The sequence below is a fragment of the Rothia sp. HMSC061C12 genome (genome assembly GCF_001815755.1).
GTDB lineage: Bacteria > Actinomycetota > Actinomycetes > Actinomycetales > Micrococcaceae > Rothia > Rothia mucilaginosa.
In genome coordinates this window covers 1-57,671 of the sequence record NZ_KV821834.1, presented here as the reverse complement: position 1 = coordinate 57,671, position 57,671 = coordinate 1, and the positions used below count along the sequence as shown (strand labels likewise).

46 protein-coding genes are annotated in these 57,671 nt (G+C 61.1%); 5 read left to right on the top strand and 41 right to left on the bottom strand.

Translation table 11 applies throughout. The features are described from left to right. Positions 1-230: 230 nt before the first annotated feature. From rplT to infC, 3 genes are all read right to left on the bottom strand, one after another. Positions 231-611 (bottom strand): 50S ribosomal protein L20, encoded by a 381-nt coding sequence (gene rplT, locus HMPREF3055_RS00595; protein WP_005507127.1) that lies wholly within the window; start codon positions 609-611, stop codon positions 231-233. Positions 612-725: 114 nt separating this feature from the next. Next, a complete protein-coding gene (rpmI, locus tag HMPREF3055_RS00590; RefSeq protein WP_004006287.1) occupies positions 726-920 on the bottom strand; it encodes a 50S ribosomal protein L35 in 195 nt (64 codons plus the stop codon). A 197-nt stretch (positions 921-1,117) separates the two neighbouring features. Next, positions 1,118-1,843: a translation initiation factor IF-3 gene (gene infC, locus HMPREF3055_RS00585; RefSeq protein WP_371326325.1), complete on the bottom strand. Its 726-nt coding sequence runs from the start codon at positions 1,841-1,843 to the stop codon at positions 1,118-1,120. A 268-nt stretch (positions 1,844-2,111) separates the two neighbouring features. On the opposite strand from infC, the gene HMPREF3055_RS00580 reads away from it, so the two are divergent. Continuing rightward, positions 2,112-2,534 carry a DUF1844 domain-containing protein gene (locus HMPREF3055_RS00580; RefSeq protein ID WP_005507125.1) on the top strand — a complete coding sequence of 141 codons (423 nt, stop codon included), beginning with the start codon at positions 2,112-2,114 and terminating at the stop codon, positions 2,532-2,534. 173 nt (positions 2,535-2,707) lie between these two features. Here the strand turns inward: HMPREF3055_RS00580 and HMPREF3055_RS00575 are convergent, their stop codons facing one another. The 3 genes from HMPREF3055_RS00575 to HMPREF3055_RS09055 form a co-directional block, all read right to left on the bottom strand. Continuing rightward, entirely contained in the window at positions 2,708-3,490 is a 783-nt protein-coding gene (locus HMPREF3055_RS00575; protein WP_070737310.1) for a HisA/HisF-related TIM barrel protein, read from the bottom strand. Then, on the bottom strand, positions 3,490-4,260 hold the full coding sequence (locus tag HMPREF3055_RS00570; RefSeq protein WP_083317995.1) for a type 1 glutamine amidotransferase family protein: 771 nt from the start codon (positions 4,258-4,260) through the stop codon (positions 3,490-3,492). The genes HMPREF3055_RS00575 and HMPREF3055_RS00570 overlap by 1 nt, the downstream gene beginning before the upstream one ends. Positions 4,261-4,379: 119 nt before the next feature. Then, positions 4,380-5,051 carry a LysM peptidoglycan-binding domain-containing protein gene (locus HMPREF3055_RS09055; RefSeq protein ID WP_083317994.1) on the bottom strand — a complete coding sequence of 224 codons (672 nt, stop codon included), beginning with the start codon at positions 5,049-5,051 and terminating at the stop codon, positions 4,380-4,382. A gap of 815 nt (positions 5,052-5,866) precedes the next feature. Between HMPREF3055_RS09055 and lexA the strand changes: the two genes are divergently transcribed. After that, positions 5,867-6,541: a transcriptional repressor LexA gene (gene lexA / locus HMPREF3055_RS00560; protein ID WP_070737306.1), complete on the top strand. Its 675-nt coding sequence runs from the start codon at positions 5,867-5,869 to the stop codon at positions 6,539-6,541. A 275-nt stretch (positions 6,542-6,816) separates the two neighbouring features. Here lexA and HMPREF3055_RS00555 read toward each other — a convergent pair whose 3' ends face one another. Beyond that, positions 6,817-8,883: an ATP-dependent DNA helicase gene (locus HMPREF3055_RS00555; RefSeq protein WP_070737305.1), complete on the bottom strand. Its 2,067-nt coding sequence runs from the start codon at positions 8,881-8,883 to the stop codon at positions 6,817-6,819. 6 nt (positions 8,884-8,889) lie between these two features. Then, positions 8,890-10,602 (bottom strand): GTPase HflX, encoded by a 1,713-nt coding sequence (hflX, locus tag HMPREF3055_RS00550; RefSeq protein WP_070737302.1) that lies wholly within the window; start codon positions 10,600-10,602, stop codon positions 8,890-8,892. Positions 10,603-10,745: 143 nt separating this feature from the next. Between hflX and HMPREF3055_RS00545 the strand changes: the two genes are divergently transcribed. Next, positions 10,746-11,369 carry a class I SAM-dependent methyltransferase gene (locus HMPREF3055_RS00545; RefSeq protein ID WP_070737299.1) on the top strand — a complete coding sequence of 208 codons (624 nt, stop codon included), beginning with the start codon at positions 10,746-10,748 and terminating at the stop codon, positions 11,367-11,369. A 111-nt stretch (positions 11,370-11,480) separates the two neighbouring features. On the opposite strand, the gene dapF is transcribed toward HMPREF3055_RS00545, so the two are convergent. From dapF to miaB, 3 genes are all read right to left on the bottom strand, one after another. Then, positions 11,481-12,416: a diaminopimelate epimerase gene (gene dapF, locus HMPREF3055_RS00540; RefSeq protein ID WP_070737296.1), complete on the bottom strand. Its 936-nt coding sequence runs from the start codon at positions 12,414-12,416 to the stop codon at positions 11,481-11,483. A 96-nt stretch (positions 12,417-12,512) separates the two neighbouring features. Beyond that, on the bottom strand, positions 12,513-13,433 hold the full coding sequence (gene miaA / locus HMPREF3055_RS00535; protein WP_070737344.1) for a tRNA (adenosine(37)-N6)-dimethylallyltransferase MiaA: 921 nt from the start codon (positions 13,431-13,433) through the stop codon (positions 12,513-12,515). Between the two features lie 88 nt (positions 13,434-13,521). Next, positions 13,522-15,036 carry a tRNA (N6-isopentenyl adenosine(37)-C2)-methylthiotransferase MiaB gene (miaB, locus tag HMPREF3055_RS00530; RefSeq protein ID WP_070692049.1) on the bottom strand — a complete coding sequence of 505 codons (1,515 nt, stop codon included), beginning with the start codon at positions 15,034-15,036 and terminating at the stop codon, positions 13,522-13,524. Positions 15,037-15,071: 35 nt separating this feature from the next. On the opposite strand from miaB, the gene HMPREF3055_RS00525 reads away from it, so the two are divergent. Further along, positions 15,072-16,457 (top strand): hemin ABC transporter substrate-binding protein, encoded by a 1,386-nt coding sequence (locus HMPREF3055_RS00525; RefSeq protein WP_070737292.1) that lies wholly within the window; start codon positions 15,072-15,074, stop codon positions 16,455-16,457. Between the two features lie 164 nt (positions 16,458-16,621). Here the strand turns inward: HMPREF3055_RS00525 and HMPREF3055_RS00520 are convergent, their stop codons facing one another. From HMPREF3055_RS00520 to dapB, 11 genes are all read right to left on the bottom strand, one after another. Next, the gene (locus HMPREF3055_RS00520; protein WP_246826865.1) at positions 16,622-18,571 is read right to left on the bottom strand and encodes a regulatory protein RecX; all 1,950 of its coding nucleotides are present in this window, start codon (positions 18,569-18,571) and stop codon (positions 16,622-16,624) included. 229 nt (positions 18,572-18,800) lie between these two features. Continuing rightward, positions 18,801-19,904, bottom strand: coding sequence for a recombinase RecA (gene recA, locus HMPREF3055_RS00515; RefSeq protein WP_060823733.1), 1,104 nt, complete (start codon positions 19,902-19,904; stop codon positions 18,801-18,803). Positions 19,905-20,307: 403 nt separating this feature from the next. Beyond that, positions 20,308-20,529 carry a DUF3046 domain-containing protein gene (locus HMPREF3055_RS00510; protein WP_005507110.1) on the bottom strand — a complete coding sequence of 74 codons (222 nt, stop codon included), beginning with the start codon at positions 20,527-20,529 and terminating at the stop codon, positions 20,308-20,310. 147 nt (positions 20,530-20,676) lie between these two features. After that, positions 20,677-21,084: a helix-turn-helix domain-containing protein gene (locus HMPREF3055_RS00505; RefSeq protein WP_005507109.1), complete on the bottom strand. Its 408-nt coding sequence runs from the start codon at positions 21,082-21,084 to the stop codon at positions 20,677-20,679. A 283-nt stretch (positions 21,085-21,367) separates the two neighbouring features. Further along, on the bottom strand, positions 21,368-21,958 hold the full coding sequence (locus HMPREF3055_RS00500; protein WP_070687925.1) for a CinA family protein: 591 nt from the start codon (positions 21,956-21,958) through the stop codon (positions 21,368-21,370). A gap of 100 nt (positions 21,959-22,058) precedes the next feature. Then, entirely contained in the window at positions 22,059-22,706 is a 648-nt protein-coding gene (gene pgsA, locus HMPREF3055_RS00495) for a CDP-diacylglycerol--glycerol-3-phosphate 3-phosphatidyltransferase (RefSeq protein ID WP_012903912.1), read from the bottom strand. 200 nt (positions 22,707-22,906) lie between these two features. Next, positions 22,907-26,089 (bottom strand): DNA translocase FtsK 4TM domain-containing protein, encoded by a 3,183-nt coding sequence (locus HMPREF3055_RS00490; protein WP_070737289.1) that lies wholly within the window; start codon positions 26,087-26,089, stop codon positions 22,907-22,909. A gap of 246 nt (positions 26,090-26,335) precedes the next feature. Next, complete coding sequence (locus tag HMPREF3055_RS00485; RefSeq protein ID WP_070737286.1) at positions 26,336-28,051, bottom strand: ribonuclease J; 1,716 nt, start codon at positions 28,049-28,051, stop codon at positions 26,336-26,338. Positions 28,052-28,439: 388 nt separating this feature from the next. Then, on the bottom strand, positions 28,440-29,375 hold the full coding sequence (dapA, locus tag HMPREF3055_RS00480) for a 4-hydroxy-tetrahydrodipicolinate synthase (RefSeq protein ID WP_005507104.1): 936 nt from the start codon (positions 29,373-29,375) through the stop codon (positions 28,440-28,442). Between the two features lie 193 nt (positions 29,376-29,568). Further along, complete coding sequence (locus tag HMPREF3055_RS00475; protein WP_049345103.1) at positions 29,569-30,231, bottom strand: tetratricopeptide repeat protein; 663 nt, start codon at positions 30,229-30,231, stop codon at positions 29,569-29,571. Positions 30,232-30,240: 9 nt separating this feature from the next. Further along, complete coding sequence (gene dapB, locus HMPREF3055_RS00470; RefSeq protein ID WP_049345105.1) at positions 30,241-31,011, bottom strand: 4-hydroxy-tetrahydrodipicolinate reductase; 771 nt, start codon at positions 31,009-31,011, stop codon at positions 30,241-30,243. Positions 31,012-31,263: 252 nt separating this feature from the next. Between dapB and HMPREF3055_RS00465 the strand changes: the two genes are divergently transcribed. Beyond that, positions 31,264-33,210: an acyltransferase family protein gene (locus tag HMPREF3055_RS00465; RefSeq protein ID WP_070737283.1), complete on the top strand. Its 1,947-nt coding sequence runs from the start codon at positions 31,264-31,266 to the stop codon at positions 33,208-33,210. Positions 33,211-33,402: 192 nt separating this feature from the next. On the opposite strand, the gene HMPREF3055_RS00460 is transcribed toward HMPREF3055_RS00465, so the two are convergent. The 19 genes from HMPREF3055_RS00460 to HMPREF3055_RS00370 all read right to left on the bottom strand — a co-directional run bounded on the left by HMPREF3055_RS00460 (position 33,403) and on the right by HMPREF3055_RS00370 (position 57,490). After that, positions 33,403-34,734 carry a M16 family metallopeptidase gene (locus HMPREF3055_RS00460; RefSeq protein ID WP_070737281.1) on the bottom strand — a complete coding sequence of 444 codons (1,332 nt, stop codon included), beginning with the start codon at positions 34,732-34,734 and terminating at the stop codon, positions 33,403-33,405. A 200-nt stretch (positions 34,735-34,934) separates the two neighbouring features. Next, the gene (locus tag HMPREF3055_RS00455) at positions 34,935-37,154 is read right to left on the bottom strand and encodes a polyribonucleotide nucleotidyltransferase (RefSeq protein WP_070633921.1); all 2,220 of its coding nucleotides are present in this window, start codon (positions 37,152-37,154) and stop codon (positions 34,935-34,937) included. Between the two features lie 383 nt (positions 37,155-37,537). Beyond that, positions 37,538-37,807, bottom strand: coding sequence for a 30S ribosomal protein S15 (gene rpsO, locus HMPREF3055_RS00450; protein WP_005507098.1), 270 nt, complete (start codon positions 37,805-37,807; stop codon positions 37,538-37,540). 276 nt (positions 37,808-38,083) lie between these two features. Next, a complete protein-coding gene (locus HMPREF3055_RS00445) occupies positions 38,084-39,490 on the bottom strand; it encodes an amino acid permease (RefSeq protein WP_070737278.1) in 1,407 nt (468 codons plus the stop codon). Between the two features lie 252 nt (positions 39,491-39,742). Further along, entirely contained in the window at positions 39,743-40,081 is a 339-nt protein-coding gene (locus tag HMPREF3055_RS00440) for a hypothetical protein (protein ID WP_049344379.1), read from the bottom strand. Between the two features lie 218 nt (positions 40,082-40,299). Further along, positions 40,300-41,193 carry a 5'-methylthioadenosine/S-adenosylhomocysteine nucleosidase gene (gene mtnN / locus HMPREF3055_RS00435; RefSeq protein ID WP_049362930.1) on the bottom strand — a complete coding sequence of 298 codons (894 nt, stop codon included), beginning with the start codon at positions 41,191-41,193 and terminating at the stop codon, positions 40,300-40,302. Next, positions 41,193-41,651 (bottom strand): S-ribosylhomocysteine lyase, encoded by a 459-nt coding sequence (locus HMPREF3055_RS00430; RefSeq protein WP_005507094.1) that lies wholly within the window; start codon positions 41,649-41,651, stop codon positions 41,193-41,195. Before HMPREF3055_RS00430 ends, mtnN begins: the two co-directional genes overlap by 1 nt. A gap of 260 nt (positions 41,652-41,911) precedes the next feature. Next, a complete protein-coding gene (locus tag HMPREF3055_RS00425) occupies positions 41,912-42,928 on the bottom strand; it encodes a bifunctional riboflavin kinase/FAD synthetase (protein WP_070687911.1) in 1,017 nt (338 codons plus the stop codon). Positions 42,929-43,190: 262 nt separating this feature from the next. After that, positions 43,191-43,928 carry a DUF4345 domain-containing protein gene (locus tag HMPREF3055_RS00420; protein ID WP_049338490.1) on the bottom strand — a complete coding sequence of 246 codons (738 nt, stop codon included), beginning with the start codon at positions 43,926-43,928 and terminating at the stop codon, positions 43,191-43,193. Between the two features lie 221 nt (positions 43,929-44,149). Further along, positions 44,150-45,247, bottom strand: coding sequence for a tRNA pseudouridine(55) synthase TruB (gene truB / locus HMPREF3055_RS00415; RefSeq protein WP_049338489.1), 1,098 nt, complete (start codon positions 45,245-45,247; stop codon positions 44,150-44,152). Then, positions 45,248-45,688 carry a 30S ribosome-binding factor RbfA gene (rbfA, locus tag HMPREF3055_RS00410; RefSeq protein WP_005507090.1) on the bottom strand — a complete coding sequence of 147 codons (441 nt, stop codon included), beginning with the start codon at positions 45,686-45,688 and terminating at the stop codon, positions 45,248-45,250. Positions 45,689-45,862: 174 nt separating this feature from the next. Next, positions 45,863-48,724, bottom strand: coding sequence for a translation initiation factor IF-2 (gene infB / locus HMPREF3055_RS00405; RefSeq protein WP_070737275.1), 2,862 nt, complete (start codon positions 48,722-48,724; stop codon positions 45,863-45,865). Positions 48,725-48,943: 219 nt separating this feature from the next. Next, entirely contained in the window at positions 48,944-49,285 is a 342-nt protein-coding gene (locus tag HMPREF3055_RS00400) for a YlxR family protein (RefSeq protein ID WP_005507088.1), read from the bottom strand. Positions 49,286-49,536: 251 nt separating this feature from the next. Further along, positions 49,537-50,634, bottom strand: a complete 1,098-nt coding sequence (gene nusA, locus HMPREF3055_RS00395) for a transcription termination factor NusA (RefSeq protein WP_005507909.1) — start codon at positions 50,632-50,634, stop codon at positions 49,537-49,539. 109 nt (positions 50,635-50,743) lie between these two features. Beyond that, a complete protein-coding gene (gene rimP / locus HMPREF3055_RS00390) occupies positions 50,744-51,415 on the bottom strand; it encodes a ribosome maturation factor RimP (protein WP_049356023.1) in 672 nt (223 codons plus the stop codon). 2 nt (positions 51,416-51,417) lie between these two features. Then, positions 51,418-53,250 carry a proline--tRNA ligase gene (locus HMPREF3055_RS00385; protein WP_070737272.1) on the bottom strand — a complete coding sequence of 611 codons (1,833 nt, stop codon included), beginning with the start codon at positions 53,248-53,250 and terminating at the stop codon, positions 51,418-51,420. A gap of 112 nt (positions 53,251-53,362) precedes the next feature. Beyond that, positions 53,363-54,658, bottom strand: a complete 1,296-nt coding sequence (locus HMPREF3055_RS00380; RefSeq protein WP_070737269.1) for a GNAT family N-acetyltransferase — start codon at positions 54,656-54,658, stop codon at positions 53,363-53,365. 194 nt (positions 54,659-54,852) lie between these two features. Further along, positions 54,853-55,995: a flavodoxin-dependent (E)-4-hydroxy-3-methylbut-2-enyl-diphosphate synthase gene (ispG, locus tag HMPREF3055_RS00375; protein WP_044142245.1), complete on the bottom strand. Its 1,143-nt coding sequence runs from the start codon at positions 55,993-55,995 to the stop codon at positions 54,853-54,855. Between the two features lie 139 nt (positions 55,996-56,134). Beyond that, positions 56,135-57,490: a M50 family metallopeptidase gene (locus HMPREF3055_RS00370; protein ID WP_070633914.1), complete on the bottom strand. Its 1,356-nt coding sequence runs from the start codon at positions 57,488-57,490 to the stop codon at positions 56,135-56,137. Positions 57,491-57,671 lie beyond the last annotated feature (181 nt).

Here is a 57,671-nt window from a genome sequence, read left to right as displayed (position 1 = left end):
TAATACGTTCAAAAAAGTTCACTCTTAAAGGGTACAGGCAAAGACGCACCCAAAGAACGCAGAACAGTCAGAAGCACAACAGTCACAAGCACAACCCCTAGATACGCAAAAAGCCGCCGATACGCAGAAAGCGGCCGCCCACACTCAAAAGTGCAGACGGCCGCTCACGACGCTTGAGCATCCCACCCCGAACCTAGATCTTCAGGGCAGACGCACACAACCTAGGCTAATTAAGCCTTCGGAGCCGAGGTGTCCTCGGGCAGGTTGTTCTTAGCAATCTCAACCAGTGCGTTGAAGGCAGCGGGCTCGTTAACAGCCAGCTCAGCCAGCATACGGCGGTCAACCTCAACACCAGCAGCCTTCAGGCCCTGGATGAAGCGGTTGTAGGTCAGGCCCTGTGCGCGGGAAGCAGCGTTGATACGCTGGATCCACAGGCGACGGAAGTCACCCTTCTTCTTACGACGGTGGTCGTAGCTGTAAACCAGCGAGTGAGTGACCTGCTCCTTAGCCTTACGGTACAGGCGAGAACGCTGACCGCGGTAGCCGGATGCACGATCGAGAATAGTACGGCGCTTCTTGTGCGCGTTAACCGCGCGCTTCACACGTGCCACGTGTGTCTCCTTCGTCTTATGTCCTGAACAGCTCACATATCACGCTGAACAGGAGCGAGTCTTTAATCAGTGCGCACCACTATCGGTGCGCCAGGTGCAGAGAGTAAGCGTTGCTTACTTACCCAGCATCTTCTTGACAACCTTTGCCTGGCCGCCGGTAACGATCTGGTCAGAAGCCAGACGACGGGTCAGACGAGAGGACTTGTGCTCCAGGTAGTGGCGGCGGTTCGCCTGCTGGCGCTTAACCTTGCCGCTACCGGTGAGCTTGAAGCGCTTCTTAGCACCAGAGTGGGTCTTCTGCTTCGGCATAGCTGCCGTTCTCCTTACATTCATCCCCCGCCACAACGGCGGGGTAGCTTAGTGGGGTTGAGCGATACACGCATCAGCCCCAAGGACCAAAGGTGAGGCACCCCTAACGAGGTGCCTCGGAACCGGCACCGGGTGAACCCGCAACACCCACCCAACGGTGGAGGCGCGTGCCCATCCTAAAGTGACGACCCGGTTCCCTACTCGGCGGAAGCCTGCGCCTTCAACTCGGCAGGCATAGCGTCTGCCAGAGAATTAGTTACGGGCTTCGCCTTGGTCGTGTCAATACGCTCGCGACCCTTGCGACCGCCGGCGCCCTGCTCACGGCGAGCCTCTGCCTTACCGCGAAGCGGAGCCAGAACCATCACCATGTTGCGGCCATCCTGACGGGGGCGAGACTCAACGGTGCTCACCTCAGCCAGCTCAGCCGCCAGACGCTCCAGCAGACGCACACCCATCTCGGGGCGCTGCTGCTCACGACCACGGAACTGAATCATTGCCTTGACCTTGTCACCACCGGAAAGGAAACGACGAGCGTGTCCAACCTTGGTTTCGTAGTCGTGGGTATCAATCTTCAGGCGGAAACGGATCTCCTTCAGAACGGCATTAGCCTGCTTCTTGCGGGATTCACGAGCCTTGATCGCGGCTTCGTACTTGTACTTACCGTAATCCATGAGCTTGCACACGGGCGGCTTCGCGTTCGGGGCAACCTCGACCAGGTCGAGTTCGGCGTCCTCAGCCAGACGCAGAGCGTCCTTCAGAGGGACAACGCCTACCTGCTCGCCACCGGGACCGACAAGACGGACCTCGGGAACGCGGATACGATCGTTAATGCGTGGTTCGCTAATGACTAGCTCCTGTGCTCTGTGGGTTTCCCCGTGAATACTATCCGTTGCGGGCGCTAAAAAGCCCCCGCAGTTACACAAGCGGAGGCACAAACCAGCGTGCGCCGAAATCGGCGGACAAACCCGTTCACCTCAAAACTCGCAAACAAACGCCTGCGGCGGTCAACCGGGTGGGAGGCATGCTCCACTTGCAAACTGCCTACAACCATACCGCAGAATCCCCGACAGACGCAAGGAATTAGACGCAAAACACCATAAAAATTGCGGAGACTCCCCCAGAAAGTCCACAGAAGCACCCACTCTTAAGGACGCATTTACCGAAACAAACGAAATATGAGATTCTAAGACTATGAGCACTGAAAACACGAACTTCCGCTTCACTGCGGAAGAAGAAACCCCCGTACACGGCCACACCGAACTCACCGAAGAGCAGGTCGAAGCCGTCAACGAACAGCTGCGCGACATCGCAGACGTACCCGCCATCGAAATCATCAGCTCCGCAGCCATCCACATGATGAGCGCCGCAGCCGTCAAGTGCGGCCTGGCAGCAGACGAAAACGCCGACGACCTCAAGGACCTCGACGAAGCACGCAAGCTCATCACCGCACTGGCAGGCCTCGTCACCGCCGCAGCACCCGAAATCGGATCCCAGCACGCAGCACCCCTGCGCGACGGGCTGCGCACCCTGCAGCTCGCCTTCCGCGAAGCATCCCCCTTCCCGGACGAACCCGGCAAGGGCCCCGGCGAAAAGCTCACCGGCCCGGTGTACTAAGCCAACTGGTGTACTAAATCAGGACGCACGCTAAACCAGCTGGTCTACGAAGCCGCCCCTGGTTTATGTCATCACGAAGCCCCGCCTCCCTCGTACTGAGGAAGACGGGGCTTCGTCACGTATAAAGCCTGTGCGGATAAGAAATCGACGCGGGCTAAAGCGGAGCGGTATCTTTAGCGAGAGCCAGCGGCCTCAAGAGCCTGCTCAAAACTAAAGTTACCCACATACAGCGCCTTACCCAGCACCACGCCCTCCAAACCATAAGGCACCATGGAACGCAGCTTCTCAAGATCAGCCAGCGACGCCACACCACCGGACGCCACCACCCGGCAGGCAGTCTGAGCCAGCACCTCATCCAGCAGCTCCGCACCGGGACCCGCCAGAGAACCGTCCTTACTCACATCCGTGACGATATAGCGGCGCACACCCGCACTCTCCAGCCACGCCAGCGCCTCCGCCAGGTCAGGGCCCGACCAGTCGGTACCGCGAGCCACCGTCACCCAGCCCCACTCAGGGTTATAGCGGGCATCGAGGCCAAGAGCCAGAAGATCAGATTCGGCATAACGAGCCAGAGTACCTTCAAGCCAGGAAGAATCCGCCAGAGCCGCGCTGGTCACGTTCACGCGATCCGGGTTCAGGCTCAGGGCGCGCTCCAGACTCTCAGCATTACGCACACCGCCGCTGACCTGAATACGAACCGGAGCGGAGCCGCGGGCATTCTCGGCACGGACGGCGGCAACCACCTCAGCCAGAACCTCAGTATTCGTGCCGCGGCCGAACGCCAAATCAAGGTCAACCAGGTGAATCCAGCGAGCACCAGACTTCACCCAGGTCAGAGCCGCCTCAACAGGGTCGAGGCGCTGTTCACCACCGGACAGGGTGCCGCCCACCGGGCGCACCGCGTAGCCTTCAGAAATATCAACAGCGGGCAGAAGTTCAAGAACGGGTGCAGACATTAGTTACCTCCCACAGCAGTAGCGGAGTCACCAGAAGACAGGCGACCGGTCACCGCCAGGGACGCAACCCAGCGGCGCATAAACTCCGCCCCCAGCTCGCCAGAACCTACCGGACAGAACTGCACCGCCGTCAGCGGACCGTTCTCAACCGCCGCGATATAGGCGGGCTCGGTGACAGTCCAAGTCACTGCCGGAGGGGCAATATATTCAATGCTCTGGTCAAAAGCCCACTCAAAAACGCCGTGCTCAGATTTGAAGTGAGCCTCGCCCTCAAGATCCTTGAGCAGCGCACTATCGGAGGAAGAACGCAGGGCAGAAACACCGGGCACCAAGTCGCGGGTAGAAAGCTCCACGCTCTCACCGGGCCACTCCCCCATACACTGCACCTGAACCTGCCCCATCTGCGGATGCTCCACCGTAACCGAATCGAAGAGGCAGCTCAGTGCCGCACCGGCAACCAGCACCGGACGACCGCCAGCAACACGGCGACCAATCACGCGCTCAGCGTCCTTAGCTTTCAGATCTTCATACGCCTCAAGAGAGCTCGCACCGCCGGTAACCACCATACCGTCAGCCTCACGCAGCTGATCGGGCACAGCGGTCACGATAACGTCCGCCCTCGCATCCTGAAGAAGCTTCACCAGGGCGCCACGAGTTCCGGGTTCCCCCAAAACGGCAACCACAGGACGGGCGGTCTGAGCGCCCTGTACAGATTCAGTTTCCTGTACAGATTCAGTTTCGACGGGTGTGGGTTCAACGGGAACAGGCATCGGTGCGCTCCTAGTTCATAGGCTCAAGAATTCGGCTCAAGCGCTCTAGCTTGATAGATAGAGGATTCGGAGTCAAGACATCAACTTCATGCAGAAGCCAACCACACACGGGCCCATGCTTAGCGCTGAGGCTGAGGAATTTCCAGACGCTGACCGGCATCAACAGAGGTGCTGGTCAACGAGTTCAACTCCATAATACGAACCACAGTATCACGGGTGTCACCCTGCGGATCCACCGCCTGAGCAATATCCCACAGGGTCTCGCCGTGCTTGACCACAACGACGGTTCGAGTCATCGAAGCGTTCTCCACAGAAGCAGAAGCCGCCGGACCAAAGAAGCTAATAGCACCGAGCACAATCAGCGCCGCCAGGGTCAGCAGAGGTAGGCCCTTCAGGAAACCGCGCGGAGTGCCAAGACGACGAATAGAACCGGGAACAGAGCGCAGAAGCTCACCACCCTTAGCCAGAAGAGCACTCTTCACGCTAGGCGCCTGCACATCAGAAGCAGCCTGCGCCTCAGAAGCTACAGGGCGAACCGGAGCAGGTGCCTGAGTAGAAACAGCAGGGGTAGAAGCAGCGGGAACGGGCTGGGCCACCTGCGCGGGGCGGGGTGCATGAGCCGCACGAGAAGAGCGAACAGACTGCGGAGACGCAAGCACACGAGAACGCCCCTGCACGGTGCGGGCAGACACGGTGCGGACGGACGCGGTGCGGGCGGGGTGAAGTACCACCAAACCTGCCGGAAGGTGTGCAGAAGTGCCTTGAGAAGCAATAGGTGTTGCAGTAGTCATTGTGGTTCCTTTCTCTCAGCTCGCCCCGGGGTTGCCCCGCGGGTCTAGCAATGCCGAGCGATACCCGCTCGGAGGTCCTAGTTGAGTGATAACTATGGAGTGGTGATTGTTAGGCGATAACTATTGGGTAGCTATTCTCTAGTTAGGTCAGAGCGTCGGGTGCACCGGGCTGCGCTGGGTCGCCCCAGCACCCCATCCCCTGCGCTCTCTCTTCGCCAGATGCTCGCTAGAGCATCCGAGGTAGATTATTCGAAGAGAGAGGCAGAGGATTCGAATACATTCGAACACTCATTCACTCTCCTCTCCCGGAATACTCAGGGTCGAATCTTCGAATATTTTTCGAACATCCACCCGTAAATCCTGAATTTCAGGAGAGATTCAAGAGTATATACGAACTCTTGTTCTAAAGTCTAGCAGAGATGTACTAAAAATTTCTTCGAGTTTCGAAGAAAAAATCTAGAATATTTGTTTGAGTTTTTCGGTGTAGTGTTCTACACTGGTGTCAAGAGACGTTCCACACGCTCCTGATGAGTCCTACTCACAGCAGGTTTCTGTATTCGTTACAGCTTGGTTCTGTATCGACCGCAGGTGCTGCTGGCTGAGTATTGCTATGTAGGGCGGAGGCGCATACTCGTTGCCTGTGTATCGCTCCGGTATCGCTTCGGCACGGATAGAATTCCTCCACCCCCTGACGAGATAAGACCCATTTCGGCAGAACCAAAAAATTTTTAGGACACCACCAGAAAACGTGTGAAGCACCCATCCGTGCCCCGACCGGAAATACAAAGGCCGGAGTACAGACCGAAGGAAAAGAAATGGCAACAGCACCCCGTCCGGCGCTGACCGCGCGCCAGCAGAAGATTCTTGACGCGATCCGCACCGAGATTGAACAGAAGGGTTACCCGCCGTCCATGCGCCAGATTGGTGACATGGTGGGTCTTGCGTCCCTGTCCTCGGTCACCCACCAGCTCGGTCGTCTCGAGACCATGGGCTACATTCGCCGCGACCCCAAGCTCCCCCGCGCCATTGAGGTGCTGGATGAGAACGGCGTCGGCATGCACGGTAGCTCCTCCTCGTCCCTGCCCGAGCTGCCGAACTTCGAAGTCGGCGACGAAGACCTCGTACCCGTTCCCCTGGTTGGACGAATTGCAGCGGGCGGCCCCATTACCGCCGAGCAGTCCGTGGAGGATGTGCTCGCCCTGCCCCGCCAGTTGGTCGGTAGCGGCAAGCTGTTCATGCTCAAGGTCAAGGGCGATTCCATGATCGATGCCGCAATCTGCGACGGCGACTGGGTGGTTGTCCGCGAGCAACACACCGCAGACAACGGCGATATTGTTGCTGCGCTGCTCGACGATGAAGCAACCGTGAAGGTGTTCCGTCAGGTCGACGGCCATACCTGGCTCATGCCGCGCAACTCCAACTACGAGCCGATTATGGGCGACCGCGCAACCGTCATGGGTAAGGTCGTCTCCGTGCTGCGCAGTCTCTAGAAGACCACAAGTCTCTAGAAAACGCGGGCTCTAAACAGTCACAGCTTCTCGTAGAAGCTGCTTTAAACAACGTTGCTATAAACAACACAGCCTCTAAAAGACATAGCCGCGAGGCTTTTAGCTCTATATAGAAATCACCCCGGTGATACGTGAACGTTCACGTATCACCGGGGTGATTTCTATATTTCTACAGCGAGTATTTTCAAAGCGGCTATTTCCACAGCGGATATTCCTAAATCAGAGCGCGGCGCAGCCAGGAATGGAATCCACCCGAGCTAACGCTCAATACTCGCCGAAAGACGAGCCAACGCGCCGGTCACCGCAGCCTTATTTTGCGTTGACCACATCGGCGGCATAGCCTTCATCAAGAAACCGCCGTAGCGTTTAGTCGCCACGCGAGAATCCAGCACAGCCACCACACCGCGGTCAGACACCGAACGGATCAGGCGACCCGCGCCCTGCGCCATACGAATCGCCGCGTGGTGAGCAGAAACCGCCATAAAGCCGTTACCGCGGTGACGGTTCACCGCCTCTGTACGAGCCTGCGCAATCGGGTCATCCGGGCGCGGGAACGGAATGCGGTCCATCACCACCAAGCGGCAAGAGTCACCGGGAACGTCCACGCCCTGCCACAGGCTCATCGTTCCGAACAGGCATGAGTCAACGTCCTCGCTGAACTCCTCCACCAGGGCCTTGAGCGAAGACTCACCCTGCAGAAGAATGTTCAGGTCGCTGTGCTCACGCATGTATTCGGCGGCACGCTCGGCGGCGCGCTTCGAGGAGAACAGGCCCAGGGCACCGCCCTCCGACGCCTCGCACAGCTCACGCAGACGCTCCAGCTGGCCCTCGTGCACACCGAATCCCGGAGGCTTCAAATCCCCGGCAACGTACATGATGCCCTGCTTGCGGTAGTCGAAAGGCGAACCCACGTCGATGCTCGTCCAGCGCGGCGCGCCCTCGCCCTGCAGTCCCAGGGCACCGGCGGCAACGTCAAAAGAGTCACCCACCGTCAGGGTCGCACTCGTCAGAATCACGGTGCGGTCAGCGAACAGACCGTCACGTAGCTGCAAACCGACGCTCAACGGAGCGATGTTCAGGGTCGCCGGGTCGGTATCGGAAGCAGCCACATAGCGGCCGTTCTCCCAACCACCCTGACGAGAAATCCACAGCACGTCCTGCTCGCCCGAAGCCTCCAGAATGCGGCTACTCATATCGTGTACCTCAGAGACACGCGAGCGCGCCATCTGCAGGCCGGCATCAACGTCCTGACCGTCCGGTTTGGTATCGGACAGGGCGGTGCGGGCGGCATCGTTGACCGCAGAAATAGCGGTCAAAAGGCGACCGTCCAGGCCCTTCAACAGGCCCTCGGCAAGACCCTCGAACGCGGTCTCCAGGGTGCCGGCAGCCATTTCCAGTGCGCCGGAATCAGCCTTTGAATGCTTCTTCACGCTACGCGCCGCACGGCGAACCATCGCAACCGTCAAAGAACCAGACACGGCACCGGTCACGCGGTCCACCAGCTCATGAGCCTCATCAATAATGACCGTCTCATGTTCGGGCAGAACCTTCATGCCCTCGAAAGCGTTAATCGCCAGCAGGGCGTGGTTCGTGATGACAATGTCAGCCTCAGCGGCACGGCCACGCGCCATCTCGCTAAAGCACTCTTCCACCAGCGGGCAGCGGCGGCCCAGACACTCGGCGGCACTGACCGATACCTGAGCCCAGGCGCGGTCAGAGACGCCGGGCTTCAGCTCGTCACGGTCGCCGGTCTCCGTGCGGTCGGCCCACTCGCGCAGGCGCACCACTTCCTCACCCACGCGGGAGGTCGAAGAAGGCATGTCAAAGAGAGCATCCGGTTCGTCTTCCGGGTAGCCGCCCTCCAGCTTGTGCAGGCAGAGGTAGTTATTGCGGCCCTTGAGCAGAGCCACCTGCGCCTGCGATTCCGGGCGCGGCTCCAGCGCTTGTAGAAGACGCGGAATATCGCGGTTCACGATCTGCGCCTGCAGGGCAAGAGTCGCCGTCGCAACGACAATCGGCTGGTCCGACTCCCCCACCCGCGCCAGGGCAGGCACCAGGTAGCCCAGGGACTTACCGGTACCGGTACCCGCCTGGACCAGCAGGTGACGCTGCAGTTCAAGAGCCTGCGCCACATGCGCCACCATGGTGCGCTGACCGGCACGATTCTGACCGCCGGTGGCGGCAACCGCCTCATCCAGCAGGGTCAGGGCACCCTTTGCACCGGGCAGGGTCTCAAGCTCCTGCCCGGTGAATCGGGGGCCGTCGGTTGCGGGTGCGGTTCCCGGGGCGTTTTTGGGCGCGTTGATGCTCTCCGTCACGCTCATACGCTCCTAGCGAGCCTCAGAGGTAGAGGGCTGCTCGGATTCAGATGCGGTCACCTCGGTGAGGGCGCGTGCCTCCGCAAGTTCCTCTTCCAGGACCTCCAGCAGGTCACCTTCCAGCACATACTCGGACAGCTCGGATGCGACGTCCTCACGAACCAGGGCCACCACGAAGGTGCCGTCCGATACGAAATCGGTGCTCTTAATTTCGGCGTCCCACTCGTGCAGGCGCGAAATAATCTCACCGTGCGAGTACGGAATCAGCAGCTTCACCTCAATGGAGGGGCGCGGAATGGTGTCCGCAATCTTCTGCTTCAGCTCCTCAATACCCTCACCTGTACGCGCCGAAACAATCACGTGCTCCGGCTCGCGCTGACGCATGCGCTCCAGCACGAACGGGTCGGCGGCATCCGCCTTATTCAGCACAATGATTTCGGGGATATGGCGGGCGTCAACCTCCGCGATGACCTCGCGGACAGCATGAATCTGCCCCTCCGGGTCCGGGTGCGAAGCATCCACCACGTGCAGGATGACGTCAGCGTCAGCGACCTCTTCCAGGGTGGAGCGGAACGCCTCCACCAGCTGGGTCGGCAGCGAACGCACGAAACCCACCGTGTCAGAGAGGGTGTAGCCGATACCGTCCGGGGTCTGAGCCTTACGGACGGTCGGGTCCAGCGTCGCAAACAGGGCGTTCTCCACGAGCACGCCGGCATCGGTCAGGCGGTTCAGCAAGGAGGACTTACCCGCGTTCGTGTACCCGGCAATAGCCACCGAAGGCACGCGGTTACGGCGACGGTTCAGACGCTTCGTCTCACGCGCCGGCGCCATCGCAGCGATCTCACGCTTAAGCTTCGCCATGCGAGCGCGCAGGCGGCGGCGATCCATCTCAATCTTGGTTTCACCGGGACCACGCGAACCGATACCCTCACCGGCTGCGGCGCGGCCACCCGCCTGACGAGACAGGGACGCACCCCAACCACGCAGACGCGGCAGCATGTACTCCAGCTGAGCCAGCTCAACCTGCGCCTTACCCTCGCGGGACTTAGCGTGCTGAGCGAAAATGTCGAGAATCAGGGCGGTGCGGTCAATGACCTTGACCTTCACGATGTCTTCGAGGGCTCGACGCTGCGAGGGAGCCAGTTCCGAGTCAACGATGACGGTGTCGGCGCCGGTCGCCTCCACAATGTCCTTGAGTTCCAGTGCCTTACCGGAGCCGAGGAAGGTGCCGGGGTCCGGCTTGAGGCGGCGCTGAACCAGGCCGTCCAGAACCTCGGAACCTGCGGTTTCAGCCAGTGCCGCGAGCTCGCGCAGGGAGTTCTCGGCGTCCTCAACGGTGCCTTCGGTCCACAGGCCAGCAAGCACCACGCGCTCCAGGCGCAGCTGGCGGTACTCGACCTCGGTGACGTCTTCAAGTTCGGTGGAGAGGTTCGCGATACGGCGCAGTGCGCGGCGCTCGGCGAGGTCTTCCTGGTCACCGTCATATTCGGAGTGTTCGCGCTGAACGTCAGAAATTTCGCGTGCGCGAGTATCCAGCACACGGCGGCTATTGTTGCCGTGGGTGCTGGAGGAGTTGTCGCTGTGATGCGCGGTACCGGCGGCGTCATAAGTGGTGACGGAGGCGGCGGCCTGGGAGCGCCCCAGAACGCGGTCTACGGTGCGGCGTAGCTGCTCATCGCTGGGCAGCTTTTCGGTATCAGATACGGGGGTGTTCTTAGAATTCATACGGTTACAATTCTACCGCCGTTGCCCGCATCGGGTAGGGGGTTCGGTCGCCTGTGCGCTCAGGGCGTGCAAGCTGCTGAACCACCCCGCGCATACTCTGCCCGTGTGCGGCGGGATCTTGCCCTACCGGTACACTGGATAGCATGAGCGAGCAGCATTATTTCTCTGAAACCCCCGAGACCGAATTCAAGCCCCGCCCCGTGCAGGTGGAGCTTGCCGACCGCAAGGTCACCGTCACCACCGCTAACGGCATTTTCAGCCCCTCCGGCATCGATAAGGGCACCGCCATTTTGCTGCAGGAAGCACCCGACCCGCAGGGCGAACGCATGCTCGACATCGGCTGCGGTTGGGGACCCATCACCCTGACTCTTGCGATGCTCGCCCCGCAGGCGCAGGTGCACGCGGTGGACGTGAACTCCCGCTCCATTAGCCTGACCGAACGCAACGCCGCCGCTCTCGGCCTGCCCAACGTGACCGTGGGAACCCCCGAATCTGTCGACCCCGAACTGCGTTTCGATACCATCTGGTCGAACCCGCCAATTCGCGTGGGCAAGGAGGTCCTTCACGAGATCCTGCTGACCTGGCTGCCGCGCCTGGCACCCGGCGGTGACGCCTACCTGGTGGTTCAGAAGAACCTCGGCTCCGATTCTTTGCAGAAGTGGATGGATGCGCACCTTGAGGAGCTGCACCCCGGCGAGTTTGAGGTCTCGCGCTATGCAACCTCGAAGGGTTTCCGTATTCTGCAGGTGCACCGCTACGAGGACTAAGACCTCTGGCGCTCATTGCTAAAAACGTAAAAGCGGCGGGTGTTTTCTGATTTTAGTTTCAGAAAACACCCGCCGCTTTTGTATATCAAAGTCTCTATCGAGGACTGCTCGCTATCGCAGCACGACGGTTGCAACCATCTGCGCCGGACCAGCCAGAACCACATGCTCCAGGTCGTCCGGGCCCAGCACGAAAGTCACCGCGAGGGTACCGCCGGGCACATGCACCAGCCACTCATCCGGTGCTTCCTCGCCGCCCCAGAAACGGGTCGCAGCAGCAGCCGCACACGCGCCGGTACCGCAGGACAGAGTCTCGCCCACGCCACGTTCGTGCACGCGCATACGGATAGCGCCCACATGCGCGCCGCTCTCAACGTCCAGGTCGACCGGCACCACAAACTCAACGTTCGTGCCGTTGACCGGGGCGGGGTTCACCTGAGGCAGGCTGTGCAGGTCCAGGCCGTCCAGCTTACCGTCGGAGCCGAGCATCACCACGGTGTGCGGGTTACCCATCGAAATGGACAGGCCAGCACGCGGAGTCTTCAGGCCGCGAGCAGACACCAGGCAGTCCTCGCCACCCTCGCGGGCAGCCTCACCGTGAATGAAGCTCCACGGACCCATATCAATCGCGTAACCCTCTTCGGTGCGCGCCACAGTCTTCACACCGGCACGGGTACCAATCTTGACGGTCTCACCCACCTCAAGCTCAATCAGGCCCTCAGCGCGCAGGTACTCCACGAACGCGCGCACACCGTTGCCGCACATTTCAGCGATAGAGCCGTCACCGTTGCGGTAGTCCATGAACCAGACAGCGTCCGGGTGCTCCTCGAGCAGCTTCTGACCCGCGCGGGAGGCGGTGCTGCGGGCAGCACGAATGAAGCCGTCCGCGCCAATGCCGAAGTGGCGGTCGCAGACGCGGGCTACCAGCTCGGGGGTAAGGGCAATTTCTGCGTTCTCATCCGTCAGAAAGATGAAGTCGTTACCGGTGCCGTGACCCTTGGTGAGGGTCAGGCCTGCCAGCTCGCCCCAGATGGAAGGGTTCTCGCTCATATGCTGTCCTTAAGGTTGGTGACCTGTCCGTTTATGATTTTACCGCGCCGACCGACTCGACGAGGTATCTGTTCGGCTGCGGCTCGTTATTGTGGCTTATCGGGTGCTTTCGCGGATGATGGCTTCCGCTTCGTCGGCAAGGGTGGGTGAGAGCGCGTCCAGCCAGTGCACGCGCGGGTCCGCGCGGAACCAGGTCAGCTGGCGGCGTGCAAACTGGCGGGTGGCAATCGTCGTATCCTCAATCGCCTGCTCCACGCTGTAATCCTCATCTTCAAGGGCGCGGGCAAACTGCGCGTAACCAATCGCGCGGGAGGCGGTCTTCCCCTCCTGCAGTCCCTGCTCGTTCAGGGTGCGCACCTCGTCCAGCAGGCCGCGCTCATGCATCAGCTCCACGCGGCGGTGCAGACGCTCGTGCAACAGGGTACGATCCATATCCAGGCCAATCTGCACGCTCTCAGTCACGTACTCGCGCACCGGCATGAACGCCGAGAACGGGCGGCCCGTCACCTCGAACACCTCCAGCGCACGAATGATGCGGCGCTCATCCTTCACGCGCGCAGCCGACTCAGGATCGACCTCCGCCAGGCGGGCGTGCAGAACACCAATACCCTCGGTACGCACCTGCTCCTCCAGGCGCTCGCGCACCCGCGCATCCGTGCCGGGGAACTCCAGCTTATCCAGGGCGGCACGCACGTACAGGCCCGAACCGCCCACCAGAATCGGGTAGCGGCCACGGCCGCGAATCTGCTCAATCAGCTCACGGCTACCCTCCTGAAACTCCGCCACGGACGCCTCATCCCGCACATCCATAATGTCCAGCAGGTGGTGCGGAACGCCGCGCATCTCCTCCGCGGTGACCTTCGCGGTACCGATATCCATGCCCCGGTAGAACTGCATGGAGTCAGCGTTAATGCACTCACCATTCAGGCGCAGAGCCAGCTCAATCGCGAGCGCGCTCTTACCGGTGCCGGTCGGGCCCACAATAGCGATAACGGGCAGAGTTTCGGAGATAGTCATGCGCCCCATTCTACCGGTTCCCTCACCCCCCCAACTTGCGGTGAGGATGAGGGCCCGAAGAACAGGGCGCATGATTCGAATCTAGGTTTTAGGGGCGCAGACCGATGGTCGGCATGCCCAGACCCACCGGCGCACCGGGCACCTGGGTGGTGCCGGTACCGCAAGAGTCAGCCTGGGAGCGGTCCCACGCGTCACCGGCGCGGGTGCGGCGCAGCTGGTACTGCTCGGCGGTCGGGTCAGAAATCAGGTGGAAGGAACCAGCCTCGGTAATCGGCACGGTCACCATGTCGCCGGGGCGCGGAGTCTCGCAACCTTCGGGCACGGAGAAGTGCACGAGGCGCTGGTCCGGGCCGCGGCCCGAGAGGCGGTGAGTCTGCTCAGCCTTACGACCTGCCTCGGCAACGACCATCAGCTCAACGGTCTTACCGAGCTGCTTGCGGTTCTCTTCGCCGGCGATGCGGTCCTGCAGGGCAATCAGACGCTCGTAGCGTTCCTGCACGACCTCCTTCGGGATCTGGTTCTCCATGGTCGCCGCGGGGGTGCCGGGGCGGATTGAGTACTGGAAGGTGAACGCGGAGGAGAAACGAGCCTGCTCCACAACCTTCAGGGTGTCCTGGAAGTCCTCTTCAGTCTCGCCGGGGAAGCCCACAATGATGTCGGTGGTAATCACGGCGTTCGGGATGCGCTCGCGCACCTTGTCCAGAATGTTCAGGAACTTCTTGGAACGGTAGGAGCGGCGCATGTCCTTGAGCACCTTGTCGGAGCCGGACTGCAGCGGCATGTGCAGCACGGGCATGACGTTCGGGGTTTCCGCCATCGCGTCAATCACGTCGTCGGTGAACATTGCCGGGTGCGGGGAGGTGAAGCGTACACGCTCCAGGCCCTCAATCTCGCCGCAGGCGCGCAGCAGCTTAGAGAACGCCTGACGGTCGCCGAACTCCACGCCGTAGGAGTTCACGTTCTGACCGAGCAGGGTCACCTCAATGGCGCCATCATCAACCAGCGCCTGAACCTCAGCGAGAATGTCGCCGGGGCGGCGGTCCTTCTCCTTACCGCGCAGGGACGGCACGATGCAGAAGGTGCAGGTGTTGTTACAGCCAACGGAGATGGACACCCAGCCGGAGTACACGTGATCGCGCTTAGTGGGCAGGGTGGAGGGGAAAACTTCGAGGGATTCGAGCAGTTCTGCCTGCGCCTCGTGGTTGTGGCGGGCACGCTCCAGTAGCGCCGGCAGGGAACCAATGTTGTGGGTACCGAACACGACGTCAACCCAGGGCGCCTTCTCGATGATGGCGTCCTGGTCCTTCTGCGCCAGGCAGCCGCCCACGGCGATCTGCATGCCCTTGTGGGCGCGCTTGACCGGCGCGAGCTGGCCGAGGTGACCGTACAGGCGGTTGGAAGCATTTTCGCGAACCGCGCAGGTGTTGAACACGACCAGGTCGGGCTGGGTGCCTTCCTCAGCGCGAACGTAGCCGTTAGCCTCCAGCAGGCCGGACATTCGTTCGGAGTCGTGCACGTTCATCTGGCAGCCGAAAGTGCGCACTTCGTAGGTGCGGGGGCTGGTTTCGGGGGTCTGGGCGGAATCGCTGAGGGTCGAAGTCATGCCCTATAGGGTATCCGATGGGGGATAATGGCTCTATGCAGGTTTCCCTTAGTAGTAACTTTCCGGCTCTGTCACCGAACGATTCTTCCGCTCCCGCCCCTGACGGGGAGCTTCTGAGCGCCCTCATTGAGGAGGCGATCACCGCCTACTCCCCCGTGCCGCCTCAGGCGAGCGCTGATTCTGCCTCAATGCGTCAGAACCTGATGCAGCTGCTCAGCTGGGCGCATTCCCTGGAGCAGGTGGCTGGTCGCGCGGTTGAGCGCGTGCAGATTCTGGGTACCGGCATGCGTTCCGTTGTGGTGCGTGTGGCGTATGAGCCTGCATCCGAGTCTGCCCAGTCTTTCGAATCTGCCCAGTCTTTGCCGACCTCGATTATTGTGAAGCGTTACCGCCGCAAGGATTCGACGGTGAACGCGGGCGGTTTCGGGTACCTGCGCGAGCGCTACGGTTTGGAGGCGCTGAACCAGCAGGTTCCGGGCCTGTTCCCGCAGCTCTACGGTGCGGACGCTGAACTGCGCGTGCTGGCGCTGGAGGATGTGAGCGCCGGAACCGTTGAGGGCGAGCAGTATTCGGTCGCCCATGCCCTACTGGAGGGCACCGAGCAGCAGGCGCTGGATGCGCTGAGCTACTACATTGAGGCGTACCGTTCCCTTGCCGCCAGCGGCATCATGGGTGAGGCGGTGGAGGATTACCGCCTGAACCTGGCGCGTGCCGACCGCAAGGCGCAGTTCCCGGGCGCTATTGCCTCGCCGGGGCTGGCTGAGCGCGGCTTGAAGAAGCTCTACGGTGTGGCTGATGAGGCACGCGCGCCCGAGCACGGTGCTGACTCTAGCCCTGCCTCTGCCCCCGCTGAGCATGAGGATACGCCCGTTCTTCCCGCCGCGGTTGAGGAGCTGTCCTTCCGATTCCGCCGCGTCCTGCAGCCCTTCTTCACCAAGCGCCCGCCGGTACCCGAGCAGTTCAAGCTCAACCGTGGACGTGTCTATATGCTCTCGTCGGGCGATTTTTCGCCGCAGAACGTGCTGATTGGTTCGGCGGACGGCGCGCAGGTGCGCATGGTCGATGCGGAAGGCACCTGCCTGCACCACCGCGGCTTCCCCTTCGTTGAGGCGATGCTGGGCTTCCCCTCCTCGCCGGAGTACCCGCGCTACCGAGTGGACCGCAAGAAGGCGCTACCGGCGCTGTACTCTGCACTCTTTGAGGACGCCCCGCTGGATGAGCACCTGGCGGAGGACCTTGCCGTGTGCGCGGCAGTGACCGTGTGCGCCCTGCTGGAGCTCTACTCTTCCTCGGCGCGTTCTAACTTGTTGCCGCGTATCCGCCGCGAAGGTGCGCAGCTGATGCGCCTGCTCCTGGAAATCGCCGGCTCTCAGGATTCAACCCTCGCCGAGTTCGCGGACCGTCTGGGAGCCGTCGATTAGGCAGCGAATATAGCCTTCGACAAGGCGGTTTACACAGCTCAAAAGAATAAAGGGTGGGCTCGCTACAGAGTATTTCTGTGGCGGGCCCACCCTTTATTGTGCCTATTTTCGCAGTCACCCTGGCACGGGTCTACCCGGGCGTGCGGAACGTATTTATTCGCCCTCTACCAGAGCTCGTCCTCCGCGCCGTAGGCGGCAAGCTCCTCACGGATTACCGACATCGATACCGAGGAGGAGTACCCGCGGCGAGCCAGCATCCCCAGCAGGCGGCGGGTGACCTTATCCTTTTCGGCGCGGTCGCTCAGGTCCATGCCGGGGCGCAACTTCTTACGCACCAGCTCGGCGGCGTCCTCACGTTCCTGCTCGTCAGTGCGCTGTGCGAGGGCATTCTCTGCTTCTTCACCGCGCACCCCGCGTTCAGCGAGCTCACGGCGAAGCGCCGCGCGGGAGAGCTTCTTGGTACGGCTCTTCTGCGCCACGAACGTCTGGGCGTATTCGGCGTCATCAATGAGTTTTGCCGCCTCGAACTTATCGAGCAGCGGCTCAATGAGCTCAGTTTCGAAGCCTTCTGACTGTAGCTTCTTACGCAGCTGACCTCGGGTTTTTGCCGAGTACGCAAGCTGGTTGTACACGATGGTTTTCGCGCGAGTGTAGGGGCCTGTTTCTTCCGCGGCTCGGGCGGCACGCACCTTCTGCTTCCAGGAAGGCACGTTACTTTCCGGTTGTGAGGAAGCATGTCCCATCTGAGAGCCGCCCGGTTGGGAGCCGCGTGCTCGAGAACCGCCCTTTGGGGATCCAGCCGAAGCGGCACGGCGCTTTCCGGTACCAACGCCCTGCGCCTCCTCCTCGGCAATACCGCGGATGAGTGCTTCTTCGGCGGGGGTGAGTTCTTCGTTCAAGCTACTTCCCTCCCTGAATAGGTTGCTCCCCGAGCCGCGGCCCGCAGGACTCTTGCGGGTTTCCTCGTCGTCACTTCGAGCCCCAAAGGCGGGCGCGTAGGGCGAACGGCTCCGCATTTTCTCTTGCTGCACCGCGCTCATGCGGCGGAACCCACGCTTGTAGTCGGTGTTCTTGGAGGCACGCGAAGATTTGCGTTTCTTCTGCTTATCCCGCTGAGCGGCTTGCCTCTCGATCTCTTCCTTCTCTTCGGCAGTGAGCCCCGATCCGATGGAGGCGGCACCCGCTCGACTCATGCGCCCCGCCGCCATAGGGCGCGGCTCGGCACCGCCGGGGGTGAAGGCACGAGCGGGCGCTTCGTCAATGGAGACGGCGGGCAGGTTCGGGTCAACGAGCAGGCTGCGGCGCGGGGATTCACTACCTTCCTCAGAACTGCCATCTTCAAAGTTGGCGGGCACAGCCTGCAGGGGCAGCTCGGGTACGCGGAACTCCCCGGCGTAGTCGCCGCCGTTATCGCGGGCGATGCTTTCTTCAACAAAGCCGTGCGCGGCGGGGTGCCAGTCCGGGAACTCCTCAGCGGCTACCGAATCCGCGGTCCTGTTCCGCACCCACTTTTTGGGGGCGTTTTCTGTGGCCGCTGACTTCTTCTTAGGCGCTGGCTTCTTCTGAGGCGCGGGCTTTTCAGCCTGCCGCGCTTTCGGCTTGGTTTTCTGGGGTGCGGTTTCTTGGCCCCCACGCTGCTCCGCTATTGCTTCTGCGAGTGCCGCTTCGTCCGAGGGTACCCAATATTCCCCTGCGTACTCTGCTTCAATGTACGAAGGCTCTGCCGGATACGCAGGTTCGTCCTCGTAGGGAGGTTCGCCCTCATAGGGAGGCTCATCAGGGTATGGGGGTTCATCAGGGTATGGGGGCTCATCCTCATACGGGGGCTCTTCAACAGAAGGAGGTGTAACAGCGGCAGGCACCTCCCAGCTGAGGGTGGGCTCAGCCAGGGGCGCGGGTGCCTCAAAATTGAGGGCCTCGAAGCCGTCTACCTCAACCGGCGGGGCAACAGGCTCAAAGGAAACAAAGTTACCAAGCGCTGAGGAACCGAAGTGCGGTTCGGTCGCCTCCAGCGCCGCAAAACCGGCGTCGCCGTCACGCGCGCTGTTTTGCTCACGCTCTTCATGACCGTTCTGTTCCGTCATGCGCTGTTCCATCATGCACTGCTCCGTCATGTTCAGTTCCTCCTCTCCCCTGTGTTGGCGCTCGCTTGATGACCCGTGCGCCCGGCTATACAGCGCTCCCCCATTGTAACGAGGCGTTGTCCCGGCGCCCCCTGATACTCCCCTTAATGCGCACCCGTTAACGTGTTTCTTCCGTTAACGACAGATTGCCGTGCACCGTGCGGAATGCACAGCACACGGCAATTAGTCGTGGCGTTAGCAAGAAGCTACGCGGGCCGGTTTAGAACTCCTCAGCCAGCTCGTCCAGCGGGTCGTTACCCTCGGACTCAGCGGCTACCTGCTCCTCAGCTTCTTCCTCAATGATGCCCAGCTTCACCAGAACCTTGTACTGCAGTTCCTCGGTGAGCTCGGGGTTGTCCTTGAGCAGCTTACGAACGTTCTCGCGGCCCTGGCCCAGCTGCTCACCGTCGTAGGTGAACCATGCGCCGGACTTCTTGACGATGTCGTTCTCCACCGCCAGGTCCAGGATGCCGCCCTCAACGGAGATACCCTCACCGTAGAGGATGTCGAACTCAGCCTGCTTGAAGGGCGGAGCCATCTTGTTCTTCACGATCTTGGCGCGGGTGCGGTTACCGATCGGGTTAGCGCCGTCCTTGAGGGTCTCAATGCGGCGGATGTCGATACGGACCGAAGCGTAGAACTTCAGCGCCTTACCACCGGTGGTGGTTTCGGGAGAGCCGAAGAAGACACCAATCTTCTCACGCAGCTGGTTGATGAAGATTGCGGTGGTGCCGGTTGCGGAGAGGCGGCCGGTAATCTTACGCAGAGCCTGGCTCATGAGGCGAGCCTGCAGACCCACGTGGGAGTCACCCATGTCGCCTTCAATTTCGGCGCGGGGTACCAGTGCTGCAACGGAGTCGACGACCACGATATCAACGGCGCCGGAACCAACCAGCATGTCCATGATTTCCAGCGCCTGCTCGCCGGTGTCGGGCTGAGAGACCAGCAGCTGGTCGATGTCCACGCCCAGCTTTGCCGCGTAGATCGGGTCCAGCGCGTGCTCGGCGTCGATGAACGCTGCCACGCCGCCTGCCTTCTGAACGTTCGCTACAGCGTGCAGTGCAACGGTGGTCTTACCGGAGGACTCGGGACCGTAAATCTCGATGACGCGGCCGCGGGGCAGACCGCCAATACCCAGAGCGGCATCCAGGGCGATAGCGCCGGTGGAGATGACCTCGGTCTTGGTGATTTCCTTATCACCCAGGCGCATGACTGCACCCTTGCCGTAGTTCTTGTCGATCTGTGCCATCACGGCTTCAAGTGCCTTGGCGCGACCCTCTTCGGGAACGCGAGCTACGCTCTGAGACTTGGTGTTCTTAGCCACGGTAGTACCTCGTTCTTTGTGTTGTCAGTGGTTGACGGGAGTAATGTTTCTTCGGAATCGGTGGGACTCGTGATCGAGACCTTGAAGGTTTTGGCCTACCGGTTCCTTCTGAGACTACTCTAGGGTCACAGCCTGACAGGATAAGGCCATTTTTTAAAATCTGTGGAAAACTTTGAAGATTTTTCCGAAAAATTCCTGATGTGGAAAAGTCTAGCACGAGTCGAACAAAATTACGACCCAGTTTCGAATAAATCGGATAGGGTTTCGGCATATATTTTCGAAAAACCCCGGATTCTCGGCTAATTATTCGAAAATACCTCCCGCACAGGCGCTAGCACTCGAACAAATGCCAGGGAACAGACGCTAGGCCCGCCCATACGCTAGAACACGCCAGGCTCACTACCTAGCGCAACGGCTCCTTATCGGGACCCAGGCGGCGCTCCTGCGGAATCTCCTGCTCCTCACAGATTGCAAGCCACACGTCCTTCGGGTTAACGCCCTGATCCAGCGCCTCCGCAGCGGTCACATGGCCCAGCGAACCCAGCACCAAGTCACGCGCCAGCACCGGAGCATACCCAGCACCGAACTCATACTCCATGCACGCCCAAAATTCGCTCAGCTTCACAAGCGCTCCTTCCGCTTCACCGCTAGTTTGCTTCATAATTCGTCACATCGCCCGATAGTAAACCGAGAATAAGCGATGCCGCACACCCCCACCTTACGGGGATGCACGGCATCGCTTCACGTTTAGCGCGGCATGTGCCGCCTCTCGTTACTTCGAGAGAATGTAGTAATCGCTCTTGTACTGCTCAGACATTTCAGCCGGAACAGTATCCGGAATCTGAACGCCCTCGAGAACCGCCATACGGTCGGCAACCTCACGCAGCATCTGGGACATCGGAATGTCCAGAGCCTGGCAAATCCACGCCAGCAGTTCGGAGGAAGCTTCCTTCTGACCGCGCTCAACTTCGCTCAGGTAACCGAGGGAAACACGGGCACGCTGAGAAACCTCGCGCAGGGTGCGGCCCTGACGCTGGCGAACATCGCGAAGAACCTCACCGATTGCCTGTCGCAGGGGAACAACCTTAGCTTCCTCAACGACCGGGGCGACCTGTCGGGGGGTCTCCTCGATTTCCTTCCACTTAGTAATGCCATTAATCGATACGCGCTGCTTAGCCATGAGCTTCTATATCACTTTCCTGAGTAGGTATTCCCGACCTGCGGGACTGTACAGAGTTAAGCCTAACTGATTTTTGAGGCATGAGCTAGGAGCCTCGCCATTTTCGTCCTCTTCTTATGGCTTGTATCTATTCAAACAGGCGAACCTATGCCTTTATTCCTGCGGAGCTGAAAGAACCCTGTGAATATATTTGAACCGTAAATTTTTTTAGGTAGGCGCCGCACCGACGACGACACAGCCGTTCCAGGCACAGCCCAGCCCAGCCCAGCCCAGCCCTAGCACGCTACGCCAGCTCGTCCTTCAGAACCCCACCGGCACCGCCGCGCACCGCACGCGCCAGCAAAGCAATCGCATCCGCGCTCGCCGCCGCACGAATCTGCGCGCGATCCCCCGAATAGTGGCGCTCAAACACCTCAGAACCGCCAGGGGAACACACACCGATATAGACCGTACCCACCGGCTGGCCATCCGCAGAATCAGGACCGGCAACACCCGTGGTCGACACCGCATAATCGGCACCGCACACACGCGCCGCACCGACCGCCATCTGCACAGCCACCGCAGGATGCACCGCACCCTCACGCGCCAGCAGCTGAGCGTCCACGCCCAGCACCTGAGCCTTCACCTCGTAGGCATAGGAAATCACGCCGCCGCGGTAATACGCGGATGCACCCGGCACCGTACAAATCGCGCCGCCCACATCCCCGCCGGTCAGCGACTCAGCCGTCGCCACCTGCACCGGGCCCTCCTGGGCGGCGCGCAACTGCACCGCATCGCGCAGTAACAGCGCCGCCGCCTCCGGGGTACCGGAGAAAACCTCAGCGGAGGAAAGCTCAAGGGACAGAGCATCTTCAAGTACGAGGGGAACCATTATTCTCTCCTTTCAGCGGCGAACCGCCGCCCAAAACCTCACGCGGCACACAACGCGCCGCAGGTACAGCGAAGGGGAGCAGCGCACGCCACTCCCCTCGCCTCTAATGACCGCCGCCCTGGGAGGCCTGAGCCTGCAACCAGTTACGACGCAAAATATACGCATCACGCACATACACCAGGCCGGTCCACACGGTAATCGCGGTGACCGCGCCCATCAGAACCCAACCAGGAATCAGCCAGCCAAGACCCAGCTGGCCCAGCGGCAGAAGCATCAGCACCAGCGCCACCGTCTGCAGCACGGTCTTAATCTTGCCGCCCTTACTAGCGGCCATCACACCGTACTTAATGACGAACAGACGCATAATCGTAATGCCCCACTCGCGCAGCAGAATCACAATCGTGACCCACCACCACAGCTCGCCCAGCGCCGACAGCACAATGAACGCCGCGCCAGTGAGGAACTTATCGGCAATCGGGTCAGCAATCTTACCGAAGCTCGTAATCAGGTTACGCGAGCGCGCCAGGTAGCCGTCCGCCCAGTCCGTGAGCATGGCAAGAATGAAAATAATCCATGCGAGCCAGCGGTGCGTCGGATCAGCGGCACCAAAAGTACCGCCCGCAACCAGGGCAACAATGAAGAAAGGAACCGCAATAATACGCAGAACCGTCAACACATTCGGCACATTCCAGTTCGAAGGCTTCGCTGTGCTGACCGCACCGGCGGATGCGGAATTGCGAGCTTCACTCATAACGGCTCCTTACGGGTAGATGGCTTTCGACGGTGAGAGACCGCGTACGCACCGACACCTAAACGTATCGGGGATACGCAAACACCCCGTACCGTCCATTATACGTGTGCCGTAGCAGACATCACAGAGACGATACGGGGTGCATGTCGCGCACTCACTCAGCCGAGTGGACTCAGCCGAAGGGATAGGGCGCTGAAGGGCTAGCGGCCGGTCAGCTGCCAGGCGTCCTCCGAGCCCTCATCATCGGGCTCATCGAAATAGTCGGTGACCGCCTCGCCCGGGTCCACCGCGTTCGCGTACGGGTCGGCAGCCGGAGGCTCCTCACCGCGAATACGCGCCAGGGTCGCCTGCAGGTCATCCGGGCGGATGAGCACCTCACGTGCCTTCGAGCCTTCGGAGGGGCCCACCACCCCCTGCGACTCCAGCAGGTCCATGATGCGGCCCGCCTTCGCGAAGCCCATGCGCAGCTTACGTTGCAGCATCGAGGTCGAACCGAACTGGGTCGTAATCACAATCTCCGCCGCCTGCAGCAGATCGTCGAGGTCATCGCCGATTTCCTCATCAATCTGCTTCTTCGCGGCAGAGACCATCACGTCCTCACGGTAGATGGTCGGCGCCTGCTTCTTCACGTGCTCAACCACGGCGTGAATCTCAGACTCAGACACCCACGCACCCTGAACACGCATCGGCTTCGAAGCACCCATCGGCAGGAAGAGCGCATCACCCTGACCGATCAGCTTCTCCGCGCCGGGCTGATCCAGCACCACGCGAGAGTCAGTGACCGAGGAGGTCGCAAACGCCATACGAGACGGAACGTTCGCCTTAATCAGACCGGTCACCACATCCACCGACGGACGCTGGGTCGCCAGCACCAGGTGAATACCCGCCGCACGCGCCAGCTGCGTAATACGAACAATCGCCTCTTCCACGTCACGCGGGGCGACCATCATCAGGTCGGCGAGCTCGTCAACAATCACCAGCAGGTACGGGTACTCGTGCACCGTGCGCTTGCTACCGGGATCGGGCTGAACCTTACCCTCACGCACCGCCTTATTGAAGTCGTCAACGTGCTTGTAGCCGTAGTGGGCGAGGTCGTCGTAGCGGGCGTCCATCTCACGAACCACCCACTGAAGAGCCTCAGCAGCCTTCTTCGGGTTCGTAATGATGGGCGTAATCAGGTGCGGAATACCCTCATAGGCGGTCAGCTCCACACGCTTCGGGTCAACCATCACCAGGCGCACCTGGTCGGGAGTTGCACGCATCAGAATCGAGGTGATCATCGAGTTCACGAACGAAGACTTACCGGCACCGGTCGCACCAGCGACCAGCATATGCGGCATCTTCGCGAGGTTCGCCAGCACGAAGCCGCCTTCAACGTCCTTACCCACACCCATGACCATCGGGTGCTGGTTCGCGTGAGCCTGCGGGGAACGCAGCACATCACCCAGGGCAACGGTCTCACGGTCCGTATTCGGAATCTCAATACCGATTGCGGACTTACCCGGAATCGGGGACAGAATACGAACATCCGGGCTCGCCACAGCGTACGCAATGTTCTTGCTCAGCGCCGTCACACGCTCCACCTTCGTGGCGGGACCCAGCTCAATCTCGTAACGGGTCACGGTCGGGCCACGCGAGAAGCCGGTGACCTGCGCATCCACCTTGAACTGCTCCAGCACGTTCGTCAGAGCCTCAACCACGTGCTCGTTGACCTCGGAGGATTCCTTAGCGGGCGGGCCAGAAACCAGCATCTCCTCAGAAGGCAGCACGTACGCGCCGCGGGAGGACTGCACAACCTGCTCACCGCGTGCCTGCTCGGTGGTCGCCACCTGAGTATTGTTCTGCAGCGGGCGGGATGCGCCAGCCTCGGGCGCTCGCGAAGCCGCGGGAGCCGCGTTCTTCGAGTGCGCGCCGGGCGAGTGCATGCGGGTCGGAATCGGAGGCTGTGCCGCGGATGCTGCAGGAGCCTGGGATGCGGAAGCCGAGGTAGCAGACTGTGCAAGGTTCACCACCTGGTGCGGTTTCGTCTGCGGTGCAGCTTCCTCAGAAGCACCGAAGCCGTCATATGCCTCAACGTCAAAGAGAGGCTCCTCGCCAGGAATACGGTTCACGCGGCCGTTCGCCACGGCGGCGCGCTGCACCTGATCCAGGCGGGCTGCAGGCGCATCCGACGCCTCAACGTCGAAGAGGTCCGGGCTACTCGAATAAGCGCTGTTCTGAGCGGAAGCACCCTGCGCAGCCGGTGCCTGGTTGAGGCGACCGGGCAGGCGGGACAGACGGTTCGGCTTAGCCGCAGGGCGTGCCTGTTGAGCGGATCCCTGCGCAGAATCCTGAGCAGAGTCTGCGGGCTGCACCGGCATCTGCGTGGTTTCCGGGTGGGTCTCGTCTACCACGGCGCTCACGAATGCCTCATCACCGGCGTACTCGTCCAGGGAAGAATCGGTCGGCGCAGCGGGAGCAAAGCCCAACCAGCCGCGCAGACGCGAGAACAGACCACCAGACTTCTTAGCCGGGCGTGCCGGCTTCTCATCGTCACCGTACAGGTAGCTGCGGTCGTGCTCCTCAGCGCTCAGGTCCACGGTCTGAGTCGCATCCGAAGGGCTGTCCTTCACGGAGGTTCGGGTCGTACCATTAGGCTTCTCTCCCAGAGCCAGACCGACCAGGTGCAGGGTACGCGGCACCACCTGACGAATCGGAGTGTTCGTCAGAACCATCAGACCGGCAATACCCAGCAGCAGATGAATCAGAATCTCAACGAACGCAATATGGCCGCTCACCCGCACAATGGGGGTGCCCAGCAGCACGCCGGCCACGCCACCGCCAGCCCAAACGGCGTCAAAACCATCCGCGAACGTCGGGTGACCCGCATGGCGCGCAAAGAACAGAGAGGTCGCCACCAGCATGATGAAAGAGCCCAACGCCACGCGGTTATTACGTTTAATCAGGTCGGGCCCACGGAAAACACACCACGCCATGATGAGGCAAAGCACCGGGACCAGCAGGGCGCCCTGACCGAAAATACCGCCCAGCATGGTGTGCCAGGCGTCCAGGGGCGCACGCAACAAACCGAGGGAGGTGTGGGCACGCCAGTTGTACCACTCCACTCCGGCGCTAATCAGGCCGAACAGCAGGATGGTGAGCGCGCCGCCGTCACGGCGGTCTTCGGGCGCAAGGTCGGTGCGCACCGCGCCAATGGAGCGGAAGAGCCCACCGATAGCGTGAGCGATGCTCAGCCAGACGGAGGAGATAGCGCCCGCTACAGGGTTCGCCGCGTTGGCACCGCGCTGGGCACCGCCTCGGGAGGTGGTGCGCTTGCGGGTGGTCTTCTTAGTGTTTGCTTTAGTAGAGGTCGTGTTACGACCCTTCGTGGTCCGTGGAGCCATACCTTTTAGGGTATCAACCTTCCCGTTAATGTACCGATTCTTTCGTTATCAGTGAGCTAAAAAGTGTGCCCCGCCCTGTGTCTGTGAGGGCGTTGATAGGGCGCTGATGAGGCGCTTCTCCCCTACCGCGTTCGCTTTCGCGTAGCTTTCGCGCATACGTTCGGTAGATACACAGCAGGCGGGGCCGACACAACGTATCGACCCCGCCTTTTCGCTGTTTACGGGCAGCTAGCCTCGCGCAGAGTATTAGTTCTTCGCGGCCTTCGAGGAGTTCTCAACAACCACGGGAACAATCATGGGCTTGCGGCGCAGACGGCGAGAAATCCAGGCACCGATGGTGCGGCGCACAATCTGCTGCAGCTGCTGCACGGTGTGTACCTTCTCGGGTGCGCGGTGCAGAGCATCCTCCAGAGCGGCGGTAATCTTCGGAACAATCTCGTCGAAGACCGAGTCGTCCTCAGCGATACCGCGAGCGTGAATATCCGGGCCGGTCACCACGCGCTTGGTTGCACGGTCCACGACGGTCACGATGGACACGAAGCCCTCTTCACCCAGGATGCGGCGGTCCTTCAGGTCGCTCTCGGTGACCTCACCGACGGAGCGGCCGTCAACGTACAGGTACTCGCAGGGAACCTCGCCCACCACGGACGCCACGCCATCGCGCAGATCCACGACGGTGCCGGACTCGCAGAGCAGCACGTTCTTCTTCGGAACGCCGGTCTCCATCGCCAGGTCACCGCTGGCAATCAGGTGGCGAACCTCGCCGTGAACCGGCATAACGTTCTTCGGCTTGAGAATGTTGTAGCAGTACAGCAGCTCACCCGCGGCAGCGTGACCGGAAACGTGAACCTTCGCGTTGCCCTTGTGCACCACGTTAGCGCCCAGCTTCATGAGGGCGTTAATGATGCGGAAGACACTGGTCTCGTTACCGGGAATCAGCGAGGAGGCGAGCACCACGGTGTCGCCGGGCTCAATCTGAATCTTGTGGTCACCGTTCGCCATGCGCGACAGTGCCGCCATCGGCTCGCCCTGCGAACCGGTGCACATCATCACGATCTGGTCGGGGCGGTAGTCGTCAACCTTCTTCAGGTCCACCAGCACGTTAGCGGGGACCTTCAGGTAGCCCAGCTTCTCAGCGATGGTCATGTTACGCACCATGGAGCGGCCCACGAGCACGACCTTGCGGCCACGCTCAGCGGCTGCGTCCAGCACCTGCTGCACGCGGTGAACGTGCGAGGAGAAGGACGCCACAATGATGCGGCCGCTTGCGTCACGGAAAACGTTCGACAGCACCGGACCGATGTGCTTCTCGGTCGGGGTGAAGCCGGGAACCTCAGCGTTGGTGGAGTCCGGCAGGAACAGGTCCACGCCCTCCTCGCCCAGGTGAGCGAAGTGGCGCAGGTCGGTGATGCGGCCATCCAGCGGCAGCTGGTCCATCTTGAAGTCACCGGTGTGCAGAACCTTGCCTGCCTTGGTGCGGATGTAAACAGCCAGCGCATCCGGAATCGAGTGGTTCACAGCAACGAACTCACACTCGAACGGACCGAAACGCTCCACCTGGTGCTCCTTCACCGCGAGGGTGTAGGGCTTGATGCGGTGCTCGGCGAGCTTCGCCTCAACCAGTGCCAGGGTCAGTTCGGAACCAACCAGGGGGATGTCGGGGCGGCGGCGCAGCAGGTAGGGAACCGCGCCGATGTGGTCCTCGTGGCCGTGGGTCAGCACCATGGCAACCACGTCGTCCAGACGGTCGACAATGTAGCTGAAGTCGGGCAGGATCAGGTCCACGCCGGGCTGGGACTCTTCGGGGAAGAGCACGCCACAGTCAACAATCAGCAGCTTGCCGTTGATTTCGTACACGGTCATGTTACGACCGACTTCGCCCAGGCCGCCCAGGGGCACCACGCGCAGGGTGTCCTTCTTCAGGCGGGGAGGGAGGGGAAGATTCGCTTCAAAGACGCTCATCGTGTGTCTCCTCTTTCTTCTATGTTTTCTTGTGATGTCTGTGATTCGTAGGCGACGCTTCGTACCGCATGCGCTCCCGCTGGTTCGGCTCTCATGTGCCGAGGCGGAGGTGCTGCCGGTGCGTCCAAATCACCGAAAGTATTCAAAAGTATTCGGGGGCGTAGTGCGCGGGTGCTTCTACCTAAGCTGGGTTCCTGTCTGAGTGGTGGGCCGAATCATCGACGGTAAACCGCGGCAATACGCCAGAGCGGACCCCTCACCTAGTGTTAGGTGTGGAGTCCGCGTCCGTTGGCTACATCATGCGCCCCAAAAGCAGGTGTAACGGTAGCCGAAATCCTCTATATATACGCGCTCTGCACGATAAGTTGTGCAGGTTCTGCGTTAAAGTTTAGGCGTTCTTCAGGGTGTGAGCGATGCTCGAGGAGAGCAGGTCAGCTCGCATAGCTTGGGCAACCTCCGGTTCGGAGAGTACGTGCGGCAGGCGGACGACGGGCTCGTCCAGCACACCCTGCCAGGAGAGAATTTCCTTGGCAGCAACGCAACCGGGGGCACGGCCCATAGTTGCTCGGACAATCGGAGTCAGTTCCAGGTGAAGACGCTGAGCCTCCACCAGGTCCTGTGCAACGACAGCATCAATCAGGGCACGGAAGAGTGCAGGTGCCACGTGTGCGGTCACCGAAACGAGACCGACGGCACCCATTGCCATCCAGGGAAGGGTCAGTCCGTCGTCGCCGCTGTAGTAGTGCAGGTCGGTGGTTGCCATGACCTCGGTTGCGGCACCGAAGTCTGCCTTGGCGTCTTTCACCGCTACAATACTATCAATTTCTGCAAGGCGACGGTAGGTTTCGGGTGCGATGGGGATGCCCGCACGACCCGGAATATCGTAAAGCATGACGGGGGTCTCAGTTGCCTGCGCAACGGTCGCAAAATGGGCGTAGACACCCGGCTGAGTCGGCTTGTTGTAGTAGGGAGTCACGACCAGCAGGCCGTCCACGCCAATCTTTTCGGCACGGTGCGCCAGCTCAATAGTATGCGCGGTGTCGTTCGAACCAACACCGGCAATAATCTTCGCGCGAGAACCAACGGTATCCTTCACAATCTGGAAGACGCGCTCGTTCTCGTCATCGGTCATGGTGGAGTACTCACCGGTGGTACCGCAGACCACCAGGCCGTCGTGGCCGTTCTCCACAAGGTAGTTCGCCAGGTCTGCAACCTGCTTTTCATCCACGGAGCCGTCCTTCGCAAAGGGGGTCACCATTGCGGTCAGGAGGCGACCGAAGACAGGTTCAACAAAAGTACCGGGGTTCGAAAGGTTCTCAGACATATGTCCAGAGTACGCCCGAAATGCAGATTTTTGCTACAGAACGCATAAGTTTTCATGCGTGTTCTACTATTCGGACTCTTTCAAACCCGCGGTACTTCCACGAGAGCCTATGAAACCGGGCACATAGCCTCGGCGTTATCAGTCTCATACCGAAAATAAATGTGGCATTGACTAGGGATCACAAGGTCAGAGCCTAACGCATGCCCTTCGCCTGACCACCCGAACGCAACGCCCACGCGTTACGCATCGCCGCACGAGCACGCTTACGCTCGCCACCCGCATCATACATGCACGCCAGGTTGAACCACGCCTTCCAGCTATTCGGCTCCTGCTCCACTGCCGCCGCGAAGCTCTCAAACTCCACCGCCGCAGCCTCACGGTCCACACGACCCGCCGGGGTGCGCGGCAGGGTATCCTCCGCCAGCTCACCCGAAGCAGCCAGCTCCTGAGCCATACGCTGAATACGAGCGCCGAAAAGCACCTCACGCACCAGCGCCCACGCACCCAGAATCGGCAGCAGAATCATACCCGCACCAAGAACAATGCCAGCCACAGAACCGGACGTCAGCATCACGAAGCCCTGCTGCGCAATATGCACCAGGTACAGGGTCAGTAGCGCGCAGGTCAGCGCCGCGAAAGTCTTACCCCAGCCGCCTGCATCCACCGTCACGAAGACAGCGCTAAAAATCAGCACACCCAAAATAGAGGCACGCGCTGCCAGAGGTAGCGGCAGAATCAGTACGGTCAGCACCATCAGCACGCAGGCGCAGACAGTCCACAGACGCAGTGAAGTCCACCAGGGGCTACGAGCCTCGGAAGATACCTGCGAGGCGTCGGGTGAAGTCTGTTCAGACATAACGCTCCCCTACGACAAATCCATGTAGGCGTCCAAGCCCACGCTCAAACCCGGATGCGCCGCCACCTCACGCACACCCAACAGCACGCCGGGCATAAAGGAGGTACGGTCAAAGGAATCATGACGAATCACGAGCTGCTGACCGGGGTCACCCAGCAGAATCTCCTGATGCGCCACCATGCCGCGCAGACGCACCGCATGTACGTGAATATCGTCGATTACGGCACCACGCGAACCCAAAGGATCGGAGGTGGTGGCATCCGGGCTTGCACCCACGCCAGCCTCCGCGCGGGCGGCAGCCACCTTACGGGCGGTGTGCACAGCGGTACCGGAGGGGGCGTCCACCTTATTTGGGTGGTGAATCTCGATAATCTCTACAGACTCGAAGTAGCGTGCCGCCTTCGCCGCGAACTCGGTGGCGAGAATCGAACCAATCGCAAAGTTCGGGGCGATGAGCACACCCACCTCGGGGTGCTCAGCCAGCAGTTCGCGCAGGGAGTTCAGACGCTCGGGGGTCCAACCGGTCGTACCGACCACCGCGTGCATACCGTGCTCCACCGCGAAACGCACATTCGCCTCGCTGGAATCGGGAACGGTCAGGTCAATAACAATCTCTGCACCAGCATCGACCAGCTCCTGCAGGTCGTCGCCGCGGCCCAGTGCCGCCACCAGGTCCATGTCTGCGGAGGTGTTGACGGCGCGCACCGCCTCAGAACCCATACGGCCCGCGGCACCGAGTACCGCTACCTTCCAGATTTTTTCGTTACCCTCGCGGGCCATCTTCTCTCCTCCGTAACTTATGAGCACCCCGACGATGGGGCAGACGCTGTGACGTACAGCCTCTATTATCCCCGTGTGAGCGCGGTGCACGCCATCGCACACGCTGGGTGAGATGCCCTGCGGAACCTCAGCGGCATAAAAAGCGAAGTAATCTAACCGTCATACAAGCCGTTTAATACGTTATCTAAAGTTAGCAACCATATAATTAGGAAGTATTTCTATAATTTCCATCCTACGGAGTGCTTTGACAGTATGAAGTCCCTCTTTACCTCCTCCGTGCGTCCAGATGAGGCTAACCGGCGTTATATTCTGCCGGGTCTGGACGGTCTGCGAGCAATCGCTGTGCTCCTCGTGATGGTGTACCATTTCTGGCCCACCGTACTACCCGGCGGCATGATCGGCGTGGATATTTTCTTCGTCATCTCCGGTTTCCTGATTACCTCCCTGCTTCTGCGTGAAGGTGCTCTCACCGGCAAAATTGCCCTGGGCAACTTCTGGATTCGCCGTGCCCGCCGACTACTTCCCGCCATTACCCTGCTGATTCTGGTCATGGGACCGGTCAGCCTGCTCATTGGCGGCGATATTCAGGTGAACCTCGGCCGACAGCTCGCCGGTGCGGCGACCTTCTCGTCCAACTGGATTTCCATTTTTGCCGGTAATGACTACTTCGCGCAGACCTCCCCGGAGCTCTTCACAAACTTCTGGTCCCTGGCAGTGGAAGAACAGTTCTACGTGGTGTGGCCGCTGCTCATTGTTGGCGCCGGCGTGCTGTTGCGCCGTTCGTGGCGTCGCTTCAGCGTGGTTATGGTGCTGGGCATTATTGCGTCACTGAGCGTTGCTACCGCTCTTCTGATGTCCGGCGCACCCATTAGCCGCGTCTACTACGGCACCGACACTCACCTGTACGGCCTGCTGCTCGGCGCCCTGCTGGCGTTTGCGCGCCCCTGGTCGCTGTACCCGCCGTTGCAGCAGTCCGTGCTGTACCGCGTGGCTCAGCCCTTCGGCCTGGTTGCCTTCGCCCGCGTCATGATCAGCTGGCTGTCCCTGTTCGCTCTGATTCCCTACGCAATTCTGGTTCCCGAGTCGGCTCCCGGTGCGATTCCCTGGGGTCTGTTCGGCGCCTCCCTGCTGGCGCTGGGCGTGATTCAGGGCATGCTTCCGGACATGCTTGCTGGCGCTTCCGAGGTGCTGCGCCGCCTGCTGAACTTCGCTCCCCTACGCTGGGTGGGTGAGCGCTCCTACGGCCTGTACCTGTGGCACTGGCCGCTCGCCGTGGTCATGCACTACCTGATGGGTGCGGACCGTTCCCCGCTGGTAAATGTGGGCGTTTTGGTGGCGACCTTCGCGATTGCGGAGATGTCGTACCGCTGGGTTGAGACCCCGATTCGCCGCTACGGTTTCCGCGGTAGCGCTAATCGCGTGGTGGCGGCTTTCCAGTCTTCACGCACTAAGTTCCTGCCGGTTTCGGTGGCTCTTGCCGTTGTTGTGGCGGCTGCTTCGACCGGTCTGGCGGTGCACACCGCTCCGGCGATGACTACCGCGCAGCAGTCCGTTGAGGACGGCAAGCGTGCCGCCGCTGAACGCCTGAAGGCTCGTCAGGAGGCGCAGGCTGCGAGCGCATCGGCAAGCCCGAGCGCTGCGGGTAAGGACGCGAAGGCTTCGGCAAGCCCCTCGGCATCGAAGGCTGCAACCGGTTCGGTGAACTCCTCGCAGGTGACCATTGTGGGTGACTCCATTGTGGTGGCGGTATCCCCCGAGCTGTACGACAAGATGCCCGAAGCAACTATTGACGCGCAGGAAGCACGCACCATCACTAAGGCCCTGCCGATTATTAAATCCATGGGTGCCAACGGTCAGATTCGTAAGACCTTCGTGCTATCGGTGACCGCTAACTCGACCATTCTGGACGGTCAGCTCGACGAGGTTCTGGCGGCTATGCCTGCCGATTCTAAGCTGGTGCTGGTCACCGGTTACGGCCCGCGCAACCTGACTTGGATTGACTACTCGAACGGTAAGATTCGTGAGTTTGCGGCTCAGCATTCTGATCGCGTGATTATTGCGGATTGGAACTCTGCGATCCGCCAGGCTCTGCAAACTCAGAGCGGTCTGCTGGCCTCTGACGGCGTTCACCCGGAGGCTGCCGGTCAGGAACTCTACGCCCAGGTGCTGATGGAAGCTATCGCCAAGGCGCAGAAATAATAACGCGCAGAAGTAACGCGCTGGGGTAGCTCTCAGCAGTAGCTTTTCGGGTTCTGCCGCCTCATGCTGAGCGTCAAGAGCATGAGCGGCAGACAGCCCCGAAGCCTTACTTCCGATGAACGAAAATGCCCGTTCCTCCCCCTTGTATAGGGGAAGGAACGGGCATTTCTGTGTTTCAGAAGTGCTCAGGGGTTAGCGCACGGTGGTGGTAATCATCTGCTGCTCACCCAGGTACGCCGCCAAATCGCGAACCTCCTCCAGGGAGACCGCGCGAATCTTCTCCAGCAGTTCGTCGGTGCTGGTGAACAGACCCGAATCCAGTTCGGCGCGCCCCAGGCGGGACATGCGCGAGCCCGAATCTTCGCTGCCGAGCACGGTGGAGCCAGCCAGCTGGCCGCGGACCTTCGTCAGCTCCTCCTCGGTAATACCGGCGGTGGCGAGCTTATCGAACTCGTAGCCCATGACCTCGCGCACCTGCTCGGTCTTAGCGGGCAGGCAGCCCGCATACATGCCGAAGTAGCCTGCATCCGAGTACGCACCGGAGAACGCGAACGTGCTGTAGGCGAGGCCCCGCTTCTCGCGAATCTCCTGGAACAGGCGCGAGGACATACCCGCACCGAATGCACTGGTCAGCACGCTCATCGCGTAGCGGCGGTCGTCACCGGCGATAATGCTCGGGCAGCCCATCACAATGTTGGTCTGTTCGAAGCCCTTCTCCACCTCACGCAGCTCGCTCAGCGGAACAATGCCGCTGTCGGTGCGTACGCGACGCGGTGCCGGTGCCACGCCCTCCTGCAGGTTCCAGCCGTAGCGGGTCAGCGCCTCCAGCACGAGGCGGACCATGGTGCTGTGCTCCAGCGAACCGGCGGCAGAAATGACCAGGCGGTCCGGGGTGTAGTAGCGCTTGTAGTGCTCCCACACGGCGTCACGCGGCACCTCGGTAATCTCCTGCGGGGTACCGCCGATGGGGCGGCCCAGCGGGTTCTCACCCATGAGCTGCTCCACGAAGTTCTCGAAAGCAACGTCGGTCGGGTCGTCCTGGTCCATGGCGATCTCTTCGAGGATTACGCCGCGTTCCTGCTCCAGGTGAGCCGGGTCCAGCAGTGCGTTGGTGACCATATCGGTGATGACGTCCACCGCCATGGGTGCGTCATCGTCGAGCACACGCGCGTAGTAGCAGGTGTGCTCCTTAGCGGTCAGGGCGTTGGATTCGCCGCCTACCGCGTCGAAGGAGGATGCGATGTCCAGGGCGGTGCGGGTGCCGGTGCCTTTGAACAGCAGGTGCTCCAGGAAGTGGGTGGAGCCAAGCATGCCGGGGGCTTCGTCGCGGGAGCCGACTCCCACCCAGAACCCGATGGATACGCCGCGGGTACCGGGCATTTTTTCGGTAATCACGCGTACGCCACCGGGCAGGATGGAACGGCGCACCTCGTTACCGCCTACACCCTCGTAGATGAGGCGGCCGTGCTCGTAGTTGAGCTCTTCGGCAATCGCCTCAAGCTCGACGGGCAGGGAAATAGACATAGGGAGAAGAACCTTTCAACAGGTACGTCTGAAGGTAAGCATTCCCGCCCCACTGCCTGTAGGCAGTCCCACAGTTGGTGGGGTGGGTGAGCATCAAAAGATGCAGGGCAAGCACAGCGAAGGGGCGCCCGGTGCATCCGGCGGGGAGTGAACCGCACCGGGTGCGCCGAACGCCCCTCATCACTTAGCGGGGGTTACGACTACTCGTCGTCGCCGCCCTCAACGACCGGTGCCAGCGAGAGCTTGCCGCGATCATCAATCTTGGTGATCTCCACCTGGACCTTCTGGCCCACGGAGACAACGTCCTCAGCGTCAACAACGCGCTTGCCACCGTTGAGCTTACGCATCTCGGAGATGTGCAGCAGGCCGTCCTTACCGGGGGTCAGGGAGATGAAGGCACCGAAGTCGGTCACCTTCACCACGGTACCCAGGTAGCGTTCGCCGACCTCGGGAACCTGCGGGTTAGCGATAGCGTTCACTGCCGAACGTGCAGCCTCGGCGGAGGGGCCGTCAGCTGCACCGATGTACACGGTGCCGTCGTCCTCAATGGAGATGTCTGCGCCGGTGTCTTCCTGAATCTGGTTAATCATCTTACCCTTGGGGCCGATGACCTCACCGATCTTGGCGACCGGAATCTTCACGGAGATAATACGCGGTGCGAACTCGCTCATCTCGTCCGGTGCGTCAATGGCGCTGACAAGCACCTCGAGGATGTGCAGGCGAGCCTCACGTGCCTGGGTCAGTGCGCCAGCGAGTACGGATGCGGGGATGCCGTCGAGCTTGGTGTCCAGCTGGATAGCGGTCACGAACTCGGAGGTACCGGCAACCTTGAAGTCCATGTCGCCCAGTGCGTCTTCCGCACCGAGGATGTCGGTCAGGGCTGCGTAGCGGGTCTCGCCGTCAACCTCGTCAGAGACCAGGCCCATTGCGATACCTGCAACGGGTGCGCGCAGCGGCACACCTGCGTTCAGCAGGGACAGGGTCGATGCACAGACCGAACCCATGGAGGTCGAGCCGTTGGAGCCCAGAGCCTCAGAGACCTGACGGATTGCGTAGGGGAACTCTTCGCGGGAGGGCAGCACCGGGGTGATTGCGCGTTCTGCGAGTGCACCGTGGCCGATTTCGCGGCGCTTGGGCGAACCCACGCGGCCGGTCTCACCGGTGGAGTACGGCGGGAAGTTGTAGTGGTGGATGTAGCGCTTGGACTTGACCGGGTGCAGGGAGTCCAGCTGCTGCTCCATCTTGAGCATGTTCAGGGTGGTGATACCCATGATCTGGGTTTCGCCGCGCTCGAAGAGAGCGGAACCGTGAACGCGGGGCAGGATTTCAACCTCAGCGGTGAGCTGGCGGATGTCGGTCAGGCCGCGGCCGTCGATACGAACCTGCTCGGTGAGGATGCGCTGGCGAACCACGTGCTTGGTCAGTGCCGCGAATGCCACGGAGACCTCGTTGGAGCGCTCTTCGAATTCCTTACCTTCGCCGGTGAGAGCTTCCATGAGCTCTTCCTGCAGCTCAGCTGCTGCGGCTTCGCGCTCCTGCTTGCCAGCGATGGAGTACACCTCTGCCAGGCGGTCTGCTGCGAATGCCTCAACTGCTGCATCGACGTCCTCGCCGTGGCCACCGAAGAAGGGCAGCTCCAGGGCGGGCTTGCCTGCGCGAGCCACCAGGTCAGCCTGTGCCTTGCACAGTGCTGCGATGAAGGGCTTAGCAGCTTCCAGACCCTCTGCGACGATCTCTTCGGTGGGGGCGGTCTGGCCGTCTTCCTTGATGAGCTTCCAGGAGTTGTCGGTTGCTTCTGCCTCAACCATCATGATGGCGACGTCTTCGGTACCGTCAGCCTTGGTGACGATACGACCGGCAACAGCCATGTCGAACACAGCGTTTTCCAGCTGGGAGTACTTGGGGAAGCAGACCCACTGGCCGTCGATCAGTGCCATGCGCACGCCACCGATGGGGCCGTTGAACGGCGCACCGGACAGGGAGGTCGATGCGGATGCAGCGTTGATTGCGAAGGTGTTGTAGATTTCGTCCGGCTCGTAGGTCAGGACGGTCACAACGACCTGAACTTCGTTGCGGATGCCCTTGGTGAAGGCGGGGCGCAGCGGGCGGTCAATCAGGCGGGCTGCCAGGATTGCCTCGGTGCTGGGGCGGCCTTCGCGGCGGAAGTACGATGCGGGGATCTTGCCGCCTGCGTACATGCGCTCTTCCACGTCCACGGTCAGCGGGAAGAAGTCGAAGCCCTCGCGGGGAGACTTGCCGATTGCGGTTGCGGAGAGCAGGGTGGTCTCGTCATCGATGGTGACGAGGACGGAGCCAGCTGCCTGCTTTGCAAGGCGGCCGGTTTCAAAGCGCACGTGGCGCTTACCGTGAATGCCGTTGTCGATTTCGACTTCGGCAAACTTGATTTCGGGACCTTCCACGGTTCCTTCTTTCTTCTTGGTAGGCCGTACGGCGCACGAGTCGGCCTTCGATAGGAAACCACGGCACCTCTCCCCTACTTATGCCCGACTTTTATCGGGGAGGTTGTGGGGTGGTGTTGTTCCGTAATTCGCTACCGAGGACCGCGGCGTGTGTGCCGGTACGGCCCGTGTTCTTTCTTTCAGGTGGGACGGCATCTTCTCACGTTGCCTAGCTTTGAGTTCCAGGGGAATCTAGCCAGCGGAAGATGCGCCCCTCAACGCGGCAGTACGGACGCGCTGGCGCTACCCGCCTCCGAAATGGAGGGCTGGTAGTGCTGACAGCACGTCCGCACACACCGCCTAAAGGCGATTAATCACCACAAAAGCGTCAAGACGCTCCTGTTTTATCGGCGCAGGCCCAGGCGCTCGATCAGCGAACGGTAACGCTCGATGTCGACGCTCTTCAGGTAGCCGAGCATGTTGCGGCGACGACCAACGAGGATCATCAGGCCACGACGGGAGTGGTGATCGTGCTTGTGGAACTTCAGGTGCTCGGTCAGGTCGGCGATACGACGAGACAGAACTGCAATCTGAACCTCGGGCGAACCGGTGTCGCCCTCGTGGGTTGCGTATTCCTTGATGATTGCCTGCTTGACAGCGGGATCCAGTGCCACTTTTTAACTCCTAGAGTTAGTACCGCATACGTCCCGTACGGACGGTTGCCGCCGGGTGGTGGGCTTACGCCCTGTAATACACGTCGTCTACTGCGGACTGCAGACGCGTTCTTCCCATTCTACGCTACCGGGGCGCTTTCGCGGAAGGGTGAGCAGAAGCCCGGCGACAGGTAGCTCATCACACTACCGGTCGCCGGGCTTCACAGCCGAGTTTCACAGCTGGTTTCTCATACCGGGCTCTACGTTTATTCGGTGGGCTCTACGTTTATTCAGTGCTTATGCTTCACTGCGAGCGCGGACCACCACGAGGCGGTAGTAGACCAGCAGGAACAGGCACCAGATTGCGCCCATCACCAGCGCCAGCTGGGTGTCCGCGAAGCAGCCGAAGAGCACCACGATAAAGATCATGAACGCCAACGCCAGGTAGCTCAACCACAGGGGCTGGCGCACCGGCTGCGCCTCGGTATCGGCGCCGCTGCGCTTGAAGGCAATGTGCGCCAGCAGAATCATGACCCACACGAATACGGTCGCGAAGGTTGCCAGGGAGGCGACCACCTCGAACGCGTTCTCGAAGAGCACGTTCACAATCACGCCGACCGCCATAACCAGCACCATGATGAGGGTGGTCATCCAGGGCGCACCATTCTTCGTAACCTTCGCAAAGGAAGCCGGCGCCAGGTTCTGCTTCGCCAGGCCGTACATCATGCGGCCGGCACCGTACACGTCCGCGTTCAGCGCAGAGATGGCGGCGGTAATGATGACCACGTTCAGAATCGAAGCGGCAGCCGGAATGCCCAGACCCTCAAAGATCTGCACGAACGGCGAGTTCGCCTTCGTCACCGAGTACCAGGGGTACAGGGACATGATGACCGACAGGGTCAGAATGTAGAAGATGAGGATGCGGAACGGCACCGTGCGAATCGCCTTGGGAATCGAGGTGCGCGGGTCCTTCGCCTCACCAGCGGCAATACCGATGTTCTCAATACCGCCGAACGCAAACATCACCACGGTAAAGCAGGCGAGGAAGCCGGTAAAACCGTTCGCGAAGAAGCCGCCTTCAAGAGCCCAGAGGTTCGTGACGGAGGGCGCTACGGAGTCGTGCGCCTGCACACCCACGAAGAGCAGGGCGATACCGCCAACAATCATGGCGACAATGGCGCTGACCTTCACGAGCGTGAACCAGAATTCGGTCTCACCAAACGCCTTGACCTTCGCCAGGTTAATGGCGAGCAGAATCAGCAGAACCGAGACAATCCAGATCCAGGAGGGGCTGTTCGGGAACCAGAACTTCATGTACACGGCAAAGGCGGTGACGTCCGCGATGGCGACCAGCGCCATCTCCAGGGCGTAGGTCCAGCCGGTCACGAAGCCAGCCCAGCGTCCGAGGTAGCGGGTGGCGTATTCGGAGAACGCGCCAGAGACCGGGTGCGCCAGGGCGAGTTCGCCCATTGCGCGCATCACCATGAACACTGCCGCGCCGCCAATAACGTAGGCAAGCAGCACGGAGGGGCCCGCCAGCTGAATGGCGGAGGCAGAGCCGTAGAACAGGCCAGTGCCGATGGCGGAGCCGAGGGCGATGAACATGATGTGACGCAGGGAGAGTCCACGCGCTAGCTGCGGGCTCTCGGAGGTAGCCTCAGCTACGCCCTGCTGTACCGGGGATGAGTCCGGAATGGTATTCATCTTCTTCTTTTCCTTTACCTCGTGGGGTGTACCCGCCGGTGGCGGGGAAACCTATCGGGTGGTGCCGCAGCTCAGCAGGCGGCTGAGAGCGGTACCGGTTGATGCACTCCCCATCGAGTGATGGGGCGTTGCGCAGAAGGTGTTGCCTTCGCGCGTCGCCCCGGCGCGTCTTTGCCCAACCGGTACGGTGGGAGGGAACGCAAAAGACGGCGGGAAGGCAACGTTGCCTTTCCGCCGTCTTTTCGTCAAAGACTACTTCTGTCGCTTACGTCCAATGACGATAGAGCACAGAGCGGTTGCAGCAGTCACGGTGTAGACTGCAGGCCACGCGCCAAGCTTCTTGGCGAGCGGATGAGCGGCGCCGAACGCGCCGAGGTAGACAGCGGTGAGGAAGGTGGCACGGCCTGCGCCAGCCTTACGCTTCCAATTCTTGTAAGCCACGGCACCGCACAGTGCCAGGATAGCGCCACCGAGCGGGCGGATGCCGGTGCTAGATGCAACCTTGTAGCCACCGAGCAGACCGGTGACGGAGGCGAGAGTCGGGCAGAACTTCACGACGTACTCCTCTGTGAGATCGGACAGTTTCCTCATTCATAGTACTCCACGACACACAGAATGTATATTCACCGCGGTTAATATTTCTGCGTTTCTTACGGACCGGGTACATCAGGTGCCGGGCAATAGAGGAACTGGGGTACAAAAACCAGTACAAAAAGACCAGCACAAAAATGCCGGGGCGTAAACCCGTCAGGTTCACGCCCCGGCACTTGGCGCATGCGAGCTCACATCGTGCCGCATGCTCTAGAGCTTTAGAGAGCCAGCTCCAGTGCCTCCAGCTGCGCCTCGGTCCACAGCTCAGCAGCCAGCTGCAGAGCGTAACGAGCCGAACGAGGAGCCACCACGTCCACGGAGAGATGGAAGTCCTGGTCAGCCTCCGGGCCGCACAGATCAGACACGCAACGCACTCCGATAAACGGAATCTCGTAGTTGTGGCAGACCTGCGCAATAGCGGTGGTCTCCATGTCGGTGCTGATGGCGCCCTCGAACGCCTCGCGGGTGTCCTTCACGTTGTGGGCGGTTACGAAGGAGTTGCCCGCCAGCATCTGGCCGCGGCGCACCTCCCACGCGCTCTCAGCCTGCTCACGTACCGGTTCCAGTGCGGCGAGCGCATGCTCCAGAGCATCCTGCCACTCGTCCGCCTGGCCGTCGTAGCTTTCGGGCATGCCCGGAACCTGGCCGCGCGCGTAACCGAACGCGGTCGCGTCGGCGTCAGTGTAGGTGTAGTTCTCGCCAATCAGCACGTCGCCCACGTTAATGCCGCGAGCCAAACCGCCGGCGGTACCTGCGCTAATGACGCCCAGGCAGTTCGAGGAGTAGCTGATCGCCTCGGTGACGGCGCTCGCCGCGTTCACCAGACCGATCTTGGAGCGAACCAGCAGCAGCGGAACCTGGTCCTCACCCACCTGCAGGTAACGCGGATGGAATACCGCCGCCCCCTCGGTGAAGGACGGCTGCAGCTCCTCGGTCACCTTCAGGAAAGGTGCGAGTTCCTCATCCATTGCCACCTGAATAATGATGGCGTTGGACATGCCGTCCATCAGCTCAAACATGCTGTTGAACGCCTCAGCCGGGTCGAAAGCGTTCGGGTCAAAGTCCACCGGGTTGAAGGCGGATGCGAAAGCGTCAGGGATCTGTGCGCTCATTACGCCATCACCTGAGCCCACTCATCGCGTGCCGCGAGGAACTCGCGAGCCGCAGCCTGCGCGCCTTCGAGGGTGTGGTTGGCACCCCAACCGCACTGCACCTCGTTCGCTGCCGGAACCTCGGTCGCGTTGAGGATATCGTTGAGGGTTGCTTCCAGGATGGGGAAGAACTCCTCGGGCTCCAGGCCCAGGGTCAGCGCGTAGAAACCGGTCTGGCAGCCCATCGGGGAGAAGTCAATCAGACGGTCGGTGTGGTTGCGCATGTGCTCGGCGCTCAGGTGCTCGATGGAGTGCACAGTCGGCATTTCCAGGTGCGCGGTGTTCGGCTGAGTGAAGCGGATATCGTACTTGATGAGGGTGTCGCCACCGGGCAGAACCTTGCGGTCCGCGATACGCACGTAGGGTGCCGCCACGGCGCGGTGGTCGAGGTTGAAGGATTCGACGTTCATTTTTTCCATGACTCTATCTTCTCTTAAAACGGGGACGACTAAAACAGGGGTGCCTCACGGGAGGCGCAGAACGTCAAGGCGTGCAGCGCAGAACGTCAAGGCGTGCGGGGCACGAGGTTTCGTCGGAAGGCGCGGGCGGTCAGGTGCGAAGAAGGTGCCCGCTTTTGCGCATCCGGTCGGGTACGCAAAGGCCCCGCGGCAGATCCGAAAATCTGCCGTCGGGGCTTCAAAGCCGTTAAAGGCAAAAGCTATGAGCGCAGGCTGTTGCTCTAGAGATGAGGATGCTTCACTTCCGCCTGTACCGGGCACTCCGGCGGACAGTAGTTCTTCGCATCCTCAGCCAGCACCTCGCGGGTCTGCACCACGTCATCGTTAATCTGCTCAATCAGCGCCTCAACACCGGTGTACGCCACCATCGGACGCAGACGCTTCACGAACTCAATGAGCACACGCTGACCGTACAGGTTGAAATCCTCCACGCGCTCCTCGGGACGGTCAATCACGTGCGCCTCAACCTGGCGGTGCTCAATACCGTCAAAGGTCGGGTTGGTACCCACCGAAATAGCGGAGGGGTGACGGTTACCGTGTTCATCCACGAGCCAGCCGGCGTACACGCCGTCGGCGGGAATCAGGCCGCGCGCCTCAAGCTCAAGGTTCGCGGTCGGGAAGCCCAGCTCGCGGCCACGCGCCAGACCGTGCACAACCTCACCAGCCATCATGTGGTGGCGGCCCAGCAGCTCGGTTGCGGCGGGCATATCGCCCTCCAACAGCAGCTGGCGGATGCGGGTCGAGGAGCAGCGGGTGTTCTCATCCACCATCAGGTCCTCAACGACCACGACCTCGAAGCCGTACTTCTCCCCCAGCTCACGCATGGTGTTCAGGTCGCCGGAGTTGTTCTTGCCAAAGCGCACGTCGTCACCAATGACCACGAAACGCGCGTTCAGCGCATCCACGAAGGTGGTCTTCACGAACTCTTCGGGGGTCTGCGCAGCGAACTCCAGGTTGTAGTTCAGCAGCAGGTAGTCGTTCAGGCCCAGCAGGCACATGAAGTAGCGGCGCGAGCCCTGACCCATGATGTCGTGGTGGGTCACCTCGGGACGGTGCACCTGCATCGGGTGCGGGTCAAAAGAGACCGCGATAGAGCTCAAACCGTGCTCTTCAGCAAGGGAGACCACGCGCGAAATCACGCGGGCATGTCCACGGTGCACGCCGTCAAAATTGCCGATGGTCACGACCGAGGGGCCGTAGCCGGCGGGGACCTCGCTCAAAGCGGTGTAGAGGGTCACGGGCTCTCCTGAAAAAGATAAATGTACCTATCCATCCTAGACCACAGGCGGCAGGATGCAGAATTCAAAACGGGAATCAACAGGGAATGGAACGGCGCCCCTCGCAGGCGGTGCCTTCTCCCCCACTTTTGCGGATGCGGCGGGGTATCTAACACGCAACTGTGCAGCCTCAGCACCTGGAAAATCCATGCGCAGCACCCACCCATAAGAAAGCCCGGGCAGGCACCCCACCGTGCGGCAGGAACCTTCCCGGGCGTTACGACTACTTACGAGCCTGGTTACGAGAAGCCTTCAGCATCTCCTCGCGAATCTTATTGGACTTGTTAATCCAGCCGTACCACACCAGCAGGCACGGAGGAATCACAAGCTCAGTCACCATCAGCACGATCAGCGACCAGTGCGGGGTGCCGAAGAACGCCCACGACAGGATACGACCCACGCCGCCCAAGAAAACCACCAGGCAGGAGAACACGAGCATGTTCACCCACTTGAACTTCAGGGCAATGAACACGAAGGACAGGCCCACACCCACATAGGCTGCCGCGAAGAACACGTAGTTCGACTGCACCGAGGCGTTCGCAAAGTCCTGAGGCGCATCCGGAATGACGCGGACACCGCCCAGAACCTGCCACACACCGTACGCAATCATGAACAGACCGTACAGCGCCACCGCCGCGCGGAACGCCGCACGGTTCTGAGGCTTAGCCGCCTCCTCAAGGCTCTTGGGGCGGGCAAACGCCTCGCGGGTTGCCTTCTTCTCAGCCTTCTTATCGGCCTTCTGCGACGCCTTATCGCCGGACGCCGGTGCGGCTACGCGAACACCCTCGGGTGCCTTCGCCGCAGAAATAGGCTCAGCGTTCTTAGCACCGGCAGCCTTCGCGGCACCGCTCTGAGTAGCAGCCCCGGTTACGGTAGCTTCAGCCTGTGCAGACTCCACTCGGGGTACCGGCGCGGTACGAGGCTCACTCGCCTTCTTAGCAGAGCTCTGGTTCTCGCTCATCTTCTCTCCTTCAGCAGGGCCGGGCGGCACCCGCACGAGTAGTCATGTGTGTTCAGGGGTTGTTTACGTTAGCGTGTTGAATGAATAGGGGGCGCACATTCGGTAGGGCGCATATTCAATAGGCACTGGATCAATCAGGCTTGAGGAATCAGGCTTGAAGGAATCAGGTGTGGGCAGGCGCAAACGCCGAACCCTCTTCGCCCATCATAAGCCCTCAACGCCTAGTTGAAGGAACGATTCGCCTCAAAAACCAGCACCGGAGCGGCCTGCACCTTCCCGCGCTGCTTCTTATTCTCCAGAAGGGCAACCAGGGTACCGTCCGGGGCGAAGCCCGCCACAATACCCTCAACGCTGGCATGCTGCACCGCGCCGGACTCATCCGCGCTCGCGTGCACGGAACGCTTCACCACGGAACCGTCACCGCTGGGGCTAATACGACGACCGTAAGAAATGTCGCTCGCCTCCGCGGCAGAGAGCTCACGCGCACCAAAGATGCGGCGTGCCGCCTCCTCCAGGGGAAGCAGCGGCAAATCTTCCAGCGGTGCCTCCGACTCTTCACGGCGCTGCTTCAACTGCGCCAAATCGGCGGCATCCTCAAGCACCACCGCGCCCACACGGGTACGGCGAAGAGCCGTCAGGTGGCCACCGGTGCCCAGAATCTTGCCCAAATCACGCGCCAGGGCACGAATATAGGTGCCCGAAGAGCACGAAACCGTCACCTTGCAGTCAATCACGGGAACCGAGGTTGCCGCGTGTTCGCCCTCATTCTCGGGGTCCTCAATCACGTACTCGGCAAAACCAGGGTTGATGGAATGTACCGTGAACTCGCTAATCGTCACCGGACGCGCCGCCAACTCAACCTGCTCACCGCTACGCACACGCGCATACGAACGAACACCGTTGATCTTAATAGCGGACACCGCAGAAGGAACCTGCAGAATATCGCCGCTCAGCTGCGCCACAGCCTCCAGGATGCGCGCACGCATCTGCTCAGCGTCCAGACCGGTCAGCGCCTCGACGGCATCAGGATGCGCGGCGGTGTGCTCACCCTCGGCATCCTCAGTCAGCGTCTCAATGCCCAGGCGAATCGTCGCGTCATAGGTTTTATCCTGACCGACCAGGTAGGTCAGCAGCTTCGTTGCCTTATTGATGCCCAAAATCAGCACGCCGGTCGCGGCGGGATCCAGTGTACCGGCGTGACCGACCCGCCGGGTGCCAGCAATACGACGCATCTGAGAGACTGCGTCGTGGCTACTCATCCCGGCGGGCTTATCAATGACCATCAGGCCGGACGGGCCCTGAGGTTGCTTCTTCGCCACTTAGGCGTCCTCACCCTCGGCAGGCTCATCCTTCTTGTAGGGGTCAGCCTCACCAGCGTACTCGGCACCCTCAGCTGCAGCAGCCAGGGCGGCGTCGCGCTCGCGAGTCTCACGCAGAAGCGCCTCAATGTGGAAGGCGTTCTCGGGAACCTCATCAGCGACGAAAGTCAGGGTGGGGGTCAGGCGGGCTGTGATGTTCTTACCCACCTCGGCGCGCAGAATACCCTTAGCGGATTCCAGCGCCTTCTTGGTGTTTGCGGCGTCCTCTTCGGAGCCGAACACGGTGTAGTACAGGGTTGCGTGCTGCAGGTCGTTGGTCACGCGGGCATCGGTAATGGTCACAAAACCGAGGCGGGGATCCTTAACACGACGCTCCAGCGCCTTCGCCACAATTACCTTGATGCGGTCGGCAAGTCGTGCCGCGCGGGCTGCATCAGCCATGTGTTTCTCCTTGAAATATCGTGGCGCCTTCCGCGAACACTCGGGGTGTTACGGAGGCGTTCCAGGTAATGCGGAAGCGCCCGCCCCGCCAGCATCCGCCCCGCAGGCTCTAAGTTTTAGAAGCCTGCGGGTGCGGGAACACTAGCGGGTGACGGGCGCATCAGCGTGTGAGTCTTAGACACGCGGCTTTTCGCGCATCTCCCAAGTCTCGATAATGTCGCCTTCCTTGATGTCGTTGAAGGAGCCGAGGCCAATACCACACTCGAAACCTTCGCGAACCTCGGTAGCGTCGTCCTTGAAACGACGCAGCGACTCGATGGTGAGGTTGTCTGCCACCACGGAACCGTCGCGCACCAGGCGTGCCTTGGCGTTGCGCTTGATGATGCCGTTCTTGACGATCGAACCTGCGATGTTGCCCCACTTGGAGGAGCGGAAGACCTCGCGGATCTCTGCGGAGCCGAGCTCCACTTCCTCGTACTCGGGCTTGAGCATACCCTTGACGGCCTGCTCAATTTCCTCAATCGCACGGTAGATGACCGAGTAGAACTTCATCTCGACACCTTCGCGGTCGGCAAGTTCTGCAACGCGCTCTGCCGGGCGGACGTTGAAGCCGATGATGACCGCGTTGTCCACGGTAGCCAGGTTCACGTCGTTCTGGGTAATAGCACCCACACCGCGGTGGATGACGCGCAGCTGAACCTCGTCGCCACCGACGTCGATCTTCATCAGGGACTCTTCCAGCGCTTCGACAGCACCGGAGACGTCACCCTTAATGATCAGGTTCAGGGTGTCCATCTTGCCCTCAGCCACAGCGGCATCGAAGGACTCGAGGGTCACGCGCTTACGACGCTTAGCCAGCTGAGCGTTACGATCAGCAGCCTCACGCTTCTCAGCGATCTGACGAGCGGTACGCTCTTCCTCGGTGGAGAGGAAGGTGTCGCCTGCACGAGGAACGGTGGACAGACCCAGCACCTGAACGGGGCGGGACGGGCCAGCTTCCTTCACAGCCTGACCGTTCTCATCGAACATTGCACGAACGCGACCGTGAGCAACACCGGCAACGATAGCGTCACCGACGCGCAGGGTACCGGACTGAACCAGGACGGTGGAAACCGCACCGCGGCCCTTGTCCAGGTTTGCTTCAATAGCAACGCCGCGTGCTTCCTTGTTCGGGTTAGCGGTCAGTTCGAGCACGTCAGCGGTCAGGGTGACAGCCTCAAGCAGCTCGTCGATGTTGGTGCCGTTGCGAGCGGAGACGTCCACGAACATGGTGTCGCCACCGTACTCTTCGGGGATCAGACCGTACTCGGTGAGCTGGCCACGGATCTTGTCCGGGGACGCGCCTTCCTTATCGATCTTGTTCACAGCAACCACAATCGGCACGTTAGCTGCCTGTGCGTGGTTCAGTGCCTCAACGGTCTGGGGCATAACGCCGTCATCCGCTGCGACCACGAGGATTGCCACGTCGGTGACCTTCGCACCACGGGCACGCATAGCGGTGAACGCCTCGTGACCGGGGGTATCGATGAAGGTAATCGCGCGGTCTTCACCCTCAACGGTGGTGTGGACCTGGTATGCACCAATGTGCTGGGTAATGCCGCCGGCCTCACCATCAATGACGTTGGTGTTACGGATAGCGTCCAGCAGGCGGGTCTTACCGTGGTCAACGTGACCCATGACGGTAACGACCGGGGGACGAACCTCCAGAACGTCCTCGCCCTCAGCTTCTGCTTCGGCTTCGAGGTCGATGTCGAAGGATTCGAGCAGCTCGCGCTCCTCATCCTCCGGGGAAACAATCTTGATCGAGTAACCCAGTTCGGCACCCAGCAGCTCGAAGGTCTCCTCGTCCAGGGACTGAGTCTGGGTAGCCATCTCACCCAGGTGGAAGAGAACCGTAATCAGCGATGCCGGGTTTGCGCCAATCTTCTCAGCGAAGTCCATGATGGACGCGCCACGGCGCAGACGAATCTCGGTCGAGCCGTCGCCGCGAGGAACAACCACGCCACCGGGTGCCGGTGCGTTCAGCTGCTCCTGCTCATGGCGGCGAGCTGCCTTGGACTTGCGGCCTTTACGCTTGGAGCCACCGCGACCGAATGCACCCTGTGCATTACCGCGACCGCCGGGGCCGGGACGACCCGGACCGCGGTTGAAGCCGCCGGAACCGCCGCCGCGACGTGCGCCGCCGCCGTTACCGCCGCCGTTGTTGGAACCGGACGCGCCGCCACCAACGTTGGAAACCTTGGGCATCATCGAGGGGTTCGGGCGTGCGCCGCCGCCACCAGCCGGACGGGGTGCACCGGGACGTGCGCCAGCTGCCGGACGGGGGCCACCGTTACCACCGGGACGTGCGCCACCTGCGGGGCGGGGACCGCCGTTACCGCCGGGGCGTGCGCCACCGTTGCCACCGGGACGACCGTTACGTGCCGGACGGGGACCGCCGGAACGCTGGGAGTCGCCGCCGCCACGCTTCATACCCTGCTGGGATGCGAAGGGGTTGTTACCGGGGCGAGGACCGGGCTTGGGGCCGGGCTTCGGAGCGGCAGGCTTGGGTGCTGCCGGCTTCGGTGCAGCCTCGGGGCGTGCCATGCCCTGCTGGGATGCGAAGGGGTTGTTACCCGGGCGGGGGCCGCCGGGCTTGGGTGCTGCTGCCGGCTTTGCGGCGGGCTTAGCTGCTGCAGGCTTGGGAGCTGCGCTCTCAGCTGCGACAGGCTTAGCTGCAGGCTTAGGTGCCGGCTTAGCGGCAGGCTTTGCCGCTGCGGGCTTGGGGGCTGCCGCAGGCTTAGCGGCGGGCTTTGCTGCTGCGGGCTTGGGTGCCGGCTTAGCGGCAGGCTTAGCTGCCGACTCCGCGGGTGCTGCCTTTGCGGCAGGCTTAGCGGCTGCGGCGGGGAATTCCGCGCGCAGCTTCTTCAGAACCATGGGGTTCAGGGTGGAAGAGGAGCTCTTAACGAACTCGCCCATATCCTTAAGCTTGGCAATAACTTCCTTGGAAGGTACGCCTACTTCTTTAGCAAACTCGTGTACTCGAGGCTGAGCCAAATTTTCTCCATTCCCGGTCCGCACCGGGAATGGTGCGGACACTAATGTTTACGGGGTGCACGCCCGAAGGCGCGCCAATTCGTGAAATTGCCGGTGGGTGAGCACGAAAGGGTACTCATTTCGCGGCACTCATTAGATATCCATCAGTTTTCTGACTCGCTTTCAGATAAGAAGTCGTCAAACTCGTTGACTTACAGAGGGCATATACCCGAAAAGCGTCTATGAGGGGGTCGAGTCCGCAATAACGGCTCGAATCTGCTCACAGCACGCCTGCAGCTGGGCTGCAGGGACCGCTTTTTTGAAGGCGCGCGCCAGACCGTTCTTTTTCTGCAGAGCGGCTACGCACTTTTCGCTCGGATGGATCCAAGCGCCTCGTCCGGGCATAGTTCCCGCCGTATCGGGCTGATAGGGCGGGGTGTCCGCCTGCTCGGTAGCAGACGTGACGGGTGTGCGGGCGATGCGCAGCAGGTTGCGCTGTTCATCGCGGGCACGGCATCCGATGCAGGTGCGGACCGGTCCTTCAAACGCTTCGGAGGTTGCGGTGAGGTCGTGATCGCTCATGGTCCTCTCCCCTCTCTAGCGTGTGTAGAACCGCGTTCGCAGTACATTCGTGATGCTCCATCCGGTGTATGCGAGGGCGCGTTAAAGCGCCCGGTTACACACCGGCACATCTTAATAGTGTATCCCGTTTTTAAGAATCATGGGCAAAACTGTGACGCAGGCGCAAGAACACCGGGCACGTTACTGCCCGATCTCTTGCGCCTGCATCAAAAGGATATGCCGCGGGATACGCCCCTCACCGGGGCTAATGCTTATTCAGCGTCCTGTGCGGACTCTTCTGTTGCTTCTTCAATTGCCTTCTCAGCGGAAGCTTCTTCAGCCAGGCTACGAGCCACGCGAGCTGCAACCTCTTCCTCGGCACGAACCTGAGCGTACTTGGACTCGGAGAGAATATCGATACGCCAGCCGGTCAGCTTCGCTGCCAGACGCGCATTCTGACCCTCACGGCCGATAGCCAGGGACAGCTGGTCATCCGGAACCACGGCACGAGCGGAGTACTCACGCGGGTTCGCGATAATGACCTCGGTGACCTTCGCCGGGGACAGCGCCGCAGCGATGAAGGTTGCCGGATCGGTCGAGTAGTCGACAATGTCAATCTTCTCGTCGTTCAGCTCGGCAGCAACCGCACGCACGCGGGCACCCATATCGCCGATGCACGCACCCTTAGCGTTAATGGTCGGGTTCTTCGCGGACACAGCAATCTTGGAGCGGTGACCAGCTTCACGTGCGATGGAGTTAATGGAAACCAGGCCCTCAGAAATCTCGGGAACCTCGTGCTCGAACAGGCGCAGAACCAGGTTCGGGTGCGAACGAGAAACCACAATCGAGGGGCCCTTGGGGCCGCGGCGAGCCTCAACCAGGTAGGCGCGCAGGCGGGAGCCATGCGGGTACTTCTCGCCCGGAACCTGCTCGTTGCTGGGCAGAACAGCTTCAACGGTGCCCAGGTCAACCTGAACCATACGCGGGTTGTTGCCCTGCTGGATCACGCCGGACACCAGGGTGCCCTCACGATCCTTGAACTCACCCAGAACGGATGCGTCCTCAGCGTCACGCAGACGCTGCGAAAGCACCTGACGGACGGTTGCGGCAGCGATACGGCCAAAGTTGTTCGGGGTATCGTCGAACTCGTCAATCTTCTGGTTGTCCTCATCAAGCTCAGGAGCCAGAATGACGAACTCGCCGGTGGTGTGGTCGATGACGGCACGAGAACCCTTAATGGCGCCGGGCTGCTTCATGTACGCGAGCAGCAGGGCGTTCTCAACCAGGGTGAAGAGCTCCTCCATGACGAGAGAGCGCTGCTTCGCCAATGCGCGCAGTGCGCCCAGGTCAATAGTTTTAATATCCTCCACGCTTTTCAGCCTTTCCCAGTTAGCACGGCGCCGGGACGCTCAATGCGCCCCGGCTCCCGAACGGTATATACCTGACACGGAACACCCCGTGCCTGAAGCTTTAATAACTCTATTCTACCGGCTCAGCGGGCGAATTGAAGTCAATCTCGACGTGAGCAGAAGCAATATTTTCCCACGGAAGCAAGCTCGGCTCGTGGTACGACTCCTTCTGGCCCTTCTTCGTGTTCTTCTTACGAGCCAGCACCGGACCCTCATCCTGCACCTCGTGCAGACGCGCCAGGTACTCGGTGCCGTCGGGTGCGGTGACCGCAATCAGGCGGGTACGGGCACGCTCCCAGTGGCGGCGCTCGGTCAGGGCGCGGGTAGCACCGGGCGAGGACACCTCCAGCTCGTAGGGGAAGAACTCGTCGTTTTCATCCGCACGGTCCAGGGCGCTCGAAATCGCACCGGAAATCTCCGCGAGGGAATCCAGCGACAGCGAATCGGTACGCTCAGCGGTGTAGTCCACCGTAATCTTCACGGTACGGTTCGCCGCCGGGCCCGAAATCTTCAGGCCCTCCAGCACCAGCGAGAACTCGGAGATAACCGGGGCAATCGCCTCGGCAACCTCTTCCTCACGGATCGCGCGGGTACCCACGCGCACCGGTGCCTCCACCACGGGCTCGCTATCAGCGCGAGTGCGGGGAGCGTTCACACCATTCGCCACGCGGGATGCGGCACGGCGAGCGCGCGCATTCGGGGCGCTCTTCTTAGAGCCAGAACGCTTCGGCTTGTATGCCACGATTACGCTCCCTTGACTTCTGCGATGACCTCAGCCACCGTGTTCTCCACGGACACCTCACGAGCCTCACCGCTGCGGCGGTCCTTCAGCTCCAGCACGCCGTCCTTGAAGCCGCGACCAATCACCAGGATGGTGGGCACGCCCAGCAGCTCGGCGTCGCCGAACTTCACGCCGGGGCTGGTCTTCGGGCGGTCATCCAGCATGACCTGCAGGCCGGCGGATTCCAGGGATGCGCTGAGCTCTTCAGCGTACTCGTGGGATGCTGCGTCCTTGCCGGTGATGACGATGTGCACATCTGCCGGTGCCAGGTTGCGCGGCCAGATCAGGCCCTTCTCGTCGTGGTTGCCCTCGGCGATAGCAGCCAGTGCGCGGGTCACGCCCACGCCGTAGGAGCCCATGGTCACGGTCTGCAGCTTGCCGTTCTGGTCCAGAACCTTCAGGCCCAGTGCCTCAGCATACTTGCGGCCCAGGGCGAAGATGTGACCCATCTCGATGCCGCGGGCTGCCACCAGTTCGCCGGAGCCGTCCGGTGCCGGGTCGCCTTCGCGCACCTCGCACGCCTCAATGACGCCGTCGGCGGTGAAGTCGCGGCCGAAGACCAGGTTCGCCACGTGCTTGCCCTCTTCGTTTGCGCCGGTCACCCAGCGGGTACCGCGCACCACGCGGGGGTCAACGAAGAAGGGAATGCCGGTTGCGGAAGCTACCGCATCCTCGTCCTCGGTGTGCGCACCGAACAGGGGCGCATCCAGGCTCAGGCCGGGGCCAATGTAGCCCTTGACCAGCTGGGGGTATGCCTTCAGGTCCTCTTCGCTGGCTGCCTCAACCTCAACCTCGCCGCCGATGCCCAGCAGGGCGCCGATGTTGACCTCAACGCGGCCCAGGTCCACGGCACGGTCGCCGGGAACGCCCACGGCGAAGACCTTACGCTCGCCGGAGGGGGTGATGACGGTGCCCAGGAAGCACTTGAGGGTCTGCGAAGCATCCAGGGTGCCGCCGATAACCTCGGAGTGTAGTTCGTTCATGCGCTCCACCAGGGTCTCAATGGTGGCGGAGTCGGGGGTGTCCACAACGAGTGCCGCCGGGGTGTCCACGGTGATTTCGATTTCCTCGGGAACCACGGTGGTGACGGCCTCAACGTTTGCCGCGTAGCCACCCGCGGAACGCACGAAGGTGTCCTCACCGATGGGGGTCGGGTGCAGGAACTCTTCACTGCGGGAGCCGCCCATTGCACCGGACTGTGCGGTCACAATGACAATCTCCAGGCCCAGGCGCTCGAAAATGCGCTGGTAGGCGGCACGGTGCGCCATGTACGCCTCGTTCAGGCCCTCATCGTCAATGTTGAAGGAGTAGGAGTCCTTCATGACGAACTCGCGGCCGCGCAGCAGACCCGCGCGGGGGCGCGCCTCATCGCGGTACTTGGTCTGAATCTGGTACAGGTAAACCGGAAGGTCCTTGTAGGAGGAGTACAGGTCCTTGACCAGCAGGGTGAACATTTCCTCGTGGGTGGGTGCCAGCAGCATGTCGGCACCCTTGCGGTCCTTGAGGCGGAAGAGGTTATCGCCGTATTCGTCCCAGCGGTTGGTTGCCTCGTAGGGCTCGCGGGGCAGCAGTGCGGGGAAGTGAACTTCCTGCGCACCAATGGCGTCCATCTCTTCGCGGATGATGTTCTCGACCTTGCGCAGTACCTTCAGGCCCAGGGGCAGCCAGGTGTACACGCCCGGGGCTGCGCGGCGGATGTAACCGGCGCGAACCAGCAGCTTGTGGCTGGCGACCTCAGCGTCTACGGGGTCCTCGCGCAGAGTGCGCACGAAGAGGTTGGAAAGGCGAAGTACCACGATTCTCCTTGAAAGGTCGATAGGTTTAGGTAGGGTGCCCACGGCTCACCGGGTAAGCCACGAAAAAGGCACAGTCGTCTTTAATTTTATAGCGTTTTAGGGTTCGGCGTGTTTAGCGCTCAAAAATGATGGTCGAGAACTGCCCAATCTGCTCCCAACCGGTCCCCCGGTACATGGCAAGAGCGCGGGCGTTGTAGTCGTTCACGTACAGGCTCAAATGCGGGTAGCGGCGCTGCAGAATCTGCGCGGCGGCGGCAAAGAACGGCTTAGCCAGCCCGTAGCCGCGGTAGTCCGGGTGCAGCCACACGCCCTGCACCTGCGCGGCATCCAGGTTCACGATGCCCGCATCCGCCTTGAAGATAACGCGACCGTTCACATCGGTGACAATGGCGCAACGCTGACCGGCAATCAGCGTGCGCAGGCGCGCCGCGTAGCCCTCCCCGTAGCGGGCAACCGGGTCGAAGCCGACCTCCTCGGTGAACATGGCGGCTGCAGCGGGCAGAAGCTCCCCCAGGTCCGCGGAGGTGGCGAGGCGCGCATACCCGGCAGGCTCACCGCTGAGTTGGACAGCACCGGCGGGGCTCTGCCCCGGCTTGAGGGGCTCGGGTTTGAGAGGCGCGGGCAGGTGCGCCGGCAGCTCAGGAAGCTCCGCCTCGTAGAAGCGGGCGAGGTCCTTCTCCGGCGGCAGATACAGTAGCGGCTGATTGGGACGCTCCGACAGAACCCGTGCACGGTGATCGCAACCGTCACCCAGGCTCGGCTGCAGCATCTGCAGTAGCGGGCTCTTAGCGCCGCGAGTCTGCTCGCACAGCTCCTGCATGCGCGTCCACAGGGGCATCACGAAGGCGCTCTCACCGAACATGGAATCCAGGCGAGAACCCACCTGCAGTAGCAGCTGAGCCAGCGCGTCACGATGTGCGAGCGCCGTAGCATCCAGCGCCACTGTGTCCAGGGCGGGAGTGTCCAGGGTGGTGGCATCCGCCGCTTCAGCAACGGGAGAATCCACATCGTGCTCAGCATGTTCAACAGCGACATGTTCAACTGCGACATGTTCAATTGCGGCACCGCACAGCCGCACCGGCACCACATTCGAACCCAACAGCAGCACACAGCACAACTGCCCGTCACGCTCACAACCCACAAAACCCTGATAGTAGTGCAGCGGAATACGCGGGGACCTCACCGGAAGAGGGCACGCCAAATAATGCTCAATGGAGTACAGATTCGGGACCGGGTCACTGAACAGGACCTCCTCCAGCTCATCGCACCACCGAGCATCCAGAGCAAAAACGTGTTCCTTCACGCGATCAGGCATAGGGGAAGAATCCATCGACGAAACAGCAACAGACGAAACAGCAACACGCCGGGCACGATGAGCCTTACGGCGGCGAGAAAAAAGAGTGAACATGACCTGGTGAGTGATAGAGAATGAGCGGCAAAAAAATAAGTGAAACCACGGGGACACGCACCCCCGAAAAAGCGACCGGATCCTGCGGCCACAACCAGCAGCGGCAAGCACCAAGCCTGCCACCACCATAACCGGACATAACCGGAAAAGCGCGGAGGCGCCCTCACCAGGGCGCCTCCGCGCACAAAAGCTAACTAGCTCACCGAAACAGCCGGGGAACCCTCGGGAACATACTCGCCCGAAGCCTCCATCTCAGCAGCAATACGGGTCGCCTCTTCAATCAGAGTCTCAACGATCTGATCCTCAGGCACAGTCTTAATGACCTCACCCTTCACAAAAATCTGGCCCTTACCGTTACCGGACGCAACACCCAGGTCAGCCTCACGAGCCTCACCCGGACCGTTCACCACGCAACCCATCACGGCTACACGCAGCGGAACCTTCATGTGCTCCAGGCCCTTAGTCACGTTCTCAGCAAGCTCCCACACGTTCACCTGCGCACGACCACACGACGGGCAAGAAACAATATCCAGCTTGCGGGGGCGAAGGTTCAGCGACTCCAGGATCTTGGTGCCCACCTTCACCTCCTCAACCGGAGGAGCAGACAGCGACACGCGAATGGTGTCACCAATACCCTGAGACAGCAGAGTACCGAACGCCACCGAGCTCTTAATAGTGCCCTGGAACGCCGGACCAGCCTCAGTCACACCCAGGTGCAGGGGCCAGTCACCGCGCTCAGCCAGCTGACGGTACGCCTCCACCATCACCACAGGGTCATTGTGCTTCACAGAAATCTTGAAATCACGGAAACCGTGCTCCTCAAAGAGCGAAGCCTCCCACACAGCAGACTCAACCAGAGCCTCCGGAGTAGCCTTACCGTACTTCTCCAGCAGACGCTTATCCAGCGAACCAGCATTCACACCAATACGCAGAGAAACGCCGTGGTCCGAAGCCATCTGAGCGATTTCCTTCACCTGGTCATCGAACTTACGGATATTACCCGGGTTCACACGCACAGCACCGCAACCAGCCTGAATAGCCGCATACACGTACTTCGGCTGGAAGTGAATATCAGCAATCACCGGAATACGGGACTGCTTCGCAATAATGGGCAGAGCCTCCGCATCCTTATCAGTCGGGCACGCCACACGCACAATATCGCAACCGGCAGCGGTCAACTCAGCAATCTGCTGCAGAGTCGCACCAATGTCGTGGGTCTTAGTGGTCGTCATCGACTGCACCGAAATCGGAGATTCAGAACCAACACCGACAGAACCCACCTTAAACTGGCGAGTCTTACGACGCGGGGACAGAACCGCGGGAGCGGGCTTCGGCATACCAAGGCTGACCGACAAGGTTTTCCTCCATACATGGGTTATGAAGGACGTACGACGCATCCTTCGTTCAACTTTTTATTGTGCCACTGACGCGAAAGAAACCACTAATACGGGTACCCTTACCGCGTGCAACAACACACTAAAACAGGGTGATGGGCTTAACAATATCCGCCACAATCAGAATGACAGACATCACAATGAACGCGCCAGCCACCACATACGTCAACGGCAACAACTTCACCGGATCAAACGGACCCGGATCCTTACGCCCAGTCAAACGCGCAAAGAAACGACGCACACCCTCCCAGAGGGCACCCAACACGTGGCCACCATCCAGAGGCAGAAGCGGAATCAGATTAAACGCAAAAAGCATCAAATTCATATTCGCCACCAGCGAGACCAACATCGCAGCCTTCGCCTTCACATCAATACGGTCAGTAGCCGTCACCTCACCAGCAATACGACTCACACCAACCACAGACACCGGCGACTCAACACTACGCTCACCACCAGTCACCAAAGTCACCGTCAACTCCCACACACGCTGCGGCAACGACAACATCGACGAACCCACACGCGAAAGCGTATCGCCCACCATCGCAGGCACCTCAGTAATAGAACCCGGCACCAACTCACTCGACGGCGAAACACCCACAAAACCGCCACGAGTCGTCGCAATCGAACCGTCCGCAGCACGCGCATACTGGCCCTTACCATCAGAAACCGGGCGAATCATCTCAACCGGAGTCACCGACAAATCCAGACGCTGACCATTACGCTCCACCGTCAAAGTGCTCGGATGAGAACCCGCCGCACGAATCGCCGAAGACACAGCCTCCCACGAACCCGTCGACGCACCATTCACAGCAACCACACGGTCACCCACCTGCACACCAGCAGCCTTCGCAGGCGACGGAGTGGACTTATCAGTACACTCGCCATAGCTAATCGAATCATGAGTGACATTCACGCTCGGCACGCACTCAGACACCGCCGACACCTTATTCGTCACCTGCGCCGTACCAAAACCACAAATCAGCACAGCAGTACACACCACACCAATCAGCAGGTTCATGGTCGGGCCACCCAGCATAATCACCATGCGCTTGAGCACCGGCAACTTATAGAACAGGCGGTCCTCATCACCGGGCTTCAGGCGCTCAGCATCCGCCGCACGCGCCTCCTCAGCCATGGACGCAAACGGGCTGGTACTGCCCGAATGGCCCTCCTCATGGTGCTCCTTCACCTCAGCAGGGCTCGGCGGGTACATGCCAATCATCGAGATGTAGCCGCCCAGCGGGATCGCCTTGAAACCGTACTCAGTCTCGCCGCGGCGGAAAGAGAACACGGTCTTACCGAAGCCAATCATGTACTGCGGAACGCGCACATTGAACAGCTTCGCGGGCACCAGATGCCCCACCTCGTGCAGGGCAATCGAGACGGCAATAGCGATTGCCATGAGGATAATGCCCACAGCGTACAGCAGGATTTCCACGCTTTTTCTCGTTTCGGTTCGGGGATACGAAGCTTCTAGGATACTCGCTTAGCCTGTGAAGGCGCCCTCCCCCGCCTCATATGACTATGCAGGACGGTGTGGGTGGGTACGCTATACCCTTCCTCCGGTGAGGTGCGGGCATGTGGAGGGGTGGTGTTCGTCCTCGTTCCTACAGGGGCAC

Excerpts from the sequence above, each read along its gene's own strand:
- rpmI (WP_004006287.1), bottom strand. The coding sequence starts at position 920 with ATGCCGAAGCAGAAGACCCACTCTGGTGCTAAGAAGCGCTTCAAGCTC.
- HMPREF3055_RS00580 (WP_005507125.1), top strand. The coding sequence starts at position 2,112 with ATGAGCACTGAAAACACGAACTTCCGCTTCACTGCGGAAGAAGAAACC.
- HMPREF3055_RS00575 (WP_070737310.1), bottom strand. The coding sequence starts at position 3,490 with ATGTCTGCACCCGTTCTTGAACTTCTGCCCGCTGTTGATATTTCTGAA.
- HMPREF3055_RS00570 (WP_083317995.1), bottom strand. The coding sequence starts at position 4,260 with ATGCCTGTTCCCGTTGAACCCACACCCGTCGAAACTGAATCTGTACAG.
- HMPREF3055_RS09055 (WP_083317994.1), bottom strand. The coding sequence starts at position 5,051 with ATGACTACTGCAACACCTATTGCTTCTCAAGGCACTTCTGCACACCTT.
- lexA (WP_070737306.1), top strand. The coding sequence starts at position 5,867 with ATGGCAACAGCACCCCGTCCGGCGCTGACCGCGCGCCAGCAGAAGATT.
- HMPREF3055_RS00555 (WP_070737305.1), bottom strand. The coding sequence starts at position 8,883 with ATGAGCGTGACGGAGAGCATCAACGCGCCCAAAAACGCCCCGGGAACC.
- hflX (WP_070737302.1), bottom strand. The coding sequence starts at position 10,602 with ATGAATTCTAAGAACACCCCCGTATCTGATACCGAAAAGCTGCCCAGC.
- HMPREF3055_RS00545 (WP_070737299.1), top strand. The coding sequence starts at position 10,746 with ATGAGCGAGCAGCATTATTTCTCTGAAACCCCCGAGACCGAATTCAAG.
- dapF (WP_070737296.1), bottom strand. The coding sequence starts at position 12,416 with ATGAGCGAGAACCCTTCCATCTGGGGCGAGCTGGCAGGCCTGACCCTC.
- miaA (WP_070737344.1), bottom strand. The coding sequence starts at position 13,433 with ATGACTATCTCCGAAACTCTGCCCGTTATCGCTATTGTGGGCCCGACC.
- miaB (WP_070692049.1), bottom strand. The coding sequence starts at position 15,036 with ATGACTTCGACCCTCAGCGATTCCGCCCAGACCCCCGAAACCAGCCCC.
- HMPREF3055_RS00525 (WP_070737292.1), top strand. The coding sequence starts at position 15,072 with ATGCAGGTTTCCCTTAGTAGTAACTTTCCGGCTCTGTCACCGAACGAT.
- HMPREF3055_RS00520 (WP_246826865.1), bottom strand. The coding sequence starts at position 18,571 with ATGACGGAGCAGTGCATGATGGAACAGCGCATGACGGAACAGAACGGT.
- HMPREF3055_RS00505 (WP_005507109.1), bottom strand. The coding sequence starts at position 21,084 with ATGGCTAAGCAGCGCGTATCGATTAATGGCATTACTAAGTGGAAGGAA.
- pgsA (WP_012903912.1), bottom strand. The coding sequence starts at position 22,706 with ATGAGTGAAGCTCGCAATTCCGCATCCGCCGGTGCGGTCAGCACAGCG.
- HMPREF3055_RS00490 (WP_070737289.1), bottom strand. The coding sequence starts at position 26,089 with ATGGCTCCACGGACCACGAAGGGTCGTAACACGACCTCTACTAAAGCA.
- HMPREF3055_RS00485 (WP_070737286.1), bottom strand. The coding sequence starts at position 28,051 with ATGAGCGTCTTTGAAGCGAATCTTCCCCTCCCTCCCCGCCTGAAGAAG.
- dapA (WP_005507104.1), bottom strand. The coding sequence starts at position 29,375 with ATGTCTGAGAACCTTTCGAACCCCGGTACTTTTGTTGAACCTGTCTTC.
- HMPREF3055_RS00475 (WP_049345103.1), bottom strand. The coding sequence starts at position 30,231 with ATGTCTGAACAGACTTCACCCGACGCCTCGCAGGTATCTTCCGAGGCT.
- dapB (WP_049345105.1), bottom strand. The coding sequence starts at position 31,011 with ATGGCCCGCGAGGGTAACGAAAAAATCTGGAAGGTAGCGGTACTCGGT.
- HMPREF3055_RS00465 (WP_070737283.1), top strand. The coding sequence starts at position 31,264 with ATGAAGTCCCTCTTTACCTCCTCCGTGCGTCCAGATGAGGCTAACCGG.
- HMPREF3055_RS00460 (WP_070737281.1), bottom strand. The coding sequence starts at position 34,734 with ATGTCTATTTCCCTGCCCGTCGAGCTTGAGGCGATTGCCGAAGAGCTC.
- HMPREF3055_RS00445 (WP_070737278.1), bottom strand. The coding sequence starts at position 39,490 with ATGAATACCATTCCGGACTCATCCCCGGTACAGCAGGGCGTAGCTGAG.
- HMPREF3055_RS00440 (WP_049344379.1), bottom strand. The coding sequence starts at position 40,081 with ATGAGGAAACTGTCCGATCTCACAGAGGAGTACGTCGTGAAGTTCTGC.
- mtnN (WP_049362930.1), bottom strand. The coding sequence starts at position 41,193 with ATGAGCGCACAGATCCCTGACGCTTTCGCATCCGCCTTCAACCCGGTG.
- HMPREF3055_RS00430 (WP_005507094.1), bottom strand. The coding sequence starts at position 41,651 with ATGGAAAAAATGAACGTCGAATCCTTCAACCTCGACCACCGCGCCGTG.
- HMPREF3055_RS00420 (WP_049338490.1), bottom strand. The coding sequence starts at position 43,928 with ATGAGCGAGAACCAGAGCTCTGCTAAGAAGGCGAGTGAGCCTCGTACC.
- rbfA (WP_005507090.1), bottom strand. The coding sequence starts at position 45,688 with ATGGCTGATGCAGCCCGCGCGGCACGACTTGCCGACCGCATCAAGGTA.
- HMPREF3055_RS00400 (WP_005507088.1), bottom strand. The coding sequence starts at position 49,285 with ATGAGCGATCACGACCTCACCGCAACCTCCGAAGCGTTTGAAGGACCG.
- HMPREF3055_RS00380 (WP_070737269.1), bottom strand. The coding sequence starts at position 54,658 with ATGTTCACTCTTTTTTCTCGCCGCCGTAAGGCTCATCGTGCCCGGCGT.
- ispG (WP_044142245.1), bottom strand. The coding sequence starts at position 55,995 with ATGCCGAAGCCCGCTCCCGCGGTTCTGTCCCCGCGTCGTAAGACTCGC.